This is a genomic window from Shewanella indica, assembly GCF_002836975.1.
Lineage (GTDB): Bacteria > Pseudomonadota > Gammaproteobacteria > Enterobacterales > Shewanellaceae > Shewanella > Shewanella indica.
The window spans coordinates 1-57,671 of the sequence record NZ_NIJK01000003.1 but is presented as its reverse complement, the minus strand read 5'-3'; the positions used below and the strand labels follow the sequence as shown (position 1 = coordinate 57,671).

Genomic DNA, 57,671 nt, shown 5'->3' with positions numbered 1-57,671 from the left:
AAGATCTTTATCCGCCTGCTCAACCCCACTTGCGGCATAAAGGCCTGTCATGCCACAGCCAAGTTGGGTTGGGGTGTTGGGCATAGTGCGGATAAGCTTAATCTGTTGGCCGAAGTAGTCATTGTATCTGGCGGCCGGGATCCCTGCCGCTATGGTAATAAACAGTTTATCGGCCAGCGGCAGTGTTGCCAGTTGCTCACACACCTGTTGCATCAGTTGCGGTTTGACCGACAGCACTATGATATCGGCCCAGTCACAGGCGGCTTGGTTGTCTGTGGTGGTGAGGATGCCGAAATCGCGCTTGAGGGCATCGAGTTTAGCTGTGCTTGGGTTGCTGGCTTGGATCAATTCAGCCGGATAACCGCTGCCCACCAGCCCGCTGATGATACTGCGGCTCATATTGCCGGCGCCGATAAAACAGATTTTCTTTTGAGCCATGCTGTCCCCTGTCACTTGTGATTGGAGTGTATCCCGCATCGGCTTTGACCGTGCGGGAGATATTAGTATTTGGGCCAATACTATCAAAAACAAGGTCTCAGCGGCCAATCTCAGATCTTATTGGCTGGTTTATCAGCCGTAGTTACGCTCGCCGAAAATAGCGCTGCCGACTCTGACCATAGTAGAGCCCTTGGCGATGGCGAGTTCAAGATCCTGACTCATACCCATGGACAGGGTATCCACCTGTGGAAACTTGAGCTTCAGTTCGGCAAACAGTTGCTGCATGTGCGACAGCTCCGCCTCAAGCCTTGGGCCTTCACCGGCACTGGGAATTGTCATCAGTCCCCTGAGTTTGAGGTTGGGTAATGAGTCCACCAGGCTCGCCAGCTCAAACATTTCGCTCTGTGTTGCTATTCCTGCTTTGGAACTCTCACCCGAAACATTGATTTGGATGCAGACTTCCAGTGGTTGCATGCCTTCAGGGCGCTGCTCCGACAGGCGGCGGGCGATCTTTTCCCGCTCCAGGGTGTGCATCCAATGGAAGTGCTCGGCGACAATTCTTGATTTATTGGATTGCAGCGGGCCGATAAAGTGCCATTCTATATCGGGACAGCGCTGTGCCAATTCCATGGCTTTCTGTTGCCCCTCCTGGACATAGTTTTCGCCAAAGCAACGTTGCCCGGCGGCATAAGCTTGTTCAATGTCGGCGACCGGTTTGGTCTTGCTGACAGCCAGCAGCTTGATCTCGCTTGCATTTCGGGACGAAATTTGCGCCGCTTGAGCTATCCTGCGCTGGGCTAGTGCCAGTCTGTCTGCTATTGTTGTCATGATGTAAACTTTTTGGTTGAACGGATATCCCAAACTATGGAAATCACTGAATTATTGGCCTTTAGTGTAAAGCATAACGCTTCGGATCTGCACTTATCGGCCGGTGTGCCTCCCATGATACGCGTCGACGGTGAGGTCAGAAAGATTAATGTCCCTGCGCTTGATCACCAAGGGGTTCACAGACTTGTCTACGACATAATGAATGACAAGCAGCGTAAGGATTATGAAGAGTTTCTGGAAATCGACTTTTCCTTTGAAGTTCCCAATCTTGCGCGTTTTCGTGTCAATGCCTTCAATCAGTCCCGCGGCGCCGCCGCGGTTTTTCGTACTATTCCCAGCGATATTTTGACTTTGGAACAACTGGGCGCGCCGGAAATCTTCAAGAAAATCGCTTCATATCCTCGCGGCCTGGTGCTGGTAACCGGCCCCACAGGTTCGGGTAAGAGTACCACCCTGGCGGCGATGATAGATTACGTCAATGAGAACCGCCACGATCATATTCTCACCATTGAAGACCCTATCGAATTTGTGCACCAAAACAAGCAATGCCTTATCAACCAGCGGGAAGTGCACCGCCATACCCACAGTTTTAACGCCGCCCTCAGAAGCGCTCTGCGTGAAGACCCGGATGTCATTCTGGTCGGTGAGATGCGGGATTTGGAAACCATACGCCTGGCGATGACAGCAGCAGAAACCGGCCACTTGGTGTTCGGTACTTTGCACACCACCTCGGCGGCCAAGACCATTGACCGTGTGGTTGACGTATTCCCCGCAGGCGAGAAGGACATGGTGCGTACCATGTTGTCTGAGTCGTTGCAGGCGGTTATCTCCCAGACCCTAATCAAGAAGGTTGGCGGCGGCCGGGTGGCGGCCCATGAGATCATGATGGGTACCCCGGCTATCCGAAACCTTATCCGTGAGGACAAGGTGGCACAGATGTATTCTGCTATCCAAACCGGTATGGCTCATGGCATGCAAACCTTGGAGCAGAGCCTGCAGAACCTGGTGAATCGCGGCTTGATCAGTCGGGAGGATGCCATGGCCAAGAGTTCCAACAAACAAGCGAATTTCTAAGGAGTCCCCATGGACGTCAGACCTTTTCTCAAGGCTATGGTGGAGCGCAAGGCCTCGGATCTCTTTATTACCGCCGCCTTTCCTCCCAGTGCCAAGGTGGACGGTGAACTCAGACCCTTGGCGGAAAACGCCTTTACCCCGGCGCAGTCGCTGGAGTTTGTCGAATCTTTGATGACGCCGGAGCAGAAAAAAGAGTTTCACGAGACCCGTGAATGTAACTTTGCCGTGGGCGCCAAGGAGCTGGGGCGTTTCCGGGTCAGTGCCTTCTGGCAACGGGAGTCGGCGGGCTGCGTGATGCGGCGCATCGAAACCAAGATCCCTACTGTGGAGCAGCTGTATCTGCCGCCCATCCTCAAAGACTTGGTGATGAGCAAGCGTGGGTTGGTGATTATGGTAGGGGGAACAGGTACGGGTAAGTCCACCTCACTGGCGGCACTTATCGGTTACCGTAATGCCAATGCCAGGGGACACATACTTACTATCGAAGATCCGGTGGAATTTGTTCACCAACACGGCAAGAGCATTATCACCCAGCGGGAAGTGGGTATAGATACCGAGTCGTTTGATGCGGCGCTCAAGAGCTCATTGCGCCAGGCGCCGGACGTTATCCTTATCGGTGAGATCCGTACCCAGGAAACCATGGAGTTTGCCCTGTCGTTCGCTGAAACCGGCCACTTGTGTATGGCAACCCTGCACGCCAATAACGCCAACCAGGCGCTGGATCGCATCATGCACCTGGTGCCTGAGAGTAAGCACCAACAGCTCTTGTTTGACCTGTCGCTTAACTTGCGTGGTATTGTGGCCCAGCAGCTGGTACCCAAGGTGGACGGCAGCGGTCGGCGCGCCGCCATCGAAGTGCTGATTAACACTCCCAGGGTGGCCAGTCTTATTCAAAAGAACGAGCTGCACGTGCTTAAGGAGACCATGGCCAAGTCCAACGAGCAGGGGATGCAAACCTTCGATCAGGCGCTGTTCAAGCTCTACTGTGAAGGGGAGATCAGCTACGCCGATGCACTGCATCATGCTGATTCGCCAAACGACCTGCGACTCATGATTAAACTCCACAGCAATGACACCGGCAACTCAGGTTTCATGGAGGGAGTTACCCTGGATATGGATTAGTGGGAAAGCACTGCAAAAGGCGTCGGAATGACGCCTTTTTTGTTTGTATTGAGTGGATTGTTCGAAAAAGAGCTATCTTTTTGTTATTGTGTTGCGCCTGTTTTGTGAAAAGGATGGAAGGGGAATGCAATTGCAGCAAACCACTTTATTTTCAGCTTTGGGTCTGGCTCTGGCCGGTTGTTTCACTCTGCCGGCCACGGCCGTGCCGGTTTCCGACGAGCTGGATATCGGCGGGGCGGTACGAGTCAACTATGGCTGGAAAGACTATGATGACGATGCCAAGTTGGAGTTCGAGCTGTTTCGCGCCGATGTCAAATACGATAACGGAGAACTGTTCGCGTCGGCTCAGTACCGCTGGTATCAGGATCAGGATGTGATCCAGCATGCCTTCTTTGGCTATCGCTTTTCAGAAAACTCGGACATTCGCCTCGGGGTCACCCAGGTGCCTTTCGGTTTGCTGCCCTATGCGGCTCATTCATTCTGGTTCGGCGCGACTTATTATCTCGGCTTTGAAGACGACTATGATGCCGGTATTCACTGGCAGTACAACAAGGACGGCTGGCGCTACGATCTCGCCTTGTTTGCCAATGATGAATATGGCGACGGTAGCCGCTTCAAGCGCTATTCCTTCGATGTCGCCACCACAGAAAACGCCCCCTATGAAGAGGCAGGGCAGTTTAACGCCAGAGTCGAGCGCAGCCTGAAGTCCGGTGAGTTTGCCCATAAACTGGGCGCTTCTGTGCAATATAGCCGTTTGGACTACAAGCCAATGGCCGGCGCCGTTGCCGGTGAAGACACAGATGGCTTGGCAGTAGCAGCCCATTGGCAAATGGATTGGCACGCCTGGCAGACTCAGGTGCAGTATCTGCATTATGACTATGACATGCCCGGCGAGCGTTTGGCGCTGTCGGCCTTTGCCTACCCGTTTGAGATAGCGGCCGAGGCCGATGTGCTCACATTTAACCTTTCGCGCACCATAGATGTTGATTGGGGCCCTATCACTCAGCTCAACTGTTATAACGACTACAGCCAGGTATTTGCCTCGGGTACCGGGTTGGATGATTCGGTGCAGAATGTCACAGGTTGCGCCATCAGCGCCGGTAAGTTCTACTCCTACGTGGACTGGATCGCCGGTAAAAACATGTGGTTTGTCAACGGCCCCGGCATAGGTATTGCCGAAGGCGACAGCAGTTGGCATTCAAGGCTGAATATCAATGTTGGCTTCTACTTTTAACGGCTGAAGCTGGTAAGAATAAAAACAAATGGAGGTGTTATGGTGAAGGTGTTCAAGCCCCTGGCAAGATTGAATTTAACCGGGCCTGCATTGAAGAGGCTGGCTTTTACAGCATTGGCTTTAGCGCCCACGGCGGTTTTTGCCGGTCAGTGCCCCGATTACCTCAATATCAAGTTGAGAAAGCTCCATTCCCAGGAGTCTGTCGACCTATGTGAACTCACCCAAGGTAAACCTGTGCTTCTGGTCAATACCGCCAGCAATTGTGGTTTTACGCCTCAATTCAAGGCGCTTGAAGCCCTGCATAAGGACTACCGCGAGCGCGGGCTGGTGGTGATAGGTTTCCCATCCGATGACTTCTTCCAGGAAGAAAACCAAGAGAAAGATACCGCCAAGGTGTGCTACATCAACTATGGAGTGACCTTTACTATGGTGGCCACCTCTGCGGTTCGCGGCAGTGATGTGAACCCGGTATTTGCCTATCTGGGGCAGCAGGCCGGCGCGCCCAAGTGGAACTTCTATAAGTACCTGGTCAGTGGCGACGGTAAACAGGTGCAGAGCTTTAACTCCAGAGTCAAACCCGATAGTGATGAATTGATCAAAGCGATTGAATCTGTGCTTTAATATCTGACTTATTCGTTTTCTATCTGAGGTGATTTTGGCTAAGTTTATCGGTCTTGATAAAGACAAGGGCCACGCCGGGCGTGGTAAAACCGGGATATTGCTGTTGAATCTGGGGACGCCGGACGCACCGACACCCGCGGCGGTGCGGCGTTATCTGGCCGAATTTCTCTCCGATCCCAGGGTGGTGGAGATCCCCAAGGCGCTGTGGAAGCTTATTCTCCACGGCATTATTCTCAGGGTCAGGCCAGCCAAATCGGCGGCCCTTTACCGTGAGGTGTGGACTGATAAGGGCTCACCACTGATGGATATCAGTGAGCGCCAGACCCGGGCCTTGGCAGAAAAGCTCAAGGCCGAAGGTGTTGAAGCCGAAGTTGCCTTGGCGATGCGTTACGGCAACCCGGCGGTGGGCGATGTGCTCAAACGCCTGCACAACCAAGGGGTTGATAAACTGGTTGTACTGCCGCTCTATCCTCAATATGCCGGCCCTACCACGGGCTCTGCGTTTGATGCCATAGCCAAAGAGTTGACTCAATGGCGTTACCTGCCGTCGCTGCATTTTATCCATACCTACCACGATAATCCGCTGTTTATCGAGGCGCTGGCCGAGTCCATCGAAGCAGACTTTGCCCAACACGGCAAACCGCAGAAATTGGTGCTGTCGTACCATGGTATGCCGGAGCGGAATCTCAAGCTGGGCGACCCTTACTACTGCTTCTGTATCAAGACCTCAAGATTGTTGGCCGAGCGTCTTGGGCTGGCAGAGGATGATGTGATCAGCAGCTTCCAGTCCCGTTTCGGCAAGGCCAAATGGCTGGGCCCTTACACGGATGAAACCATGATGGCTCTGCCAAAGCAGGGGATCACAGATGTAGCCGTTGCCTGTCCGGCATTCAGCGCTGATTGCCTGGAAACTCTGGAGGAGATTGCCGGGCAGAACCGTGAGTTCTTCGAGCAGGCCGGTGGTAAGTCATTCCGCTATATAGCGGCGCTCAATGACAGACCGCGCCATATAGAAATGATGGCTGAGCTGGTTCGTCCCTATCTGTAAGCGCTCTTTCCCCCTATTCAGGGCTGCAATCCGGCAGCCCTGCCAACAATATTTGACACTACCTTTCTTTGCGGATCGCTTCGCTGCCCTTGTTGCCTGCCACGCTATGCCTTAGCTTGGCAAGTTGAATGTTAATTTATGGTTAACAATAGAAGAATAAGGATAAGGCATCATGGATCGCGAGCAGATATATGCCAGCATGGCCGGAGAGGGTCGACTGGATTATGAAAAGTACCTCAATACTCCCAAATTGCTCAGCTGTCAGAAGCCCTATGAGCAGCTGTGTAACGCCGATGAGCTGCAGTTTCAAATAGTGCATCAGTCGGAGGAGTTGTGGATGAAGCTCATCTGTTACACCCTGCTGGAGATTGATGAGCGTATGGCCGCAGGGGAGACCTTTAAGGTGTTGACCCTGTTTGCCCGGGTACATAAGGCGATGGGGTTTCTTATCGAGCAACTGAGTATTCTTGATACCATGTCCATCAAGGATTATCAGGCAATTCGGCTGCAGCTGGGCAACGGCAGCGGTCAGGAATCACCGGGATTCAGAACCCTGTTGCAGCTTTATAAGCCGCTGTGGCTCACCTTTGAGCGAGTCTATCTTGAGCAAAAGGGGCTGACGGTCGAGCAGATATACAACAGTGAATACCATCATGATGAAAGCTATATGGTGGCCGAGGCCATGATAGAGTACGACCAGCTGTTTCAGCACTTCCGTTACCACCACATCAAACTCATTCACAGAAGCATAGGCATAGACAGCATGTCGCTGAAGGGGCGCAGCACCGAAATCCTCAACTCAGGTATGAAGATGCAGTTTTTCCCTAAACTATGGCAAATTCGTGGTCAGATGACAGATATCTGGGGCGGTGTTTACGGTGTCAAACGCGACTCGATTGCCGACTGAGGAGCCTGGAATGTCGTTGAAATCGCGTTTTCATCTGCCCGAAGGGCACTATTTTTTGTCCCATTCTGTGGGCGCCATGCCAAAAGATTGCGAAGCTGCGGCCGGCGAGTTTCTCGGCGCCTGGAAGCATCAAGGCGGTGACGCCTGGCCTGTGTGGCTCGAGGGGGTTGAGCAGTTTTTGCAGCAACTTGCGGCTTTGACCCGAGTTCCCGCCAGTGGCTTTTGCCCGCAGCTGAATCTCTCTTCGGCTTTATCCAAGCTAGTCGGCGCCCTGCCGAATGCCAAGCCCGGTCAGCGGATCTTGGCCACCGAACTGGATTTCCCCTCCATGGGGTTTGTACTGCAACAGGCCGAGAAGAAGGGCTACCGCCTGCAGCTACTTGAGCCGCAAGCCGGGCTGGTGTCTTTGAGTCAGTGGCAACAGGCCTTGGGAGAGGATGTGGCGCTGGCCTTTATCACCCATGCCATTTCTGAAACCGGTCAGTTACAGTCAGTGAGTGAAATTTGCGCTCTGGCCCGAAGCTTAGGAGTAATGACTGTGGTGGATATTGCCCAGTCTCTTGGAGTCATACCGATAGATTTGGGGCAGTGGCAGGCTGATGCTGTCTTGGGTTCCTGCGTTAAATGGTGTTGCGCTGGCCCGGGGGCTGCCTTTTTATGGCTCAGCGATAGGTTGGCCCAGACGCTGGAGCCTGTGGATCTGGGATGGTTCTCCCATGAGGCGCCGTTTGAGTTTGATATCCATGATTTTCGCTATGCCAAGGGAGCAAAAAGGTTTTGGGGTGGTACGCCTTCCGTATTGCCTTACATGCTGGCGGCGGCGTCACTGCAGCAGCTGCGCGCTTTCGGCGATAGTCAAATCTATCAACACAATCAGCGCCTGGGGCAGGGGATCCTGGATTGTGCCTTGAGTCATGAACTTAAGGTGGTGACGCCCAATATCATCGGTGAGCGCAGTGGCACTGTGGTAGTCGATTTCGCCGATAGGCAGGCGGCGCAGCAAGTGTTCAATCGAGTGGGGATCAAGACGGACTTGCGCCCAAGGTTCGGTTTTCGCTTTTCGCCGCATATCTATACCGATGGTGAGGATATGGAGGCTTTGTTGCAGGGGCTCAGACAGTTGGCCGGCAAAAGGTCCTGATAGCTTTGGGGCAGGGTCTGGGGCCGGACAGATGAGACTCATTCCTGGGGAAGCAGAAATAAGATTGGGCCAGCTGCGGCTTAAATTCTCCGGGAGTCTTTAAGCCGCCTGAGATTTCAGTACTGGTTCTCGAAATAGCTTTCGATGATCAGCACAGCAGATACGGCATCGATCTGGCCCTTGGTCAGCGCCTTGAAGCCACCGAGTTCAAATAATCTGGCCTTGGCATCGGCCGTGGTCAGGCGCTCATCCTGAGTGGCCACCTTGACACCGAAACGCCCGGCAATACGGTTGGCAAACTTACGGGCTCTCTGGGTCATCTCCTGCTCCGTGCCATCCATATTGAGTGGCAGCCCCACCACCACCAGATCCGGCTGCCATTCTTCGATTAAAGCCGCTATCTGCTGCCAATCGGGAATACCATCCACTGCCTTGATGGATGTCAGTGGGCTGGCACTGCCGGTCAACTGCTGACCTATGGCTATGCCTATGCTCTTGGTGCCGAAATCGAAGCCCAGTACGGTTTTTGCAGTCATTTTGCCTCTGTAATCAAGCGTGTCCCATCTGGCTGGACATTTGCCAGATATCGAATCCCAGTGATTGGGTGGCCTTGAGCCAGCGATGCTCATGGGGAGTATTGAACAGTATCTCGGGTGTGGCGGGAATGGTCAGCCAGCTGTTTTCTGCCAGCTCCTGTTCCAGCTGGTGGCGGCTCCAACCCGCGTATCCCAGTGCCACCAGAAAATGCTCCGGCGCCTTTGAGGTGCCAAGGGAGGTCAGAATATCCCGTGAACTGGTCAGCATTATCTCGTCATTGATGGCAGTGCTGTTGGCCCAATAGGGTTGACTGCTGTGCAGTACAAAGCCCCGCTCCGGGTTGACCGGGCCGCCCACCAGTACACTGTTGTCTACTGATGGCTTGAGGGATACCTCTTCTGCCAACTCCATCTGCAGCAGCAACTCGTCAACTTCAATACCTATGGGGCGGTTGACCATGAGTCCCATGGCACCCTTGTTGTCATGCTCGCACACATAGATGAGTGAACGCTCGAAGAAGGTATCATCGAGCGAAGGCATGGCGATAAGAAAATGATTTTGCAAACTGTCCATCATACTGCTCCTGGTACTTGTTGCCTGTCAGCCGCCGGCCAGCTTCACCTTGTAGCCCAGCTTCTCCAGCAGGCCCTGGAGTTGCTCTCGATTGTCGGTTTGAATCTCGATGTCGAACGCTTTTACCGTGCCACCGCAACCGCATTGCTTCTTGAGTTTTTGCGCCAGTTCTTTCAGCGCCTTGGCATCCAGTCCCAGCCCTTTGATCACTGAAACACCTTTGCCTTTGCGGCCCTTGCTGTCTTTATGGATCCGCACTATACCATCGGATGCCGGGATGGCGGGTTCTTCCTTGGACTGGCTGATACGGCCTTTGTCGGTACTGTATACCAAACTGACATTAGGATCTGTTTTCATTGTCGATGCTGATCTATGGTTTATGGGCGCAGTCTAGCAGATTTAGTCTAAGCGCCCAATGGCTTGCTCCAAGCCGCTGAAATCAAAAAAAAGCCACCGTTAAGGTGGCTGGTAAAAAACTGAAATTGCGCAGGGAACAAGATCAGCAACCGGCTTGGACGCCGGCAATCACAAGAAGGTGTCAGGAAAGTAGTATTCCGCCCAGCACTGCCATCACAGATAAAAAGGCGCAGGGCAGCATCAGCATTCTAAGTTTGGGCAGTAGTAGTGTCAGTGTCGTCAGCACGAAGCCGAAAGCGGCCAGATCAAAAGGTGAAATCTGTTGCTCGACCAATCTGGCACCGAGCCAACCGAGAATGAGCAGCGGCAGGATAAGCAAACGCCTGGCTTGATTGATGCTGCCTATTCCGGCTAGTTGCTGGGTTTGTTGCAGCAGAGAGTTTCGAGTCAACAAAACGCCACTGGCAATAATAAAGAATGCGAGATACCAAAGCATGAGTCATCCAAGGATTAATCTACATGATAATCATTATCATTAAGTGTCATACTGAAGTCAAGCTGAATCGGTAAACTAAATTTTGTTAAATTCAGTTGTAGAGCAGAAGATTGAAATGTAAGCTGATTTCATGGGTTTTTGTGGCCATTTCCAGGCCTGGGTAAACGAGGAAATTTCGATGAAGTATCTGATAACAGCCGCATTGGCACTGATGTTAAGTGCTTGCAGTACACTGAATACTGGCTGGGATTATGACCCGGGTGTGAATTTCAGCCAGTACAAGAGTTATGCCTGGGTGGAAAAGCAATCCGAAGACACCAGCTATCATCTGGATGGGTTGATGGATCAGCGAGTGCGTGATGCCTTGGATCGGCAGTTGGCACAAAAGGGCTTGCAGATTGCTACCAAGGAAAACGCCGATATTCTGGTTAACTATCTGACCAAGGTAGACAAGAAAATCAATGTCGACACTTTCAACACCAACTATGGCTACAATCCATATTGGGGGCCAGGTTGGGGCTGGGGTGGCAATATGCAGACCCAAACCACAGTACGCGAATATGAAGTCGGTACCTTGATTGTGGATCTGGTCGACGCCAGGTCAGGCAAGCTCATCTGGCGTGGCTCGGTGGCTGATACCATTCGCGACAGCGATACTCCGCAAAAGCGAATTACCAAGGTTAACGAGGCGGTTGCCAGTGTGATGAGCAACTTCCCGCCCAAGGTGGAAAAATAACCTCTGAGTTCCACTAGGTCCATTTAGGAAATCCAGTATCGGAATAAAGCGGCGCAAAGCCGCTTTATTGTTTTTTAAGCCGTTCGCGCAGCAGTTGCCGCATTCTGACATTGACTCTGGATATCTGGCTGACCGATGACTGAAGTACATACACATTGGCCTGCCAGCCGTCTAGTTCAAAATCCAGTTTTACGGCCAGCAATTTCCCCCTTACACATTGCCTCTTGGACCAAGGGCAGTTCTGTGGACACAGTGACAGGCGTGAGTGTTTTCTTAAGTCTTATGCCATTGAGTGGAACTACTTGTACAACCCGGGGGTTTAAGCGGTTTTACGGCAATAACCGTGATGCGCGTGGTATTGGACTCAGGTTATTGCATACCCTTGGGGGAAGGCCGACTCATTTGGGTGACGGTTCCCGCTATTGCCTTGGCGCTGGAAACCAGTTTGTTCAACGCTTTTTTATCGAAGCCGGTATTCTGGGAGCTTCTTTTGCTACAACCTTTTGTTTAACGGGCTCTATTACTGCTTGTGGCTCAAGTCTATCGGCCCATCAAGGTGTTTTATAAAAAGGTAACTATATGCAGAAGATTTCAGCTGCTGTAGCAACTTACTACCGCAGATACTGGTTTATCTTGGCTAAAATTAAAGACGATTATACAATGTGTTAGCCGGTGACTTGTGACTTGGCGCACTAAAGCCAGGTAAACCGGCGGCGGATTGTGTTCTGCCTGGAACTCATCTATACAGATGAAGGATTGATAGTTAGGGAGGCCTGAGTGAACCGTTATTTGGGCTTGGCGGGGGGGATTCCTCTGCTGTTGCTGAGCAGCGTTGTGTTTGCCTGGGAAGATTCTGACGGTGACGGTGTCCCTGATGCAAAAGATGCCTGTCCCGATACCCCGACACAGGCACCCGTGAGCGCCAATGGTTGTGTCTTGGACAAAGCCCCCTCCCTGACGGATATCTGTTTACCTACAACGTCAGGTGACGTCTATCCCCAAAATTGCGGTACAGCCAAGCCAGTAAGGCTGTATTTCGACTTGGGTTCGGCGCAGATCCCCCTGGCTCAGTGGCCGCAACTTGCCAGAATGAAAGCATTTCTTCATCAATATAAGGTAAACTTGCATATTGAAGGACATGCCGACATCAGCGGTTCAGATGCCATAAATCAACCTTTGTCCGAAGCCAGGGCCGAAAGTGCCAAAATGGTGCTGATTGAGGATTATGGTTTTCCGGGGGCGCAATTCAGTACTCACGGATATGGCAGCAAGCAGCCTGCCGCCGATAATACCAGTGTCTCGGGTCGCAGCCTTAACCGCAGGGTTGAGTTTGTGGTCGATTTAAAAAAGTAAGTTAAATAAGGTTTTTAAGGGAGTATTTTAATGGAAAATCTCGAAGGGCTGTTCAAACAAGCGCCCGAGTTAATCGCGGCCTATGGCATCAAGATACTGCTTGCCATTGTCATTTTCTTTGTCGGTAAGTATTTGTCCAATGTGGCCAAGAAAGTCACGGCCAAAATGTTGGGCAAGCGCAAGATAGATCAGACAGTGGTTTCCTTTGTTGCCAATATGGCTTGGGCTGTGGTGTTTGTATTTACCGTTATCGCTACCTTGGGGCAGCTAGGTATTCAGACAGCCTCTCTGGTTGCGGTTCTCGGTGCTGCCGGTTTGGCCGTGGGCTTGGCACTGCAGGGCTCACTGTCCAACTTTGCCGCCGGTGTCTTGATGGTACTGTTCCGCCCTTGCCGTGTGGGTGACTATGTTGAAGCCGCAGGTGTTGCCGGTACTGTAGATGAAATCACCATCTTCTCTACCCGTCTGAAAACGCCGGATAACAAGGTCATCATAGTGCCTAACTCCACTATCATGAACGGTAGCATTACCAACTACTCTGCTATGGACAAGCGCCGTATCGATCTGGTGATCGGGGTTTCTTACGATGCTGATATCCGTCATACCAAGCAAATACTGACAAGCATTCTCGATAATCACGAGAAAGTGCTGAAAGAGCCTGGCTATACAGTGGGTCTGCACACTCTGGCTGACTCTTCGGTTAATTACGTGGTTCGCCCTTGGGTGAAGTCTGCGGATTACTGGAGTGTCTACTTCGAACTGATGGAGCAGATTAAACAGTCTCTGGACGAAAACGGTATTGGCATTCCATATCCTCAGATGGATCTGCATGTCAAAGAGCTGCCATCCAAGTAAGCTCTTAGAAGAAGACCGGCAGATGCCGGTCTTTTTGTACCTGTGTCCGGATAATGCGCTATATTAGCCAGGGTGAATTTAAAGCTGGAGCGAGAGAGAAAACTATGTTGCAACTGACAAAGTGGAGTGTTGTGTGTGCATTGACCTTGGCAAGTGCCACGACTATGGCGGCAGAAGGGAAAGTGGCCGCCGAGGTCAGAATGGGGGGCCAGAGTGTCACTCTGATGGGCAAATTGCCCGAGCTTAACCAGCTTGCTCCAGGGTTTAAGGTGGTGGATGACAAGTTTTCCCCGGTGACTTTAAGTGACTTCAAGGGTAAGACAGTACTTATCAGCGCAGTTCCCAGTCTGGATACCGGCGTCTGTGCCCTGCAGACCAAGAGGTTCAATAAAGAGTTCAGCAAGTTTGATGATTCAGTGGTCATGTTGACCGTCAGTGAAGACTTACCCTTTGCCCAAAAACGTTTCTGCAAGGTGGAGAATATCGATAAAATCAAGGTATTGTCAGACTCAGTCTGGCGCGACTTTGGTAATAAATATGGTCTGCTGATCCCTAACCGAGGCTTGCTGGCCAGAGCGATATTTATCATAGATGCCAATGGCCAGCTCAAATACCGTGAGTTGGTGAAGGATGTGTCTCACCATCCAGATTACGATGCGGCGCTCAAGGCCTTGAAAGAAATCAGCCAGGGACAAACATAAGGCTAAGCACGCCATGTGTTGCAGCCCTTTGGCGCTGGCTTGGGGTCAGCGGCTAAGGCTTTTCAGCCAGGCAATTTCTTCGGGCCAGATCTCCGGGCGTATGGTTTCCAATACCAAGGGGATCCCCTTGGTGGCGGGGTGGCCGAGAATATACTCGAAAGCGGTTTTGCCTATTTCGCCCATGCCCAAGGAGTCGTGGCGGTCGACCCGACTGCCGAGTCCCGTCTTGCTGTCGTTGAGGTGCATGCCCTTGAGGTATTGAAAGCCCACGATACGGCCAAAGGCGTCAAAGCTTTCCCGGCAGCTTTCCTGAGTACGAATGTCGTAACCTGCGGCAAACATATGGGCGGTATCCAGGCAAACGCCGACTCGGGATTTATCCTCAACCCCGTCTATGATCTGCGCCAGTTGTTCAAAGCTGTGTCCCAGGTTGGAGCCTTGTCCTGCGGTATTTTCGATGACGGCACAAACACCATCACAAGCTGTCAATGCGAGGTTGATTGAATCGCTGATGTTACGCAGACAGTGGTTCTCGCTTATCTGTCGCAAGTGGCTGCCGGGATGAAAGTTCAGCAAGGTTAATCCCAATTGTTTGCAGCGAAGCATCTCATCGACAAAGGCGTCGCGGGATTTTTCCAGCAGCAAGGGATCCGGATGTCCCAGGTTAATCAGATAGCTGTCGTGGGGCAGAATCGCCTCGGGTCTGAAGCCCAACTGTTGGCAGTTTTCCTGAAAGGCGGCGATGGAATGCTCGGTTAAAGCTGCTGCCTGCCAGCGTCGTTGATTCTTGGTAAACAGTGCAAAGGCACTGGCCCCTATCTTGTGGGCATTGAGCGGAGCATTTTCCACACCACCTTGGGCGCTGACATGGGCTCCAACCCATCTTTCCTGACTCGTCACCCAGGCCTCTCTATATATTTGGCAAGCTGGATAAGTCGCTAATATTGCAAACTTGTCTATGCTTGAATGACTGAAAAACAACGGAAAGGGACTTTAACGTGTTTTCCTCTGCGGCTCAAACCGAATTCCCTGGCGATTGGTCTCGACTGTTGATTGAACTGGCTAAATTGCAATTGGGTTTGACCCGGGGACAGGATGTATTGCCAGCCCTGTGTCAGACCCTGGTACATGCCTCAGGGGCAGAGGCTTTGTTGATGGTGGAACGCTCAGAATTGGGTGCCAATGATATGTCGGAATCAGTCACCTGCTGGTGTCGGGATCCGGTTATCTATCTGACACTTTGGAGCAGTGTTAATCAATGGGCTAAAGAAGCGAGCCAACAAGAGCTTCATCAATGGCAGAAGTTTACTGTCTGGCCCATCAAAAATTCAGAACTATTGTTGTTTTTCCATTCATCGGCTCCCGGTTGGTTTGAGTCTTTGGCTGCATGTCAGGCCAATATCGGCCCCTTGGTGGGGGCCATCTATCAATGTCAACTCAGCCGTAGTTCATCACAGTCGGCAGAGGATGAACTCTGCTTCAAGGCCGTTGTAGACGGTGCCGACAGTTTATTACTGCTATTTAGTCTCGAACCTGAGCGAGAACTTATCCTTTACGCCAACCCGGCGGCCACGGCTGTGACCTTATATGCCAACCGGGAGTTGGTTGGCGCCAATTTAACCGGCCTGTTGTTTGAAGGCGAAGAAAGTGACTCCTTCAAAGAGCAGTTGCGCTGCAAGGGCTGTTATAGCGGGGAGCTTTGGTGTCATAAAGGCGATGGCGGCAGGGAGTTATTACATCTCAACTGTTACTGTATTTCCCGAAGTCGGCGTATATACGCCGTAATAGGTCGCGATTACAGCGAGCAGCATCAGTTGCAACAGGCCGTGGCCAGAACCCAGAAGATGCAGGCCATAGGGGAGCTGGTCGGCGGCATAGCCCACGACTTCAACAATATTCTCGGGGTATTGAAGGGCAACCTGGAGTTAATGCAGCTTAAAGTCTCTGATCCCAAAGCTGAAAAATACCTCAATACCGCCTTTAAGGCCTGCCAGCGAGGCACAGATTTGACCCGCAGACTGTTGTCGTTTTCGCGCCAGGAACAGTTCAATGCCGAGCCTTGCCAGGTCAATGAGGTGATTGAAGGTTTGCAGGAGTTGTTTGCCAAGTCCTTGACCAGTCAAATAACCTTGAGTATTGAGCTGGCACCGGATAACAAGCCTGTGATGCTCGACAAAGGCGATCTGGAAGACGCCTTATTGAATCTGCTGCTCAATGGCCGCGATGCCATGGAGGGCAAGGGAGAGCTCAAGATCCGTACCGGCAGTTGCTACTTGAGTGGTTATCTGCCCGGGATCGCCATAGGCAAGACCCGGGTGGAGCCCGGGCATTATGTATGGATCAGTGTGATTGATGGTGGCAGTGGTATTCCAAAAGCCTTTCAGGACAAGGTATTCGACCCATTTTTTACCACCAAGGACAAGAGTAAGGGCACAGGTCTTGGACTGGCTATGGTGTACGGTTTTGTTAAACGTTCCAAGGGTTATATCGCCATCCTGAATACGGGGTCGAGTGGCACTGAGTTCAGATTATGGTTTCCGCAGAGTCGAAAACTGACCCTTGAACCTCAGCTTGGCTCCTACACAAGTGAAGTGCCCAGGGTGCGGCGGCCTTTGAAGGCAATCGTAGTGGATGATGAGCCGGAGATGTTGGCGGTGATGGCTGACTATTGCGATTTACTGGGGATTGAAGTGGAGTTGTTCCACGACCCCATCACAGTGTTGCAACGTTACGAGCAGCAGCGTTGTGATGCCGAGCTCCTTATCACAGATGTGTTGATGCCTGGTGGTATCAACGGCTATGAACTGGCACAAAAACTCAATGTTAAACACTCTCTGCTGGTGTTGCTGATCTCCGGCTTTATCCAGAACATAGGTATTTCCAGCGCCGATGAGATGCCGTTTCCGGTACTGCATAAACCCTTTGATCTGACAGGACTGACTCTGGCACTCAAGCAGGTGGGAATTAGGTTTGCTGATGACAGTAAGGGAGATTTATGGACAATTTAACTGTCTGGGTGGTGGATGATGATCTTGATTATCTGGCTTTGATAGAGGAAGTCTTGCAGGATGACTACTCAGTCCAAGTTTTCGACTCGGCAGCTGCTTATTTGTCGGCGTTGGAGTCGGCGACACCTGAAATCATCCTGATGGATATCAATCTACCGGATTCCAGCGGTGTGGACCTCTGTGCTCACTTGCAATCACAGGGGCGGGAGGCGTCAGTGGTATTTGTTTCCGGTATGAATACCCTTAATGAGCGTCTTAAAGCCTATGAGGCCGGGGCGGTGGATTTCATCGCCAAACCCTTTGAGCTGAAAGAGCTGTTGGCCAAGGTTCGCAGTGTGGCGCAATATCAGCAGCGCAAACAGTCTCTGATGCAGGCTGAGTCCATGTCAAGAAACATGGCGTTTCAGTCCATGAGTGAATCGTCCCAATATGGCTGTGTGTTGCAGTTCTTCCGCCAGTGTTTTCTTTGCAGCAACTACCGTGCTCTTGCCGATGCTTTTTTTGAACTGATGAGTCAGCTCAACCTCAATACCTGTCTGAAAATACGCACAGACAGCGCCGAGTATTTTGTGCCGGACAACACCCAGATAAGCCCGATAGAAGCCAATATTTTCGAGCTTTTGGACAAACAGGGACGCCTATATGACTTTGGTAATCGAACCATGTGCAACGACAAGCATGTGTCATTCTTGATCAAGAATATGCCGGTCGAGGATGAGGTGTTGTACGGCCGACTCAGGGACGTGATTGCCGTTGTGGTCGAAGGATTGGAGGCCAGGGTATTGGATATAGAGCGCCAACAGATGCTGCGTCGGGTGATGGATAGGTTGCACCTGTTGATGAAACAACTGGGTGATTCCATGCAGCAACAGGATCAACGCTTTTGCGATACCTTATCTGGGATCACTACTGAAATTCGCAGCAGCTTTCATGTGCTGGACATGACAGAAGAGCAGGAGAGTTACTTTACCTCAATGGTCGAGCGGCACCTGCGTGAAGCCAGCTCTGCCGGTGAGGCATTTAATCGTATCCGCAGTTCTCTCAAAGGAATGTTGGCGATGATGGAGGAAAGTCTGCGGGGTTGATATGCTTGCTAAAGCTTGGATAAGAGCCAATAACAGTATGGCCGGATAGCCTCACTGGACAAACAGTGGTTAGAGAATAGGTGTTGTATTTATCGCTAATTTATGAATTGTTGATTTAGAAGGTTATTTTCCTTGATCTTTATCATGTCCCAGGAAAACATCTATGGTTAGTATTGAGTAATCTTTGGCCTGTTTACTACTATTACCTAGAAAGGCCCGACTTAAGATGGAGTGCCCTATGCTGCAAAGATTGATGAATGACCATAAGCATATTGCCATATTGCTGAAGTTGCTAAAGGGGAAATACCAGAAGCTGGCCGAAGGTGAGCATGTCAATTTTAATCTGGTACGGGATGTTGTTGAGTACATGCAGGGCTATGCTGAACATAGCCATCATCCGCTAGAAGATATCATTTACGACTACTTTCTTATCAAGGAAAGCCGTACCGAGCCGACCAGGCGCCTTGAACAGGAACATCAAAAGCTGATTGATGCCTCATCAACCTTGATGGCGACCCTTAACCTTATTCTCAACGATGTCGTCGTGGCCAAGGAAAAATTGGTTACTGAATTAAAAGAGTATGTGGATTTGCAAGAGAAGCACATGCTATACGAGGAGCGGGAAATTTTTCCTCTGCTTGCCAAGAGCTTGCAGGATGAGGACTGGCAGAAGATCCAAAGTATGTGTGAATTGAAGTTGATAGAGGATCCTTTGTTCAGCAGCGATGATAACCAGTTGTTTGATGAGTTGAGAAACTACATTCATACTGCCGATAGATAATTTTGGTAGTGTTTAGAAATCCGTGTCACACTCGTCAGCGATTAACAAAAAAGAGCGCCAAGCGCTCTTTTTTTAATGTCTCTCATATTCAGAGGAGGCTGTCGATATCATAATTAAAACTGCTGTCTATCTCCTGTAACTCCTTCAGCAGGCGATGTTTGTCTTTCAGTGCTTCAATCTCTCGCCATTTGCGCTTCTTGCTGGAGCTTCGAGAGCGGCTTGGTCTTTCAACGACTTCATCTAGCGCACTACCATAATCCAAACGATCCATGGCAACCTCCTTTGTTGTATGTTTTATCAACACTTAAATATCATACTTGGCAAACAGGGTGCAAGAATAATGTTTCTATTTTGTTAAAGTTGGATGATGCTTTGATGAAGGTGTATAGACAAGATGGCGGGCAAAAAAATACCAGCCAGTGGAGTTGGCTGGTATTTATTGATTTTTAAGCTGAAAAGGCTATATTTTAGCTTTTCTAAAGAGGTTGATCAGAGCATTGCTGGAAGCATCCAGATCCTGACTATCTTGTTCTGCACCAATACGCGACAGCACTTCATTTCCCAGCGTTTTACCCAGCTCAACTCCCCATTGATCGAATGAGTTGATATCCCAGATAGCACCCTGAACCAAGGTTCTGTGCTCGTAGAGAGCAATCAAGGCGCCCAGGGTAAGTGGGGTCAACTTGTCCATCAACAGGGTATTGCTCGGCTTGTTACCTTCCATAACCTTATGTTTGGCAATAAGCTGTTTCTCAGCTTCTGAGAGTGGGCTGTCGGCCAGTTCGGCCAAGGCTTCATCAAAGGTTCGTCCCTGCATCAGCGCCTGGGTCTGACCAAAACAGTTGGATGCCAGCTGAGCGTGATGCTCACCGATAGGATTATGGCTTTGCAGCGGCAGAATAAAGTCAGCCGGGATCAATGCCGTACCTTGGTGCAACAGCTGGTGGTAGGCGTGTTGGCCATTGGTGCCTTCTCCGCCCCAAATAACCGGCCCTGTGCTGTAATCCACCGAATCGCCGTCCAGAGTGACGGACTTGCCGTTACTCTCCATATCCAGCTGTTGGAAATAAGCCGGAAGCCCTCTGAGGTAGTGATCATAGGTCAACACCACGTGGGACTGGGCATTGAAGAAATTGTTGTACCATACAGAGAGCAGACCCATGATCACCGGCATATTCTGCTCAAGAGGTCTGGATGCGAAATGTACATCCATTGCTCTGGCGCCGGCCAACAATGCCTTGAAGTTATCCATGCCTATCAGGGCGGCTATGGGCAAACCTATGGCCGACCAGAGAGAATAGCGTCCGCCAACCCAATCCCACATTGGGAAGATGTTGTCTTCATCTATGCCAAACGCCGTTGCCTTGGCAACATTGGAGGTAATGGCCGCAAAGTGCTTGCTTATATCCTGCTGTGAACCGCCTTTGGCCAGGAACCATTCTTTGGCGCTGAGGGTGTTGGTCAGGGTTTCCTGGGTGCCAAAAGACTTTGACGACATCAGGAACAGGGTGGTTTCAGGATCCAGCTCCTTCAGTTTTTCAGTGATGGCTGTGCCATCGACATTGGCGACGAAGTGGCATTGGAGTTTACCGTTCCAATAGGGACGCAGAGCCTCGGAGATAATCTTGGGGCCGAGGAAGGAACCGCCAATTCCGATGGAGATAAGATCTGTGATTTTCTTGCCGGTATAGCCGCGCCACTGACCTGAATAGAGCGACTCGACAAAAGTCTCCATTTGAGCCAGGGTTTGCTGAATTTCAGGGACCACATTGACGCCATCGACACGAATATCTGCATCGGCCGGAGCTCTCAGGGCTGTGTGCAACACAGCACGTCGCTCTGTGGTATTGATTGCTTCACCGGCAAACATAGCTGCTATTTTTTGTTCAAGTCCGGCTTCTTGGGCGAGCTTGAGTAACTCCTGCAGAACGGCCTCAGTGAGGCGGTTCTTGGAGTAATCCAACAGCAGTCCACAATCTTTAATCGACAGTTGATCAAAGCGCTGCGGGTTTTCGGCAAAGAGTTCACGCATGTGAGGCAGATCTGCACTCATCGCCTTGAGAGTCTGCCAGGTAGCAGATTGAGTCAAATGTGTCATGAGTAGTCCCTGATCTTCAGTTTCAAAACAATCCTTGATTAGCTCAGTTTAGCCTTGAGCATGGTCTCGAGTTTGCCCTGATCTATAGCAAAATTACGGATACCTTCGGCCAGTTTTTCCACTGCCATGGGGTCTTCGTTGAACTCCCAGCGGAACTCTGCCTCGGTCAATGGCTTGGGTGGCTCTTGGGTTTCAGTAGCCGGTTGCAGCTTGGTTACTATCTGGATGTCTGAGTTGGCCAGCTCTTCGAGCAAAGATGGGCCTATAGTCAGACGATCACAGCCGGCTAGCTCAATGATTTCACCTGTGTTACGGAAACTGGCGCCCATAACCACTGTCTTATAACCATGCTGTTTGTAATAGTTGTAAATCTGGGTTACTGAGATTACGCCAGGATCTTCACTGGCGCTATAATCCTTGCCGGTATTTTTCTTATACCAGTCGAGAATGCGGCCGACAAAAGGTGAGATCAGGTAAACTCCTGCTTCTGCGCAGGCTCGGGCCTGGGAGAAGCTAAACAAGAGTGTCAGGTTGCAGTTGATACCCTTTTGTTCCAGTTCCTTGGCGGCGCTGATACCTTCCCAAGTGGAAGCCAGTTTGATCAGAATGCGAGACTTGTCGATACCGGCCGCTTCATAGAGTTTTACCAGCTTGTTGGCCTTGGCGATTGAGCCGGCTTTATCGAATGACAGGCGAGCATCTACTTCGGTTGAAATCCGTCCCGGTACCAGCTTGAGAATTTCCACCCCTATGTTGACCGCCAACTTATCTGCGGCGTCTTCCAGTTGTTGCTGTGGATCCTGGCTCTGAGCTTTAGCCCAGGAAATTGCATCATCGATCAGCGGTGCATATTCCGGGATTTGCGAGGCTTTGAGGATCAGCGATGGGTTGGTGGTGGCATCCTGTGGATGATAGAGTTTGATCGCCTCAATGTCACCGGTATCAGCAACTATGGTTGTAACGGATTTGAGTTGCGTGAGTGTGTTTGCCATGAAAAACATCCTTCTCAGATTGCGGCCGTTTACGCGGAAATTGCATGACGCTATTAAAAGCGATTTTGCCTCTGTTTCCAACCAGGATTGAAAAAAAATTACAAAAATGGTGAGAAATTGTCAATGAAGGCCGTTGTCGGTTAAAGGAAGTGTACTCCCATAGCCGAGGGAATTCTAATGACAAAAAAGAGTGAAAATAAAAAAGTCGCTGCAGGGCAGCGACTTTTTCAGAAGAAGTTCAGTTTTACTTCAGCAGAGCTTCTTTTTCTTTAAAGCTCAGGAGAGCTTCGATACGGCGGTTAACCTTGTTGGCTTCAGCAGAAGAACCCTGCATCAGCGGCTGGCTTTCACCGTAGCCCTTGGCGTTGATACGGCTGGCATCGATGCCATATTGTTCAACCAGTACTTTGGCAACGGCGTCGGCACGCTTCTGAGACAGCCACTGGTTGTAATCGGCTTTACCAGGCAGAGAGGCGTGGCCGGCGATTTCCAGATCAGCTTTAGGGTACTTGCTCATAAAGTCAGCAACTTTCTGGATTTCAGCCATAGAGTCGGCTTTCAGTACAGATGAGTTGTTATCGAACTCAGCTTTAACTTCCAATGTTTCCAGTTTTTCAACATAGATAGTGCAACCGTTGGCATCTACCTTGTGGTTGGCTGGTGTGTTTGGACACTGATCCATATCGTCGTTGACACCGTCGTTATCGCTGTCAACTGGTTCTACGACCACAGGAGCGACTACAGGAGCTGGTTTTGAAGTGCTGCCGAAACGGTAGCTCAGTTCAAGACCCCAGTAGTTGCTTTCCATCGCCAGAGTGTTCCACTTTTCTTCGTCGAGGTTTTCATAACGACGATACTTGGCGGCCAGTTTCAGGTTCTCTGTGATGTTGTAACCGATACCAGCACCGAAGTAAGGCGCAACACCGCTATCGCTGTAGTACTCGCTACCCCATTGTCTGTTATTGGAAATGTGGTAGTTCATGGCACCAGCTTCAGCAGACAGGCTCCACTTATCAGCGAAAGGCCAGAAAGCCACTAGGCCCAGAGTGGCGCCCTTGACACCTACGTCGTTGAGTTTATTGCTGTAGTCGGTCCATTCGGCACGACCTAAATCGCGGTAACCCAGTTCTACACCGAAGTAATCGTTGAACAGGTAACCTGCAAATACGTCCCAAGCATATGGATCGTCTTCACCACAGGTTTTCATGGTTTTCTGATCACAGTTAGGTTCGTAGTTGTTTACACCGAGGCCAGCACCGACATACCATGGGCTGAGCTCGTCTGCTGCAGATGCTGCAAAAGGCATCATAGATGCAAGCAACAATACTTTAAATGTCTTATTCATCATGTTCTCCAAGTCCATTGCTATTTAATTACCCATATGTCCCGTATAGGAAACACGACTAGCACTTAATGTGGGGTTCCGTTTAGTGTTTTAGCTAGCTGGCTCAATTATCCATTGAAATACAGCAATTTTCCACTTTTCAAGCGATAATTTTATTGTTCATTATTTGTACCGCCTGGTTTTTTAACAATTGAAACTAAAGAAAAAGCGCCTGTTAGAAGGCGCTTTTTTATTTTTGCAAAACAATTTCTTAACTAAAATTTTTGCTTTTTGTTTAGCTAAGGTTCAGCTTAGCGGGTCCAAATCCAGTTTTCGATATACTCAGGATCTACACCATTGGCCTTGATATAGTTTCTATGGTCAACCAAACGTTGCAGCATATCTGTGGTAATCGCGACGTGACGGGTTTCATCAATAACACCTTGCTGGAATAATTTGTAAGCCATATCTATTACCAGGTGATAACGAGAAGTACCGTTACGTACACCCATATCAAATGGGGTGGTGGTTGAGCCTTCTTCTTCATAACCTTTAATTCTGAATCTATGACTACCTTTGTAATCGAAGATCAGTTTTTTGATGGTGTTTGGATAACCGTGATAGTTAAATACCACACCTTTGTCTTCGGTAAATATCTCATCCATCAACCAAGGTTTTTCCTGGAATTTAAGGCTGCCCAGGCCACTGCTGTGTAATTCTGTGACGCTTACAAAGCGGATACGCACTCTTGGCAGTAATTCGCGGATTAATACCAATGCCGCCATACATTCCTGAGTCACATAGTCACCACAACCTGCCAGGACGACATCCGGGTTTTCATCAGAGGCAAAATCCCACACCATTACACCTTCTTTGGCTTGTTTACGGGCCTCATCAAGGCTCAGCCATTGCGGCAGCTCTTTCTTACCGGCGACAAGAATATTCAATTTGTCACGGTCGGCGAAAGCTCGCTCTGTGTAAACCAAAGTGGTGTTGGCATCGGCTGGCAGGTAAGCCGAGATTATCTTGGGGTGTTTCTCAAGCATGGCCCCCAGGAAAGAAGGATTCTGGTGAGAATAACCGTTGTGGTCCTGACGCTCCAGCAAAGAGGAGAGAACTACGTTACAGGCCGGCAGCGGCTTGCGGAAGTGAACCCCTTGGCTGGCATAGACATACTTACAGTATTGGTCGGCCATGGAAGACACTACCTGAGAGAAGGATTCATAGGTAGGGAACATGGCGTGACGGCCGGTGACAGTGTAGCCGTGCATCATACCGAACAGCAGGTTTTCGGACAGTAGTTCCATAACCCGACCATCGCGGCTCATATCTTCATCCCAGCTTTCAATCGGCCATTGCCAGGCACGATCTGTGGCTTCAAATACCGCTTGCAACTGGTTGGAGTAAGTTTCATCCGGGCTGAAGATCCGCAGGTTGCGCTGGTCTTTATTAAGACGGAAGGCTTCGCGCATCCATTGGCCCATTTTCAGCATGGAGTAGCCACGATGACCTCTTGGGACTTCAGGGCCGTAGGCCAGTTTGGATAGGTCAGGATTGCTGAGGGCGCGTACCACTTCACCGCCATAGCTCATCTTTTGACGGCCACAGCAGAGTTCTGCAGGTGGCAACAGCGACTGGATGTCTTTGTCGAAGATTATCTGGTTCTGCTCGTTGATTGAGTAGAGTTCAGAGAATTTATAGCTGTCTAGCCAGCTATCCAATGCGGCCAGATGACCTTTGTCGGTGGCGCATTTGTTGACAATTACCTGGTGAGACTCGCAGTTGCCTTCGAGTTTTTTGCCATCGTATTCGGGAACACCTGTCCAGCCTTTGGCGGTGCGCATCAGGATCACCGGCCAGCGTGGCTTAACCACATCTTCACCATTGCGGGCACGCTTCTGGATGTCGTTGATCATCTCGTAAGCTGTATCCATCGCCTTGGTCATCTGCAGGTAGACATCTTCTTCCTGCTCGCTGTCCACTATGATGGGATGGTAACCCAGGCCTCTGAATTCAAGTTCCAGCTCTTCATGGCTCATGCGTCCCATACGGGTAGGGCCGGAAATCTTGTAACCATTAATATGAACAATCGGCAGTATGGCACCGTTGGTGGCGGGAGAAACCAGGCGGTTGGCATACCAGGATGCAGCCAGTGGGCCGGTTTCAGATTCGCCGTCACCGACAAGCACTGCGGCAATCAAGTCTGGATTATCCAGCACGGCACCCCAGGCAACAGACAAGGAGTAGCCCAGCTCGCCCCCTTCAAGGATTTGTCCCGGAGCTTCGGGGTTGGCATGTGAAGGGTAACCGTAAGCGGCGGAGAATTTACGACAGATATCTTCAATACCGGTTTCGTTGTAGGGGATGGTTTCTGGATAGAAGTGGCTTAGAGAGCCTTCGAGGAAGAGGTTGGCCTGTACAGCGGGGAAACCGTGACCTGGGCCGACCAGATAGAGGAACGGGCGCTTGTGCTTGGTAATCAATCTGTTCACGTTAGCGTATACAAAGTTGATCCCCGGGCAGGTTCCCCAATGGCCCAAGAGCCTTGGCTTTATATCACTGTGTTGTAACGGGCGTTTGTACAATACATTGTGCTTCAGGTAAATCTGTGAGGTTGCCAGGAAGTTAGTGGCCCGGACAAATTTCTTCAGTGCACCTATCTCTTGCTTTTGGGTCATATCGTGCCTCGCTTGAGCTAGCTAAAAGTGAATCAGATTATCTTGTGGCTACTATATTTGTAGTTTTATTACAAAAACGTGCCCAACATCCAAGTTTTGAAAGTTTGTTTAGCTGGTGGTTTTTTTAGAAAATTCGTGTGACACCATTGTTGTTCAAGTTAAAACTCTAGTTTGTTCTGGTATTTTTATGGTGAATTTACTGTCGGTCGAGTGATTAAGTGTGATCTTGATCACGCGGTATTTTCAAGTTCCTATGCTATTTTCTTCGCCCTCAAGCCCGGTCGGCATACCTTGGGGTATGTAGGATAATTCGAAAAGAAACTGGCCGACGCTTATCCTTTTTCATTCAGGAAGGAATCTTAACCACAAACTTGGCGATATACCGTCAGAGACGGGCTAGGTTTGTCACGGGAAAGCTTACAATTATGATAATAGAAACCATAGTCGATTTTTTGAACTCTCTGCTTTGGGGAAAACTATTGGTCTATGCCTTGGTGGGCGCTGGCTTGTACTTCACTCTAAGGCTTTTGTTCATTCAGCTTACTCACCTGGGGCATTCTGCCAAGGTGATGGCTACCAGTAGGCAGGGCTGTGACAGTGGCTTGTCTTCATTTCAGGTATTTTGTACCAGTATGGCCGCCAGGGTCGGTGCCGGTAATATGGCCGGGGTGGCCGTTGCCATAGGTGCCGGTGGCCCTGGTGCTGTTTTTTGGATGTGGCTTATCGCTCTGTTGGGTATGGCTACGGCCATGATTGAGTCGACTCTGGCTCAGATCTATAAGGTAAAAGATAAAGATGATCAGTTTCGTGGCGGTCCCTCCTATTATATGGAAAGGGGGCTTGGCCAGCGCTGGATGGGGATTATCTTCTCCGTATTCTTGATCATCGCCTTTGGTTTGGTTTTCAATGCCGTGCAGGCCAATACCATTACGGGAGCATTGGAAATTGTGTTTGATGTCAAAGAGGCTTACTGGTTTGACATTAAAGCAACTTATTGGATAGGTATTCTGCTGGTGATCACCAGTGGCTTGGTCATCATGGGTGGGCTGCGTAAAGTTGCGCGGGTATCCGAGGTAGTTGTACCTATTATGGCTTTTGCTTATATCCTGATCGCCTTGGTCGTTGTCGGGATGAATATTGAGCAATTGCCGACCATTCTCAAACTGATAGTCAACAGCGCCTTCGGTTGGCAAGAGGCCGCTGCCGGTGGGGTGGCTTATACTGTGGCTCAGGCGATGCAGTCAGGGATCGCCCGCGGTTTATTCTCCAACGAGGCGGGTATGGGGAGTGCTGCCAACGTCGCTGCCAGCGCCTCACCGACACCAAACCATCCTGCTTCCCAAGGGTTTGTACAGATGATAGGAGTGTTTATGGACACTATTGTTATCTGTAGTGCAACAGCCGCAATAATCTTGCTGGCCGGCGATCTCAGCAGTGTTAATATCGGCGAGGGGGACAAAGGGATCCAACTGACCATAGCGGCTTTGACCACTCATGTTGGAGATTGGGGTGGCTTTTTTGTGGCCTTTGCCATCTTACTGTTTTGCTTCACCTCAATAATCGCCAACTACTCTTATGCCGAAACCAATGTGCTGTTCCTTTCCAATAATAGCCGTAAAGTGTTGCCCCTGTTCCGCTTGTGCGTACTAGGCATGGTGATGTTTGGAGCTGTGGCGAAAATAACCTTGGTATGGAATTTGGCCGATCTTTCCATGGGCTTGATGGCGACAGTCAACATCATTGCCTTGGTACTGCTTTCCGGTATTGCCATGCGGGTGATTAATGATTACCGCGATCAGTTGAGTGAAGGCAAAGAACCTGTGTTTGACAAGAGCAAGTTTCCTGAGCTTGAAGAACATATTGAAGAGGGTATCTGGACCGGTGAACCTGTGGTTCGCAGTGACAAAGGCTGGTAACTGAATCCGGCCCCAGATTGGGGCCATCGGAAAAACCACGCTATCAATGCGTGGTTTTTTTATTTACTGCCAGTATCATGGGCAGTTCTATACCAAATAAGACGGAGTGAATATGCTGATTTTGGTTTCACCGGCCAAGACGCTGGATTATGACAACCCGGCGGCGGTATCTGAATACAGCCTGCCACAGTTTCTCGAGCACAGCAGTGAGCTTATTCAGGTTTGCCGGGAGCTGACACCAGCCAATATTGCTTCTTTGATGAAAGTCAGTGACAAAATTGCCGGCTTAAATGCCGCCAGATTCGCCGAGTGGCAGCCTGATTTCACCCCGGAGAATGCCAAGCAGGCACTCTATGCTTTCCGTGGTGATGTATATACAGGTCTGGATGCAGACAGCCTTGCCCCGGAAATGGTTGCTCGGGCTCAGCAGCATCTGCGTATTTTATCCGGGCTCTATGGTCTGTTGAGGCCCCTGGACTTGATGCAAGCCTATCGGCTGGAAATGGGTACCTCTTTGGTAAATCCCAGGGGCAGTAACCTGTACGCCTTTTGGGGCGATATCATCACAGATGCCATTAATCAGGCATTGGTTCAGCAAGGGGATGATATTGTGGTGAATTTGGCGTCCAACGAGTACTTCAAAGCGGTTAAACCCAAGCAGGTTGCCGGACGTATTATCACGCCTGTATTCAAAGACTGTAAAAATGGTCAGTATAAGGTAATAAGCTTTTACGCCAAGAAGGCCAGAGGCATGATGGCTCGTTACCTGTTGGAGCAAGAGGAACAGAGTCTGGAGCGATTAAAGGCATTTAACAGCGCCGGCTATTATTACAGTGAAGCCGAGTCCAGCCCTGGCTCCCCTGTGTTCCTGCGGGAAGAACAGAGCTGATACCCTTTCCCGCTATATAAAGATAAGAAAGCCGTTCATTATTGAACGGCTTTTGGCTTCTAAAGCGTGTGATTTACTGTTTGGCAGGCAGCGGTCGCAGTTCCAGTTCAGACTGTGCCATCAAATAGGCGAACTGGGCATAGGCCGCAACGTTTTGTGCCAGCGCCTTGGGATCTATCTTGTCCAGGGTATCGTTGGGGGTGTGGTGGTAGTCAAAGTAATCGGTACCATCCTGGCGCAGGGAGGCCACAGGAACGCCACTGGCCGGCAACATGGAAACATCCGGACCACCATAGGCACTGTTGTCACCGGCGGCAACGCCGTTTTGTTGCATCACCTGGGTCAGTTGCTGTAGTTTGGGCAGCACTTGCTCATTGACCTGAAAGTCGATGCGGTAGATAGGGCCAGCCCCGAAATCCGATTCGGCGGCGATATAGTGTTTATCCAGTTCTGCAGCGTGGGCCTTGGCATAAGCCTTGCCACCAACCAAGCCTATCTCTTCGGCGGCATAGAGCACGACACGTATCGTCCGAGCCGGCTTTTCCGGCAAATCTTGAATAAGCTTAGCGGCCGCGGTGACAATCGCGACCCCGGCACCGTCATCTATAGCGCCCGTGCCTTCATCCCAGGAGTCCAGATGAGCCCCTATCAGTACGATTTCATCTGGCTTGCTGCTACCGGTGACTTCGGCGATGACGTTATAGGAAATGGCGCTGCCCTTGTTCTTGGGAGACATCTTCAAAGAGAGGGTTATATCGGCAGAACGCTTGAGCATGGCATTGACCAGATCGGCATCCGGCGCTGACATGGCCGCCGCCGGGATCCGCTTTAAGCCTTCTTCATAACGCATGGTGCCGGTATGGGCCATACGGTCATGATCTGTACCTATTGAACGGATAACTATTGCCAGGGCACCTTTTCGCGCAGCCTCTATAGCGCCTCGTGAGCGGCCCCCTACGCTCTTGCCATAACCTTTACCTGTCTTGTGTCGCTCGGTTTTCTGATCGATAAAGACAATTTTGCCGGCAACATCATCAGGATTGGCTTCTTTAAGTGCAGCGAGGCTGTCAAAACGCACTATCTTGGCCGTGATACCTTCAGTAGGAGTGGCCACACTACCTCCCAATGCCGTGATAACCAGAGGCTGTTGGAAGGGGGTCACTATGCTGGCACTGGCTTCACCGCGTTCCCACACCGGAACTTCCACAGCTTCTTTATAAACACGGTCAAAACCCAGTGACTGCAGCTTTTTCTCCGCCCAGGCAACCGCCACGGCGTCTTTTGGGCTACCAGCCAAGCGAGGGCCGACTTCCACAGTTAAAGATTCCACAATTTGAAAGCCGAGGTCAGAACTGAGGGCTTTTTGCTGCAATGACTCAGCAAGCAGTTGATTTGTATTGGAAGGTGAGGGGGATTGACAGCCAATAAGTGATGAAATCAACAGTGGAAGTAACAGGGCGGTTCGATAGCTTTTCATGTGTTTCCTTTGTTTTTATTAGGTATGTCCCATTTTTGAAAACAATCTAACAAAAAGTGTGCTTTATGTCCCGACTATCTCCGTAAGGCAAGGCTATATTAGGGACGGAGTTTGTATTAGGAGAATAGGCTCGTCATGAATATTGAGTTGATGCAGCAGCGAGCGGACCATGCCGTCGTGTTATTGAAGGCGCTGGCCAATGAGAGGCGTTTATTTATTCTGTGCTATCTCCTGAGTGAGGGAGAGATGTGCGTTGGGGAAATGAACAAGAAACTGGGATTGAGTCAGTCGGCTTTGTCTCAGCATCTGGCTTGGTTGCGTAAAGACAATCTGGTGGCCACCCGCAAAGAAGCCCAGACAGTGTACTATTCGCTCAAGAGTGAAGAAGTGCGCGAAATCATCAAGCTGTTGAATAACATCTATTGTCATTGATGTTATTGAATTTTAGATATAAAAAAACCGGCAATGCCGGTTTTTTTTATACGGGTATCGAATTAAGCAGCCAGTGCTTTGATACGAGTGTTCAGACGAGCCTTATGACGGGCAGCCTTATTCTTGTGGATCAGGCCTTTGGTTGCCATACGGTCAAGAATGGGTTGTGCAACAGCGAAAGCTTCAGTAGCCGCTTTGTGATCGCCAGCTTTGATAGCAGCGATAACTTTTTTCACGTAGGTACGCAACATAGAGCGACGGCTAGCGTTGTGTTGACGACGCTTTTCTGATTGAAGCGCGCGCTTCTTTGCAGTCTTGCTATTAGCCAAGGTGCAACTCCTAAAAACTGGATTTGATACTTTTAAAGGCCGAGGAGAATGCCCGGTTTTCGTCACTTTGTCAATGACAATGATTGAATATCCATCATAAAGATAAATTAATCCAACCTGATTTGGCTATCCTCAACCCAACTCGTGTAAGATGTGGCGCAATTCTACCAGCAATTGCTGGCATGTGACAGAGCTTAAGTGGAATTTTTGAGACTTGCCGCCGTTTATAGCGGCTTGGGTCTTCTGGGGGAATATTTGAGCAAAAAATTGGTACGGTCCGGCGCTATCGTCAGCGTCATGACCTTGATTTCCCGTGTATTGGGATTAATACGGGATGTGGTAGTCGCCAACTTGATGGGCGCGGGCAGCAGTGCCGATGTGTTCTTTTTTGCCAACAAGATCCCTAACTTTTTGCGGCGATTGTTTGCTGAAGGTGCCTTTGCTCAGGCCTTTGTACCTGTATTGACTCAGTATCAGGAGAAAGAGTCCAGCGAAGAGGTCAAACTCTTATTATCAAAGGTAGCCGGTACCTTGGGGTTATTGGTAACAGTCGTGACCTTGATTGGGGTTCTGGCTTCGCCAATATTGACCGCTTTGTTTGGTGCAGGCTGGTTTATGGCCTGGGTTAATGATGAGCCTGACGGCGCCAAGTTTGAACTGGCCTCGTTAATGCTGAAGATCACTTTTCCCTATCTTTGGTTTATCACTTTCACCGCCTTGGCCGGCTCGATTCTCAATACCCGTGGCCGTTTTGCCGTTTCGGCCTTTACCCCGGTATTTCTCAACGTCGCCATTATCGCTGCAGCATTGTGGTTGAGTCCTACCCTGGATAAGCCTGAAATCGGTTTGGCCTGGGGGGTGTTCTTCGGTGGTGTGATTCAGTTTTTGTTTCAAATTCCTTTTCTGCTGCAGGAAAAAGCGCTGGTCAAGCCCTCTTGGGGCTGGAATCATCCCGGGGTGGTTAAAATCCGCACTTTGATGATCCCGGCGTTATTTGGGGTCTCTGTGTCACAAATTAACTTGCTGCTGGATACTTTTATCGCCAGTTTTCTGGTCACAGGCTCCATCAGTTGGCTCTATTATTCGGATCGCTTGTTGGAGTTCCCGCTGGGGTTATTTGGTATTGCCATTGCTACCGTTATTTTGCCTGCTCTTTCCAAAAAACACGTTAATGCAGAGGGGGAGGGGTTTGGTCGCACTATGGATTGGGGGGTTCGCGCCATTCTGCTGCTGGGTTTACCGGCCATGATGGGGCTGATTGTATTGGCTCAGCCCATGTTGATGGTGCTTTTTATGCGTGGTGCCTTTAGCATCAGTGACGTGGAAATGGCTTCCTATTCTCTGGTGGCCTACGGCTCAGGTTTGTTGAGTTTTATGCTGATCAAGGTGCTGGCGCCCGGATATTATGCTCGTCAGGACACCAAGACACCTGTGCGTTATGGCATCATTGCTATGGTTAGCAACATGGGTTTCAATATTATTTTTGCCGTGCCATTTGGATATGTTGGGCTGGCGATCGCCACTTCTCTGTCTGCTTTACTCAACGCTTCCCTGTTATATCGCGGTTTGCATCTGGCTGGTGTATATAGAGTTAGTAAGCAAACTATTATCTTTTTTATCAAGGTCTTATTGGCAACGGCGGCAATGGTTTGCCTGTTAATTTACTTTTCACCAGAGCAGGCGCAATGGCTTGGGTGGTCGTTTGTTGAGCGATTCGCTCATCTGTTTTCCCTGATACTCGGCGGTGCTTTAGGGTACTTTATGGCATTGGTACTGTTTGGGATCCGTCCGTGGCGGCTCAAAGCCCGGAACTGAGGGCTGATTCTGCTGCCGAGCTGTTATATAATCCGCCAATTTACGTTTGAGCAGTCATTGATTTCATGGAACTGATTCGCGGAATACACAATATATTGCCGGCCCATCGCGGTTGTGTGCTGACCATAGGTAACTTTGATGGTGTACACAGGGGCCATGCCGAAGTGATAGCCAATCTGGTCAAAAAGGCGCGTCACTTTGGTTTGCCGGCCACCCTGATGACATTTGAGCCGCAACCGCAGGAACTGTTTCGCGGCCAGGATGCCCCTGCGCGCTTGAGCCTGCTTCGTGATAAGGTCAGGTTGCTTGCTGAACTGGGAATAGACAGACTTGTGTGTGTCAATTTCAATCAAAAGTTTGCCCAGATGCCGGCCAAGGAGTTTGTCGAAGAGTTGCTGGTGCGTAAACTTGGGGTCAAGTATCTGGTGGTCGGTGACGATTTCTGTTTTGGACGGGCGCGTCAGGGCAACTTTGAGCTGCTTCGCTCTGCCGGTGAACAACACGGTTTTGCGGTAGTCAGTACCCAAAGCTTTTTGGTTGGCGATCACAGGGTCAGTTCCACCATGGTCAGAGAAGCACTGGCCAAGGGCAATCTTGATCAGGCCAGACGTTTATTGGGACATCCCTATACTCTCAGTGGTAAGGTGGCACATGGCAAAAAGCTGGGCCGGACGCTAGGGTTCCCCACAGCCAATATTGCCATGAAGCGTAAAGTGGTTCCCGTGAGGGGCGTTTTTGCGGTTAGGCTCTGGTGGGATGGCAGTGAGCAATACGATGGTGTTGCCAATGTGGGTTTTCGCCCGACGGTTCAGGGACAAAACTGCCAGTTGGAAGTGCACCTGTTTGACTTTGACGGTGACCTCTACGGGCGTAAAGTAGAAGTGGAATTAGTGGCCAAGATCCGTGACGAGAAACCGTTCGAGTCCCTTGAGGCACTTAAGAAACAAATAATGAATGACGCTGATGAGGCTCGCGCCTTACTCAGCAATGAAGCAGGCTGAGCTCTCTTAGCTAAATTAATGGTATTAGGATCAATGAGCGACTATAAATCAACTTTGAATTTGCCGGAAACCGAGTTTCCGATGCGTGGTAATTTGGCAAATCGCGAGCCAGAGATGTTGAAACGCTGGACCGAGGAGAATCTGTACCAACAGATCCGTGATAGCCGTATTGGCCGCAAGCTTTTCATTCTGCACGATGGCCCTCCATATGCGAATGGCGATATTCATATTGGTCACTCAGTTAACAAGATCCTCAAAGATATTATTATCAAATCCAAGACCTTGTCGGGGTTTGATGCGCCTTATGTGCCAGGTTGGGACTGCCATGGTCTGCCGATTGAACTCAAGGTAGAACAGAAAGTGGGTAAGCCAGGGCAGAAAATCTCTGCCGCCGAGTTTCGTGACGAGTGCCGTAAGTATGCCGCCAAACAGGTGGATGGTCAGCGCAATGACTTTATCCGTCTCGGCGTACTCGGTGACTGGTTCAAACCTTACCTGACCATGGATTTCAGCACTGAGGCCAACATCATTCGCTCATTGGCTAAAGTGATCGACAACGGCCACCTGCACAAAGGGGTTAAGCCGGTGCATTGGTGTACCGACTGTGGTTCTGCCCTGGCCGAAGCCGAAGTGGAATATGAAGACAAGACCTCACCGGCCATAGACGTGGCCTTTGCCGCCGTGGATAAGGCTAAAGTGCTAGCTGCTTTCGGGGTTACTGAGTATCAAGCGCCAGTCTCCATGGTTATCTGGACTACTACTCCCTGGACCTTGCCTGCCAACCGCGCTTTGTCACTGAGTCCTGATTTGGACTATGTGCTGGTAGAGATTGAGTCTGAAGAAGGTGCCAAGCAAGCGGTTATTCTGGCGGAAGCCCTGCTGGAAAGCTGTATCACCCGTTATGGTGTCAAGAGCCATCAGCTCCTGGGTCGCGCCAAAGGTGCCGAGCTTGAGTTGATGCAGTTCCAACATCCTTTCTATGATTTCAGTGTACCGGCGATCCTTGGCGATCACGTGACCACAGAGTCCGGTACCGGTGTGGTACACACTGCCCCTGGACACGGTCAGGACGACTTTGTGGTTGGCCAGAAGTATGGTTTGGAAGTGGCTAACCCTGTAGGTGATAACGGCGTTTACAAGGCAGATACCCCGCTGTTTGCCGGCAAGCACGTGTTCAAGGCCAATGATGAAATTGTAGCGCTGCTGCAGGAAAAAGATGCCTTGCTGCACCGCGAAGCTTATCGTCACAGCTACCCTCACTGCTGGCGCCACAAGACTCCTATTATCTTCCGCGCCACACCGCAGTGGTTTATCTCCATGGATAACAAAGGACTGCGTACTCAAGCTATGGGTGAAATTGAGCAAACCCAGTGGATCCCGGATTGGGGACAGAGCCGGATTGAGAAGATGGTCGAGAACCGTCCTGACTGGTGTATCTCGCGCCAACGTACCTGGGGCGTGCCTATCACTCTGTTTGTTCACAAGGAAACCGAAGAGCTGCATCCAGACAGCGTGGCTTTGATGGAGCGTGTTGCTCATCGCATTGAGCAGCAGGGTATTCAAGCCTGGTGGGATCTGGATGAGTCTGAACTCCTGGGTGAAGATGCAGCACAGTACCGCAAGGTGACCGACACTCTGGATGTTTGGTATGACTCAGGTTCTACCTTCTCATCAGTGGTTGCTGCCCGCCCTGAATTCCAGGGGCAGGGAATTGACCTCTACCTGGAAGGCTCGGATCAGCACCGTGGTTGGTTCATGTCATCACTGATGATTTCAACCGCCATGAACGGCAAGGCACCTTACAAGCAGGTACTGACCCACGGCTTTACCGTGGATGGCAAGGGCCGCAAGATGTCCAAGTCTATCGGCAACGTGATTGCACCACAGCAGGTAACCAACAAACTGGGCGCCGATATTCTGCGTCTGTGGGTGGCTTCTACCGACTACAGCGGTGAAATGACAGTATCCGATGAGATCCTTAATCGTAGCGCCGATGCTTATCGCCGTATCCGTAACACCGCCCGCTTCCTGCTGGCTAACCTGAGCGGTTTTGAGCCAGAGACAGACATGATTGCCATCGAAGACATGGTGGCACTGGATCGTTGGGTGGTGCGCCGCGCCGCCAAACTGCAGGAAGAGTTGCTGGAAGCCTATGATGCCTACAACTTCCATATAGTGACCCAGAAGCTGATGCAGTTCTGCTCGGTTGAATTGGGCAGCTTCTATCTGGATATCATCAAGGACAGACAGTATACCGCCAAGCGTGATGGTCACGCCCGTCGCAGCTGTCAGTCGGCTCTGTATCTGATTGCCGAAGCCATGGTGCGTTGGGTGGCCCCGATTCTTAGCTTCACTGCCGATGAAATCTGGCAGTTGCTGCCCGGTAAGCGTGACGCCTATGTGTTTACTCAGGAATGGTACCAGGGCCTCAAGGCTGTCCAGCTGGACTCAGATTTGAGTGATGAATACTGGGCACAGTTGCTGCAGGTTCGTGATGAAGTCAACAAGGCACTGGAGCAAGGCCGCCGCGATAAGCTGATCGGCGGCGCGCTGGAAGCCGAGGTGACTCTGTTTGCCGATGCGGCGCTGACTGAAGCTTTGGCCAAACTGGGTGACGAGCTGCGCTTTGTGCTGCTGACCTCCAAAGCCGTGGTTAAGCCGCTTGCCGATGCGCCTGCCGCTGCCCGTGAAACTGAGCTGGCATCACTTAAGCTAAGCGTTGCCAAGTCCGAAGCGGCCAAGTGTGATCGCTGCTGGCACCACAGAGAAGACGTTGGCCAGATCGCCGAGCATCCACTGCTGTGTGGCCGCTGTGTGACCAATATCGAAGGAGAAGGTGAACAGCGCCTGTTCGCCTGAGGATAATAAACATGCCCGCAGACTGGAAACAAAGTGGCCTGCGCTGGTATTGGGTGGCTGTGTTGGCCTTTTTGGCTGACCAGCTGTCCAAACAGTGGGTATTGGGGAACTTCAAGCTGTATGAGTCGGTGCAGCTGTTGCCTTTCTTTAATCTGACCTATGTGCGTAACTATGGTGCCGCCTTTAGCTTTCTCAGTGATGCCGGTGGCTGGCAGCGTTGGTTGTTCACTGCCGTCGCTGTCGGCTTCAGTGTGTTGCTGACCGTTTGGCTCAGACGGCAATCGGCTGGATTGTGGCGCCTTAACCTGGCTTACACTCTGGTGATTGGCGGCGCACTGGGAAATCTTGTCGATCGCCTGATGCACGGTTTTGTGGTGGACTTCCTCGATTTTTACTGGAAAACCAGTCATTACCCGGCATTCAATATCGCTGACTCGGCTATCTGTGTTGGCGCAGTCCTGATCATCTGGGATTCATTTTTCGGCGGTGACAAGGCCGCAGCCAAGCAGAATGAAGCCAAGGAGTAACGCAGATGTCTGATGTAAAATCCCTCTTGTGCCACCTTAATATATTGCTGGAAGATGGCTCGACTGCTGACAGTACCAAAGCCTCCGGTAAACCTGCCAGGCTCAATATTGGCGACGGCAGTCTGAGCCCGGCGTTTGAAGCTGAGCTCCTTGAGCTGAAAGCCGGCGATAATCACAGCTTTACCTTGGCACCAGCCGATGCTTTCGGCGAGTCCAATCCCGACGCCATTCATCATCTGGATCGCACTCGCTTCCCGGCAGATATGACGCTGGAACCCGGTGTTATAGTCAGCTTTGCTGGCCCTGGCGGCAGTGAAATACCCGGAATAGTGAGGGAGATAGCCGGTGATTCTGTCACTGTGGATTTGAACCATCCGCTGGCGGGCCACCAGGTGACCTTTGAACTGGAAGTATTGCAGGAGCTTTGATATGTCAGTAGCAAAATCTACCGGTCTTAACATATTACTGGCCAATCCCAGAGGCTTCTGTGCCGGTGTTGACCGGGCTATCAGCATAGTGGAACGGGCGCTGGAACTCTTTTCCCCGCCAATCTATGTGCGCCATGAAGTAGTGCATAACCGTTATGTGGTTGAAGATCTCAAGCAGCGGGGGGCGATTTTTGTCGATGAACTGGATCAGGTGCCCGACAACAGCATAGTGATTTTCAGTGCTCATGGGGTGTCGCAGGCGGTGCGCAATGAAGCCAAGCGTCGCGGTCTTAAGGTGTTTGATGCCACTTGTCCTCTGGTGACCAAGGTGCATCTGCAGGTGACCCGCGCCAGTCGCAAGGGTATTGAGTGCATTCTTATCGGTCATGCCGGCCATCCCGAAGTGGAAGGCACCATGGGGCAGTACGATAACCCTGAAGGGGGAGTCTATCTCATTGAGTCTCCGGCCGACGTGGATGCATTGCAGGTGAAAGAGCCGGACAACCTTTGCTTTGTTACCCAAACCACGCTGTCGGTGGATGATACCCTGGATATTATTGCCGCGCTGCAGAAGCGGTTCCCTTCGATTGAAGGGCCCAGGAAAGACGATATCTGCTACGCGACCCAAAACCGTCAGGATGCGGTACGTAAAATGGCCCAGGATGTGGACTTGCTGATTGTGGTTGGCTCCAAAAACAGCTCCAATTCCAACAGACTGCGGGAATTGGCGCTCAAGTCTGGCACTCAGGCCTATCTGGTCGATAACGCCGATGATGTAGAACGTGAGTGGTTTGATGGTGTCAGCAAGGTTGCGGTTACTGCCGGGGCTTCTGCTCCTGAGGTGTTGGTGCAGCAGGTTGTTGAGGCTATAGCTAAATTGGCGCCGAGCGTGGTGACCGAAGTGGAAGGGCGCAAGGAAGATACCGTATTTGCCGTACCGGTTGAGCTAAGGTAAGAAACCGCGAGTTTATCGCGCTTATTTAAGCGAACAGCATTTTAAAAAGAGGCTATCTAAGCCTCTTTTTTTTATGGAAAAAATACTTCTTATCAGGCTTGAATTTATTAGCGATACTTGTTACTGGCGATTTACATTCGACTCAACTATCATTAACAGGTATTATTGTTGCGTTTAGCTAACTATAAGATATTAAAGAACTAATAGGCTGAATTTATTGTCAAAAACATGGCGCTGTCTGGAGATTTGACACCTATGAAAAAACGCAGGGAGGGGTTCTCTCTGATTGAGGTTATGGTAGCGCTCGTCATTTTGGTGATAGGGCTTATCGGGATATTTAACTTACATATAGTAGCCAAGCGCGCCAGCTTTGAATCATTTCAACAGACTCAGGCGGCCTACTTTGCCAACGATATCCTCAATCGAATGAAGCTCAATAACAAGGTTTTGAGTAGTTATGAGGGCTCCTATGATGGAAGCGGAAGTGCCCCTGCAAAATCCTGTGATGTGGGCCTTAGCGCCACTGTGACCTGCACTACTGCCGAGACTTTGGCTTGGGATCTTTACCAATGGCAGGAGCTCTTTACCGGCGCTGCTGAAAAGGCAGATAGCCGGAATGTCGGCGGCCTCGATAGCGCCACTGCTTGTCTGACTGTCAATGGCAGTGATGTCACTATCGTGATGGCATGGCGAGGCATTCAGGAAACCGCCGGCACCGCCTATGAAGCGACTGACTGCGGCGATAGCCTGGGGAAGCGTCGGCGGGTTTTTATCCTCAAGACTGTGATTAACCAAGGTTAAGGCTATGAGTGTGACAAATTCAAAGCAGTCGGGTTTTTCTTTGGTTGAGCTCATGGTGGCCATGGTTATCAGCCTGTTTCTGACACTAGGCTTGTTCGCCATGTTCAGTATGTCTGCCACCAATGTTACTACCACAGGGCAGTTCAATCAGTTGCAGGAAAATGGCCGTATCGCGCTGGCTATCATGGTACCGGATCTGAGTCAGGTAGGTTTCTTCGGAGATATGACGGGTACAGACTTTGTGCTGGGTACCAATACTCGGGTCGATAATACAGTTGGGACAGATTGCACCGGCGAGGGGCTCAACAACGCCACTCTGCCTAATGATAAACCTGCCCACTTCAGACGTCTTTGGGGCTATGAGGCCGGGGTGAGTACCGGTTCACTGAGCTGTGTCAGTTCAGTGATTGATGGGACAGATGTGATTCAGATTAAACGTCTGGTGGGGCCTCCCGGTACCGGCGGTGGTTTTCGGGTAGCGACAACGGCCAGCCAGGCGGTGTTTTTTAACGATACAGATCCCGCCCTTGAAAACCAAAGGGTGTGGGAATATCAACACCATGTCTACTTTATCAAAGACAATAACGGCGTGCCGGTTCTGACCCGCAAATCACTTTCTAAAAGTGGAATGAATGTGGACGAACCCTTGGTCGAAGGCATAGAGAATATGCGCATTCTCTATGGGTTTGATGAGGATGGTGATGACACAGCCGATAGCTTTATGCCGGTGCAGAGTGTGACGGATCTAATGTGGGATAACCAGCTGTTTCAGCGAATTGTGGCCTTGAGAGTCTTTTTACTGGTACGTTCAGTTGCAGAGGACAAGGCATATACAAATGAGAATACCTATCAAATAGGTGATAAAACAATTACATACCCAAGGCCAGACGAGAATGACAATGTAAAACCTGATCACTTCCGCCGTAAGGTGGTTTCGACCACTGTGGTACTTGAAAACCCGGTGTTGATAAGGAATTAAGTAGATGAAGATAAGGCAGCAGCGGGGAGTTGTACTTTTTTTTGCACTTATCCTCCTGATTATTTTGACCTTAATTGGTGTGGCACTGGCGGTTAACTCCAGTCAGTCGCTGCGCATGGCCGGCGCCGGTGCCGAGCGGGTGGAAGCCAAAGCCTTGGCCGATGGTGGGCTGCACGCGGTTATTACAGAGTATGCCGGGGCGCCATTTGCGAATGTTAAAGATGAAGTGGGTTTGGACAGATTTTATGGTAAGCAGGTTATTTCGCCTTTACCGGAAACAGGGGTGAAGGATGTTAGTTGTCAAAGAACCTCCAATGCTACCGGAGCCAATTTAGTGAGTTGTCGCCGATTTCAGATAACAAGTACAGTCAGTTATGGCCGCGATAGCCTAGGTTCGTTAACGGTTGCATCCGGAGTTGAACAGCAAATACTTACAGGAAACTAAAATTATGTTTAATAAACTATTACTAAGTGTTCTGATGGCCATGGTTGTAGTTTCTGGAGTTACTATTGCTGATGATACAGAACTTTACCTAATTGATTCTACAGTCAGAAGTGGTAAACGTCCGCAAGTGCTATTTATCTTCGATAATTCGGGGAGTATGTCCACCGAAGATGAAAATGCTACAAGTTCATACTGCTCTGAAGAAGATTATAATAATAAACGTTGCACGTACGCTGATGGTTTTTCTGATTACCTTACTGGATATGCAGGCTATATTAATGAAAAAGGTATATATTGGAACGCTGGAGGTATAGATAATACGAGTACTATGCCTGTGCCTGATGACCCAACAGAGTCCCGTAGATTTTATAATGATAATAATAATTGTCAGCTTGCCGCTGATGCATTAACTTCTAGAGGGCGATATACTGGCTATTTGCGGGAGTTTAAACTGAAAGGGAATGCCGGTAAATGGTATTCTCTGGCAGATAATGAAGGGTTTAATCAAGGGCAGATTGTTGATTGTTACGAGGATATATTAAATGAAAATCCTGGCAATCCTGGGAAAAATAAGAAGGGTGGAGATTTTCCTTTAGGGTATCCTATAGATTCAAAAGATATGTATACAGTAGATACGGACGATGTCGCTAGTAAGTACAGCTTAGACCATACTGATTTCGGAAAGGGGTCTCCTGTCACCCTGTATACTGCTCATTATCTAGTTTGGTATGAGTGGGTAACAACAACTGAAGATGGTAAAAATAGTGGTGGAACTGGAACAAGGCTTGAGGTCGCAAAGGAGGCTTTAGTTTCAGCTCTTACAGATTTGGCTATTCCAATCGATGCGGGTTTAGCCGTATTTAATCTTAACTACCCTGAAGAGGGTGATGCGAATGGTGGTAGAATCGTATTCGATATAGCGGAAATGACCGATGGTAATCTAACCAGTCTTACATCATTAATTAATGGTATGCCGGCGCAGACCAACACCCCCTTATGCGAAACATTGTATGAAGCATATCAATACTTTAGTGGTGGGCCTGTAACATATGGCAATAAAGATGCTAATGGGAAAGGTCTTTTCAATATTGATGACTATATTCCTAATAATCCGCCAAGCATTATATCTTCAGGCAATTACTCATCACCGTTTAAAAAATGCCCTGATACCGCATATGTTATCTATATTACAGATGGAGCACCAACTTTAGATAATAGCGCTAATGCGAATATTTTATCTTTGACTTCATCTTCAGATAGTGCTGCTGATTATTCTGGGTTTGAGTTTGTGAATGATGATGGTGAGGAAGAGGTTAGTTATTTTCCAGCATTAGCTGCTTACATGTATAACAATGACTTGGTTAAAGGTATTAAAGACTCAACAGGGATAGATAATAAACAGAATGTGCGAGTTTTTACAATAGGTTTCTCCGAAGGCGCGGAGACGGCCGCAGCTCTTTTAGAGGAGGCGGCTTTTAGAGGAGGTAATCCAAGAAATGACAATGGTATATCTAAAGGTTATTATATTGCTAAAACTGGGTTAGATTTAGTTGGAGCTATGGATGATGCTCTCAAGTCAATTTTATCAATAGACTCTTCTTTTACCTCACCAAGTATTGCCAGCAATAACTTTGATAAAACTCAAACTTATAATTCTGCTTATTTCGCGATGTTTTTACCCGGTGAAGGGCCCAGGTGGAGCGGTAATCTTAAGAAGCTTAAAGTTAATTCATCTGGAGAAATTGTTGCTCCTGGCGGCACTACTAACGCAATTGATCCTAGCGGAAATATTGCACCGACCGTGTGTACTTATTGGAACGCTTGTTCTGGGAATAAGATTGATGGTAATAAGGTTAACTCAGGCGGAGTGCTTCCAACTTTACAGGATAGTTTAAAAGGTAGAGCGATAAAGACTAATGTAGGCAATGGTTTGGTAGACTTAAAAAGCTCAAGCTTTAGCTCTGCTTACTCTCAAGATGATCTAGATTGGTTATATGGCGTTGACGTGGATGATGATGATGGTGATAGCATTACATCAGAAGCTAGAGAAGATATAATGGGAGACCCTCTCCACTCCAAACCTTTGGCAATTAACTTTGGTGGAGCTCCAGATGATAAAGGAGAAAATCTTGATGTTAGAATACTAATTGGTACTAATCAGGGTTTAGTACACATGTTTAAAGACTCAGATTCAGGAAGCGGTGATTATTCTATTGGTAATGTTCAAGAGTCATGGGCATTCATACCAAATGAATTATGGGGGAATGTCCCTGAGTTGCGTAGAAACTATGAAACTGGAGTACATAGTGTTTATGGAATGGATTTGTCTCCTATCGCTTATACTGAAACAGACTCAGCCGGAAAAGTGTCTAAGGCTTGGGTCTATTTAGGTATGCGAAGAGGGGGGAGTTCATATTATTCATTAGATATAACAAACCCAGATAGCCCAGTTTTTAAATGGATGATTAATTCTGACAGTGCTGGGTTTGAGGAGCTAGGTGAGTCATGGTCTGAACCTGTTATTACTCATATCCCAGGTGTTAGTGGCCCAGTGTTGATAATTGGCGGGGGGATGGCTTTTTCTGGAGGAGCTGGTAATGCTATATATATAATCAATGCTGCTACTGGTGAACTGATAAAGAAATGGTCTGAAATTGGGATGAGTAGCATTCCCAATAGAGTCGCAGTACTCGATAGTAATAATGATGGTTTAAGTGACAGAATTTACGCTTCAGATGTGAGTGGGCAAATATGGCGAGTCGATATGCCTAGTAATGAGATGTCTAAATGGCCTATCTTTATGTTTGCCTCTATTGCTACCTCAGGTTCTCCTAATGATAGAATGTTTTTTGTTGAGCCAGTTGTGGCTCAGACTCAATTCAGCAATATACATAGTGATAATGGGGATTTAAGTTATCAAAATGTCCCTTATGATGCAGTAGCTATTGGTAGCGGGAATCGAACTCATCCTCTAGGTACAGCAACAGACGATATGTTTTATGTATTTCAAGATAGAAATGTTGTGACTCAATATTTTTCAGACGGTAATCCACAGCCATTGGGTCTTGAAGATTTGTATGATGTTACGTCGTCGGCTCCTGCATCTCAATCTGAGGATGTTGCCTTCGGAACAAAAAGAGGATGGTTTTATAATTTTGGATCTTTAGGGGAAAAGTCCCTATCAGCATCATTAATTTTTGACGGCAAGGTGTATTTTACATCTTTTGTTCCGCCAGTTAATTCAGATATAGATTTAGATGCAGGGATATGTGGATTTGCCGGTCAAGGCCGTTTATATGTATTTGACTTGCATAAGGGAACACGCAGTTTTAGTGAAGTTTTTTATGATGTTGGGGAGAGAGTGCCAGATACTCCTCAAATAGTTATCCCTAAACCAGAGACTGATGAGGATCCTACTGCATATATTATCGGCGTAGGAAAGGGTGAGTGTGAAAATGGTGATTGTAAAGGAACAATTTCTCTGGGAAGTGGTTTAACGACCAATCGAATTTATTACCATGTAAATGAGTAGGATAAGAGATGAAAAGACCAGCGGGTTTTACCCTGATAGAAGTCATGATCACTGTGGTCATTATCGGCATACTGGCGTCTATCGCTTATCCATCTTATGTGCAGTACATTGCCAAGAGTACTCGTTCCGAGGCTCATGCGGCCTTGATGCGACTGGCCAATCTGCAGGAGCAATACTATTTGGATAATCGCACTTATGCCACGGATATGACCAAACTGGGGCTCAATGCCAGTCCCTTTATTACTGAGAATGGTCATTACAGTATCGCGTCAACCGGCACAGCGGATTTCACCCTGACCGCAACGGCACAAGGAGCGCAGGCCAGCCGCGACAGTAAGTGTAAAACGCTGACCTTGACCGATGCCGGGATTAAAAGTGGTGCTTCAACGGAGTGTTGGAAATGATTAGATCAATTAAATATGGTTTGTTGCTCCTACTGCCCGGTATGCTATTTACAGCCCAAGCCGCCGAGCGGCAGGATGTTAAATGTCACTTGATTACCAGCAAGGGAGAGCAGATTGCCTTTTATCGCTGGGACTTGGACAAGCAGCAGCTATTTATGGCGCGTTTGAGCGGTAAGTCGTTAAAGGATGCCCGCGGTAAGCGTTACTTTATCAGGGAAGCCAGAGAGTGTGTGTTGCTCAAGGAAGCATTCAGCTCTGAGAAGGCCCGTAAGTTGGATGAGATGACTCTAAGATAACTTTCCCTAAGTCATGATGCTTGAGCCAGTTCGGGTTAACAGCAATAGGCTCGTAATAGATCCTTCCAGGTCACTATACCGACAATTTCGCCGTCTTCCAGTACCGGCAGTGAACCTATATCTTTCTCCAATAAGAGCCTGGAAGCCTGCGCCAGGCCTACGTGGGGCGCAACGGTTACAGGGTTACGGCTCATTACTTGGTGTGCCCGCTTATTGAGGGTCTCCAGATCTCTGCTGGTGGCCGTTTCGCTGCCAAGGTTGGGGCTTAAGGCTCGCAGCAGATCCCGCTCGGACAAGACGCCTTCCAGCTTGCCTTCATCATTCACTACCAGTAAGTGATGAAAGCCTGCATGATGAAATATCTCTTTGGCCACACTCAGGCGATCGTCCATTTCCACTGTGACAACCCGGGTGATCATGATATCGGCGATGCAGAGCTGCATAGGGATCCTCCATAACCTTTTCTTTGTTATATCAGAGCCCTGTCAATAATGCTAACTCAGAGCATTTTCATCTTGCTGATTGAGCTCCTGCAGATGGCAATCGATATAGCGGCTGCGTTTTTTGAACTTGAGTTTGTCCAAGTCTACCAGCACCAAGCCATCGATACAGTCGGCAAAGTCGGCATCCACTCCAAAGGCGAGGAAGCGCACCCCATCAGGCTGACAAAGTTCGCCGTATTGCTTGTAGAGAGTAGGCACTGCGGCTCCCATACTGGCAAGGGTCTGCTTGAGCTGTTTAAACGCGTCTTGATAATCTGAATCGATATAGAGTTTGTCCAGCTCAGTCTGGCGCTCAGGTGACAGACCAAAAGGCGCGAAAGACTGTGCCAGTTGTGTTTTACAGGGAAACTGCTGCAGGTAGAAGTGTACTAACATCTCCTTGGCTGGTGCCGGCAGTTGGTTGCTTATGGTCACCGGCCCGAACAGATAGCGGTAGCCGGGATGACGAGCCAGAAAGGCACCTATGCCGTACCAGAGGTAATCGAGACTGCGCTTTCCCCAATATTTAGGCTGTACAAAGCTGCGGCCGAGTTCCAGGCCCTTGGCGAAATAGGGCGCAAATTCTGTTTGATAGTGAAACAGTGACTCACTGTAGAGGCTTTCTCCGGCACTGTGCAAGTTCGCAACTTCGGCAAAGCGGTAGGCGCCGACTATTTCCAGCTCCTTGGGATCCCAGAGTACCAGGTGCAGATAACTGGAGTCGTACTTGTCTATGTCTCTGCGTTTTCCCGTACCTTCACCCACGGCGCGAAAAGCCAGTTCCCGCAGCCGACCTATTTCCCGCATCACAGGGCTGCAGCCCTGATGGCGGTAGAGGAAAATCTGCTTGTCATCCTGAGTTTGGCCAAGCTGCTCGCACAGCAATAAAGCCTGTTGCAATTCACGACGTTTTTCCGGATGGGCGATGGCGCTTTGGGTGTTGAACAGTGGGCTGCGGTTCTTGCCGATGCGATAGAGGTGGTTCTTCAGCAGACTGACCCGGGTTTTGAGCGGGAAGTCACTGCCGCTGACCGCTTCTGCCGGGATAAGCTCGCCGATACGCACCGGCAAAGTGTTACTGGCTTGTTTAAACATCTCCTTGACCAATAGCAGAGTCGCCAAAGGTTTATATAACATGGAAGCGCCGTAAAAGGTGGCCGAGTTCTTGGCATCGACATACATGGGCAGCAGCGGCGCATTGCAGCTGATAGCCATCTTCAGGAAGCCGGTTTGCCACTGGGTATCGCGAATGCCGTTTGGTCTGAGCCGGGAAACCTCACCCGATGGAAAGATGAGCACAGCGCCTTCACTACGCAAATGTTGATGGATCTTCTCCAGGTGTTGTCTGGGGGTTCCGCCAGTCATATTGCGAACCGGCAGCAGGATGTTGTGCAGTGGCGTCAGTGTCATCAGCAGCTCGTTGGCAACCACTTTAATGTCAGGCCTGACTTCGCTGATAAGTTTTATCAGCACCAGAGCATCCAGCGAACCTATCGGATGATTGGCGAAGATAACGACCCGGCCCTGATGGGGAATATTTTCCACTTCACTGTCCGGCACCGTATAGCTGACGGCAAAGCTTTCCAGCACTTGTTCAACAAAATCCACGCCCTTGAGAAAACTGAATTGGCCGGCGATATCATTGCACTCCCGCTCATTGAGCAGATAACGCAGTAAGGCCTTGGTTGGCTTGGCGAGCCAAGGCTTGCTGTTGATATTGGGCAGATTGGATTCCACGACTTTATCGACGGTAAACATCATAATGGGGTACCTGATTTAAGCAGCTTGTTGTTCTTGTCCCTGCCAGGCGAAGCGTTTCAGTACTTCGGTCCGGCCCAGTTGTTCATTCCAGCGCTCGAGTTGCAGTTCGCCCTCGAGGGTTTCAGTCAATAGGGTGCAGTTCTCTACCCAGTCACCATCATTGGCATAGATAAAGCCGCTCATTTCCGTGAGCTCAGGCTGGTGAATATGACCACAGATGATGCCGTCCACCTTCTGCTTGCGGCCATAGCGCACCACGGCTTCGCGAAAACTGTTGATGGCTTGTTGAGCCTTGCCGACTCTTTGCTTGATAAAGCCGGCCAAAGACCAATAGGGATAACCGAGACGGCGGCGAACCTTGTGCAGATGGCGGTTAAGAAACATCAAGACATCGTAGAGGTGATCGCCGAGGCGGGCGGTGATACGGCCGATACAGACTTCGGAGTCAAACTGATCGCCATGCAGCATCAGCAGGGTTTTGCCGCTCAGGGTTTGATGTCGGTACTCTTTGCTGATAACGACATCGGCGAGTTGCAGCTGGTGGTAGTTTAAACAGCTCGTCATGGTTGCCGGGCAGATACACAAGTTTGATGCCGCTCTGCGCCATCTGCAGCAGTTTTTGCAGCAGTTGGTTGTGACTCTCGGGCCAGAATACCCGGCGTTTGAGGGCCCAGATGTCGACTATGTCCCCCACCAAATACAGCACCTTGGGCTGAACGCTGTTTAGGAAGTGCAGCAGATATTCGGCCTTGCAGTCAATGCTGCCCAGGTGAATATCCGAGAGCCAGAGGGCGTTGAGCTTGATGACAGGCTCGGCTGCGCGGCGGGAGTATGGGCGAAATGTCGATGGTTTGTTGACCAATGACTTGCTGTCTTTCATCGCGGCTCCTGGATAAAACCAGTGAAACGGGTTTGACTGTGAAAGACTCTAAGTCAGTTATTTGACCTTGAAGTGACGTCTCGATGACCTTATTGTGACGCCCCCGAACTCATCTCGATATCATTTGGCAATATGATGCGGAATTCGCTGCCATGCCCCGGTGCACTGATCAGGCGGATCTCGCCGCCAAGCACTTGAGTCACCAGTTTAAATTCCCGCAGTTGTTCATGGGACTCTCTCGACGGAGAGCTGTTTGACGCTGCGGCTCCGCTTGGCGGCGCGCTCCAGGTTAGTCAGCATCAGTCGGCTGTAATCGGCCATTTCACTCTGGTACTGTTCGCAAATCTTGCTGATCGACATCCTTGGCGTACGAGCACTTGTTGAAGGCTTTAACATTCTCTGCCAGATGCGAAGCCGCGGTGACACAGATACTTACGGGGGGGATTTCATAGGTGATGCTGCAAAAACGGCCGCATGTAGCGGCCGTTGTCGGGAGGTTAGGTTACATTGCCCCTAGAACAGCAGATGTGCCATTCCGGCAATTACCGGCAGGGTGACCAGAGTACGTAGCAGGAAGACGGCGAACAGCTCCCAAATTTTCACCGGTATCTTGCTGCCGATAAGCAAAGCGCCTACTTCACTCATGTAGATCAATTGGGTGACCGACAGCGCCGCAATCACAAAACGTGTCATGTCGGCTTCTATGCTGGTGGCCAGAATCGAGGGGATAAACATATCGGCAAACCCAACGACTATAGTCTTGGAGGCTTGTGTTGCTTCGGGGATTTGCATCAATTCCAGCAGCGGAATAAAAGGCATGCCAAGATAGTCAAATACCGGGGTGTATTCGGCGATGACCAAAGCTATGGTGCCTATTGCCATTACGACAGGGAGTACCCCGAAGATCATATCGATGACATTCTTTACCCCCTCGGAGAGCACCTTGAATATACCGCCGGTATTGGCTGCCTTGGTGAGCGCCAGTTCCAGCCCCCAGGACAGGGAGTTATGGCCTTGCGGCAGTGACTCATCATCTTTCTGCCTGGGGCTGCCATCAACATAGAGATCTTTTTTGCGTGACAGCGGCGGCAACTTGGGCACAACTATGGCGGCAACAATACCGGCCAGACAGACGGTCAGGTAGAAGGGCACAAACATTGCCTGCAGTTTCACTTGAGTGAGCACCACAAGGGTAAAGGTGATAGAGACTGCCGAGAAGGTGGTGCCGATAACCGCCGCTTCACGTTGGGTATAGAAGCGGTTTTCATACTGCTTGCTGGTGAGCAGAATACCAACGCTACCATCCCCGAGCCAAGAGGCCATACAGTCGATGGCGCTGCGTCCCGGCAGGTTAAATACCGGTCGCATCAATTTGGTCAGTAAGGTACCGAAGAGTTCCAGCAGGCCAAAATTGAGCAATAAAGGCAGGAACATACCGGCAAAAAAGAACACACAGAAGAGTAGCGGCAGCAGGTCATTCATTACCAAGGCGCCGGTGGAATCGGCTCTGAGTATCTCAGGGCCAACCTGGAAGAAGGTCAGGCAGATAAATATTGCTCCCAATACTCTAACCAAGAGCCAGGCAGGGCTGATATTCAACAGAGAGTTAAGAAACTTGCTGTGGCGGACGAAGCCGGGACGAAGGAGCTTTACCAATACACTGGCAGTGGCCATAAATACTACTATGGCGCAAATTATGCCGGTCAGATAATCATTGAGCAAACCTTTGAGTTCACCGGCCAACACAGCTACAGGGATCGTCAGTTCGTTGTTATAACTGATAGGTGTCATAAAGAGTAAGACACCGAGCAGGGATGGCACCAGGAAGGTGAGTATGGTTGCTATGTTGCGGGGTTGTTTTTCGTTTGCCACGTTTGTTACACCCTGAATTTACACTAATGAATGAGTAAAAAGTTACTCGCCAGGGGCAATATTGGCTTTGGATGCATTTTCATTCAGCCAGCCCCAGAATTAAGGGGGCAAGATTACCCCCTTAATGCGGCTATGTAAATTCATTCGCTGTCAGTTCTGTCTCTTTGATCACAACAGCATAGTTATTAGCAGTCTTTGCGTAATTATTGTTTGAGCAGTTCCTAATAAAAATGTCTTCAAAAATAAATGGTTAAATAATTGTTGCTCGAGTCAAGTCCAGGATTGATCCTTAACCGAAGGTTTGTCTCAGATTCAATGACCTGTCGGCACTGGCCTTTAATTGCAATACGGCTTGCTCTACTTGACCTAGGGCAGAAACGTTGTCACGGGTGGCGCCATGAATCATCTGGATGCCACTTGCTATTTCCTGTACCACTTGCCCCTGCTGGGTGGCTGCCACGGCATTTTGTCTGGCGAGATCGTGTATTTCACTCATTCCCTGGTTAACTGTGTTGATGGACTCTACTGCCGATAATGCTTCGGTTGCACATTTCTGTGCTTGTTGTCTACTGGCTTCCATCTCAGTGGCCCACTTGGTCAGCATGCTGAACATAGTCTCTATGCTGGCAGAAATGCTTTTGGTGGACTCTTGGGTTCGAGCCGACAAGGCTCTGACCTCGTCGGCGACCACGGCAAAGCCGCGTCCCTGTTCACCGGCTCTGGCTGCTTCTATGGCTGCATTGAGGGCCAGCAAGTTGGTTTGATCGGCAATGGCATCGATTTCCGACATGGCATTGGCAACTTGCTGAGCTTCATCGTTCAGATGCTTGGCATTGGAAGCCGCCCTGGCAACATCATCGGCTAGGTGGAGAATATGTTTGCTGTTCTGATGCATCACATCCCGGCTTTGACGACAGAGGCCATAAGCCTCATCTATACGGCCAGAAGTAGCCTGAGTATTGTCGGCTACCTCACTGATAGTGGCGTGCAACTCTTCGATAGCGCTGGCAATTTGATGCATCTGTTGCTGCTCCAGATCCATGCCGACTCTGGCCTGCTCGGTGGCTACCACCAACTGAGCGGCAATATCATTGGTTTTCAGAGCTTGATCCTGAGTCCTGCCCAATACGCCTTGAAGCATGGCAGCTTTACGTTGTAACTGGAATTCGAGCACAGATGAGGTGTCTTGCCCGGCATAGATGAAGCGACTGATAGAGTCGTACTCTTGCTTGAGTGTCATCAGTCGGGCGGGAATACGAAAGGCTTCGTCATAGAAGATTGCCAGATTGAGCGCCATCAATATGGCCCCGGCCAACATCACTCCCCATCCCCAAATATAACCACAGAGCAGCAGACCAGCCCCAGCCATCAGTGCTGAAAGCAAGCGTTTTTGTGTCAGCGTCAGTGGATCTTTGACTTCTTTCCCTTGGTTCAGACGGCGGTAAACTTTGATGGCCCGCTTAACAGTCTCTTGGCTGGGCTTAACCCTGACGGATTGATAACCAATGATTTTTCCCTGTTCAAAGATGGGGGAAACAAAAGCATCGACCCAGTAAAAACCACCATCCTTACAACGGTTTTTGACCAATCCCCGCCAGGATTGGCCAGCCTTGAGGCACTGCCACATTTCGGCAAAGGCCGCCTTGGGCATGTCGGGATGGCGAACCATGTTGTGGCTGTGGCCCAATAGCTCGACTTCAGAGAAACCCGAGATCTTGGCAAAGGCAGGGTTGACGTAAGTGATAACGCCGCGAAGATCTGTGGTGGAAATGAGTTCATCGGTGGATTGCAGACAGACTTCCCTGTCTGTAGTGGTGGAATTCCTTGTGGACATCTTTATTCCGGCTCAGAGTTAGTGGCCCTATGTTGATTCAGGCCTTATTATCGTTTTAAGTGTGATAAGCATAACATTTTTGTGGTTATTGGGGTGAGGGCTTTTTTGACAAATCTTTTAGGAACCAGTATTTGCATATCATTGATATGAATACTAATTGTAAAACTCTGTGGTCAGTGTTTTGGCCGGGATAAAACGCTATAAATAAACTGGCTATCGGCTGGCTACAGTGGAATCTGCTGGCGCTTTTTTGCCCTTGGACAAGCCATGTCAATTTCCGTGGCTGTCATCATCTTGACGATTAGAATCAATATCATCAATTAGTTGCTGAATAAGCCAGGGGCCAACGAACCGGAATCTATACTCTGGTGCCAAAATGCAATAATTCGACCGGGAGCGACTTTTGTTGTTTAAACTCGGGTAAATAAGCGATCAGTAACGCAAAAAGACCTTGCCCGGACTTTAAAAAAAATCTGGAGCATGTAAGTTAGACTGCAGAAACCTAATCCGGGGCAAACACTGGCATGTTAAGAAGACAGAGACTGGCAAGAATGGCGTTGAGCTTTGGTTTGCTGGGACTCTTTGGACTGCTGCTGGGCCTGGGGTTGGTTATCTTGGGCTATCAGAGTGGCGATGGCCGGGGCTTCAGTTTACTCAATCACAGTTTGAGTGAATTGGGCAGTTATGGTCATTCATCTTTGGCAGTGGTTCTTAATGGTGGTCTGTTCTTTGGCAGCCTGAGTTTGGTACTCTGCTGGTTGTTTATCCTGCAGCTATCTCGCCAATTGAGTGGTCATCTTCTTTATCTCAGTTTGACTCTGACCTGTATGGCGCTCGCCGGGGTGGGCTTATTTCCGGTCAATGTCTATCATCTCCACACTATGATGTTGAAGTGGTTTTTCATCTTTGGCTGTATCAGCGTAGGTTGCTATCTAATTTATCTAGTACAACGCCCCTTTGTCGCGGCCACCTTATGGACCTTAATCCCGGCGCTTATCAGCGGCATCAGTTTGGGCGCTTTTCTGTTTTTGCCATATCTGGAACTTGGTATTACCGAGGGAGACAATCCTTTTTACTATGAGTTGGTGCTGCAATTACCGCGCCCCGACTTTTGGTTGCCGGCGGTGCTCGTATGGCTGGGACTCGGCAGTTTTATGCTCTGGGTCCTGTGTTTGCTGCTGTGTACAAAAGAGGCTCCCGATGAACAGGAGCCTGTTGAACATCCATATTAAAAGCCCAAACACGAGCTTGCGTAAGATTTTGATTTAACGTCTATAGACCATGCCTGGCGCGCCGTGCCAGTATCCATTACAGGCTTCATTGCTCGTTTCGGCGTCGACTTCACTCCCTGCATCTTGCCGTAAAGATTCCGCCAGAGCGATAGAATCATGGCCATCGGGTGATACCCTGAACCAGTCAACGCCCAAGCGTTTCATTTCTGGAATATCCCGTCTGAGATCGCAGCGGCCTGCCGATTGAGTCTGGATACCGTTGAGTCGCAATAGCGGCTGTTGCTCCTGGGTTTGTGCGACCAGGCCTTTGGGGTGCTGGATGCATATTGTCTGACAGTCATCTTTCGCCAGTCCCCGATGGCGGGCTGTGAAACAGCGGGCCGAGTGGGCCAAGGGCAGATAACCATAGCCCAATAACTCGACTTCAAAGCTTGGTGCGGGAGTAGTGACTTTCTGTAGCCAAGTCTTTGACAGCTCAATGGGCATCACAAAGCGCTGCATGCCCCATTGGTGCAGTTTGTCCAGGCTGGCTCTGTTGTAGTTATTGATACTGGCGCCACAGACAAAGGGCAGTCCCTGTTCTCGCGCCATACCTACGGCGGCCATATCGTTGGCTTCAACCATAAATTCGCCATTATCAAGTTGTTTCTTAAGCTCTTTAAGCTCGGATTGTGCTTCTATCAAGGCCAAGGTTGACAGTACGATCTGTTTACCGGCGTCTTTGAGTTCATGGGCCAGGGCCAGATAATCGGCAAACTTCATCTGCCTGCGGCGGCTGCAAACGGCTTCTCCCAGATAAATTAGTGGAATAGTGCTGTCTGCTACTTCACGGTAAAAGGCTTGTACCTGTGCTTTAGGCCAGCAATAAAGCAGCGGGCCAAGAGAAATATTCATAGAAAACTTCCTATTGCCAGCTGCGCTCGTAGGCACCCAGCGTAGTGGTTTGTCCCTCGGATACTTTGGCCAGTGCGGCATGCCATTCTGGTTTGGATTGGAACCGCTCAGGCGCATTCTGATAGGTGTCCAGTGCCTGGCGCCAAACCCGGGTAACTTGTTCCACATAGGCGGGGCTGCGTTGGCGACCTTCAATTTTGAGTGACACTATGCCAGCCTGAGCCAGTTCCGGCAGTAAGTCCAAAGTATTGAGGCTGGTGGGGGATTCCAGCAAAAAGCCTGGCTGGCTGTCTTCTTCGGTCAGATATCGTCCCTTACATACCACAGGGTAGCCCATCTGTTCATTCAACCCCGAGCTGTCAATCAAGACTTCGTTGAGACGGGTCTGGCGACAGCCCTGATTTTCCTGCCAGCGCACATGTTTTGCCGGTGAGCAGGAACCTCCTGAGTTGGGAGATTCCCCGGTCACATAAGAAGATAATTGACAGCGTCCTTCGGCCATAATGCATAGACTGCCGAAGGCGAACACTTCCAGGTCAACCGGGCTGGCTTTGGCGAGATCCTTGACCTGCTTGATGGAAAGCACTCTGGGAAGTACGGCGCGCTCAATGTTGAATTCACGCTTATAGAGCGACAAGGCGCCGATATTGGTGGCGCTGGCTTGTACCGACAAATGCAACGGCAGGTGAGGGTAGTGATTATGGGCATAATCCAGCAGCGACAGATCGGCCATGATCAGCCCATCAATATCTGTGTTGGCGGCCAGATCGACGGCTTGATACCAGCGTTTCTCTTCACCCGGCTGCGGAAAGGTATTAATAGTCAGATACAGTTTGCGCCCTTGTGACTTTACTTCTTTGGCTGCCTGTTGCAGCTTGGTCGGTGTGAAGTTCAACCCGGCAAATGAGCGGGCGTTGGTATCGTCTTTCAACCCCAGATAGAGGGCATCGGCGCCGGCGTTGAGAGCGGCCTTGAGTGAAGCCAAGTTCCCGGCCGGACACAGGAGTTCCATGTTAACTTTCTCCCTAATTGCAAACAAAGCAGCAGTTTATCGACCTTTGGATCTCATAGAGTTGATATAAAACAGGTTTATAACCATAAAACTTAGTTAGACTGCCAGAGTTTGGGCTTTTTTATCAGGAGTAACTCAAGATGCGCACGGCTTTAGCCGCCAAGGCGGCGCGCGATATTCTCACCCTGGCTCCCAAGTTGGCCGGGAAACCGCTGAATTTGGTTCCTTTCACTATCAAGGCGGGTGTACTGCAACAGTTGTTGGCGGTATTGCTTAGCGAGCAGGTTCAGGATGGCGAGTTGGATTTTCTTGAAGACCAATGGGTTGGCGTCCGGGTCGAGGATATGGAATTGGCATTTGAAGTCAGCTTCAAACAGGGCTTCAAGGTGCGACCTTTTACGGCTCCGGAAGTCACTTTCAGTGCCAATAGCGCCGAACTCTTGCTGGTGGCAGCCGCCAAAGAGGATCCGGACACTCTATTCTTCCAGCGCCGACTGAGTATAGAAGGCGATACCGAATTGGGACTCGAGGTTAAAAACTTGCTGCTTGGCATAGATGTTCAAAGTATGCCAAAGGGGTTAAAACTAGCGCTGGATAAATTGGCTAATATGCTGACCACGCTTCTGCAAAGTTCACAAGCATCGCCTCAATGGGCCTGACAAGCAGTAAAATAGAGACATAAAAAAAGCGACCCATTTGGGTCGCTGTCAGAGTTCAATCTAAACTCTGGATGGTGCGCTAGAAACCATCTTGAAGGGAGGATAATGATGAAACACTCGGTTCACTGATTCTGACTACCGATTTTTCCGCGAGTTCCCGCACCAAGCAAAATAATTCATTTTATTTGTTTCACTTCGAACAGTAGATTCCAGAAAAGTCTGCCATATTATGATGTTGCAGTGAGTTTGACTCAGTCTTTTCATTTTCTTGAATGGCAATATTGGCATCAACTATTTATTTACCTGGGTGAGTTGAGCAGCAGGATAAAAAAATGGCAACCCAAGGGGCTGCCATATAAGGTCGTACAAAACTAATTCGTACAAAAAGTCGTGCAAAGAATGAAAACCCGCTGCGCTAGCGCCGGGCTCCCATCCAAGGGATGGTGATGATGAAACACTTGAAAAAGGTTCAGCTACTCAGAGTCGGCTTTGCCGAAAAAGTTTCCTGGAAAGAGAAATTTTTTTGCTGACCTTGGTTTGCGCCTGAAAAGCCGGGATAAAAAAATGGCAACCCAAGGGGCTGCCATCTAAGGTCGTACAAAGCTAATTCGTACAAAAGTCGTGCAAAGAATGAAAACCCGCTGCGCTAGCGCCGGGCTCCCATCCAAGGGATGGTGATGATGAAACACTTGAAAAAGGTTCAGCTACTCAGAGTCGGCTTTGCCGAAAAAGTTTCCTGGAAAGAGAAATTTTTTTGCTGACCTTGGTTTGCGCCTGAAAAGCCGGGATAAAAAAATGGCAACCCAAGGGGCTGCCATATAAGGTCGTACAAATCTAATTCGTACAAAAGTCGTGCAAAGAATGAAAACCCGCTGCGCTAGCGCCGGGCTCCCATTCAAGGGAGGTGATGATGAAACACTTGAAAAAGGTTCTGTTATTCAGAGTCGGCTTTGCCGAAAAAGTTTCCTGGAAAGAGAAATTTTTTTGCTGACCTTGGTTTGCGCCTGAAAAGCGGGGATAAAAAAATGGCAACCCGAGGGGCTGCCATCCAAGGTCGTACAAAACTGATTCGTACAAAAAGTCGTGCAAAGAATGAAAACCCGCTGCGCTAGCGCCGGGCTCCCATTCAAGGGAGGTGATGATGAAACACTTGAAAAAGGTTCTGTTATTCAGAGTCGGCTTTGCCGAAAAAGTTTCCTGGAAAGAGAAATTTTTTTGCTGACCTTGGTTTGCGCCTGAAAAGCCGGGATAAAAAAATGGCAACCCAAGGGGCTGCCATATAAGGTCGTACAAATCTAATTCGTACAAAAGTCGTGCAAAGAATGAAAACCCGCTGCGCTAGCGCCGGGCTCCCATTCAAGGGAGGTGATGATGAAACACTTGAAAAAGGTTCTGTTATTCAGAGTCGGCTTTGCCGAAAAAGTTTCCTGGAAAGAGAAATTTTTTTGCTGACCTTGGTTTGCGCCTGAAAAGCGGGGATAAAAAAATGGCAACCCGAGGGGCTGCCATCCAAGGTCGTACAAAACTGATTCGTACAAAAAGTCGTGCAAAGAATGAAAACCCGCTGCGCTAGCGCCGGGCTCCCATCCAAGGGAGGTGATGATGAAACACTTGAAAAAGGTTCAGCAATTCAGAGTCGGCTTTGACGAAAAAGTTTCCCTGGTGGATAAATTTTTTATCTGCGACATGCCAAGCATGATTAAAGGCAAGTCTCTAAACAGCATGAAAATAGAGAATAAAAATGGCAGTCCAAAGGACTGCCTAAAAAATGCAGGGGACAAAGATCTTGGGCGCTAGCTCCAGTAGCTCAGTCCAAAGGGAGATGATGATGAAACCGTTAAAATCGCTTCACTTATTCAGAGCTATTCGGAGAGAAAAAGTTCAGCCATAAAGTAATGCCGTTCACTTAGTGTGAACGGCATTTTTCTTAGGCTTAATGGGATACTTGTTTTTACTCATTTTTAACGCACGTG

54 protein-coding genes and 1 pseudogene (1 of these 55 running past the window's edge) are annotated in these 57,671 nt (G+C 49.7%); 32 read left to right on the top strand and 23 right to left on the bottom strand.

Features of this window, described 5'->3' with window-relative positions:
* Both proC and CX650_RS00500 read right to left on the bottom strand, forming a co-directional pair.
* On the bottom strand, window positions 1–438 hold the 5' portion of the coding sequence (gene proC / locus CX650_RS00505; protein ID WP_039034906.1) for a pyrroline-5-carboxylate reductase. It extends 381 nt beyond the left edge of the window; only the first 438 of its 819 coding nucleotides appear in the window; its start codon is at window positions 436–438; its stop codon lies beyond the left edge, outside the window.
* 132 nt (window positions 439–570) lie between these two features.
* Window positions 571–1,266 carry a YggS family pyridoxal phosphate-dependent enzyme gene (locus CX650_RS00500; RefSeq protein WP_101094722.1) on the bottom strand — a complete coding sequence of 232 codons (696 nt, stop codon included), beginning with the start codon at window positions 1,264–1,266 and terminating at the stop codon, window positions 571–573.
* Window positions 1,267–1,302: 36 nt separating this feature from the next.
* Between CX650_RS00500 and CX650_RS00495 the strand changes: the two genes are divergently transcribed.
* The 7 genes from CX650_RS00495 to CX650_RS00465 all read left to right on the top strand — a co-directional run bounded on the left by CX650_RS00495 (window position 1,303) and on the right by CX650_RS00465 (window position 8,413).
* On the top strand, window positions 1,303–2,340 hold the full coding sequence (locus tag CX650_RS00495; RefSeq protein WP_025009461.1) for a type IV pilus twitching motility protein PilT: 1,038 nt from the start codon (window positions 1,303–1,305) through the stop codon (window positions 2,338–2,340).
* A gap of 9 nt (window positions 2,341–2,349) precedes the next feature.
* The gene (locus CX650_RS00490) at window positions 2,350–3,462 is read left to right on the top strand and encodes a PilT/PilU family type 4a pilus ATPase (protein WP_039034904.1); all 1,113 of its coding nucleotides are present in this window, start codon (window positions 2,350–2,352) and stop codon (window positions 3,460–3,462) included.
* Window positions 3,463–3,586: 124 nt separating this feature from the next.
* Window positions 3,587–4,696 carry a porin gene (locus tag CX650_RS00485; protein WP_101094721.1) on the top strand — a complete coding sequence of 370 codons (1,110 nt, stop codon included), beginning with the start codon at window positions 3,587–3,589 and terminating at the stop codon, window positions 4,694–4,696.
* A gap of 39 nt (window positions 4,697–4,735) precedes the next feature.
* On the top strand, window positions 4,736–5,317 hold the full coding sequence (locus CX650_RS00480; protein WP_101094720.1) for a glutathione peroxidase: 582 nt from the start codon (window positions 4,736–4,738) through the stop codon (window positions 5,315–5,317).
* 34 nt (window positions 5,318–5,351) lie between these two features.
* Entirely contained in the window at window positions 5,352–6,365 is a 1,014-nt protein-coding gene (gene hemH / locus CX650_RS00475; RefSeq protein WP_100145767.1) for a ferrochelatase, read from the top strand.
* A 172-nt stretch (window positions 6,366–6,537) separates the two neighbouring features.
* Complete coding sequence (locus CX650_RS00470; protein WP_039034901.1) at window positions 6,538–7,272, top strand: tryptophan 2,3-dioxygenase family protein; 735 nt, start codon at window positions 6,538–6,540, stop codon at window positions 7,270–7,272.
* A gap of 10 nt (window positions 7,273–7,282) precedes the next feature.
* Window positions 7,283–8,413 (top strand): aminotransferase class V-fold PLP-dependent enzyme, encoded by a 1,131-nt coding sequence (locus CX650_RS00465; protein ID WP_101094719.1) that lies wholly within the window; start codon window positions 7,283–7,285, stop codon window positions 8,411–8,413.
* 116 nt (window positions 8,414–8,529) lie between these two features.
* Here CX650_RS00465 and ruvX read toward each other — a convergent pair whose 3' ends face one another.
* The 4 genes from ruvX to CX650_RS00445 form a co-directional block, all read right to left on the bottom strand.
* Window positions 8,530–8,949: a Holliday junction resolvase RuvX gene (gene ruvX, locus CX650_RS00460; protein ID WP_025009458.1), complete on the bottom strand. Its 420-nt coding sequence runs from the start codon at window positions 8,947–8,949 to the stop codon at window positions 8,530–8,532.
* 13 nt (window positions 8,950–8,962) lie between these two features.
* The gene (locus CX650_RS00455) at window positions 8,963–9,523 is read right to left on the bottom strand and encodes a YqgE/AlgH family protein (protein ID WP_039034899.1); all 561 of its coding nucleotides are present in this window, start codon (window positions 9,521–9,523) and stop codon (window positions 8,963–8,965) included.
* Between the two features lie 27 nt (window positions 9,524–9,550).
* Complete coding sequence (gene yciH, locus CX650_RS00450) at window positions 9,551–9,880, bottom strand: stress response translation initiation inhibitor YciH (RefSeq protein ID WP_039034898.1); 330 nt, start codon at window positions 9,878–9,880, stop codon at window positions 9,551–9,553.
* 181 nt (window positions 9,881–10,061) lie between these two features.
* Complete coding sequence (locus tag CX650_RS00445) at window positions 10,062–10,376, bottom strand: hypothetical protein (protein WP_052248172.1); 315 nt, start codon at window positions 10,374–10,376, stop codon at window positions 10,062–10,064.
* Window positions 10,377–10,554: 178 nt separating this feature from the next.
* On the opposite strand from CX650_RS00445, the gene CX650_RS00440 reads away from it, so the two are divergent.
* Window positions 10,555–11,112, top strand: coding sequence for a DUF4136 domain-containing protein (locus CX650_RS00440; RefSeq protein WP_101094718.1), 558 nt, complete (start codon window positions 10,555–10,557; stop codon window positions 11,110–11,112).
* Between the two features lie 64 nt (window positions 11,113–11,176).
* Here the strand turns inward: CX650_RS00440 and CX650_RS19960 are convergent, their stop codons facing one another.
* Window positions 11,177–11,314, bottom strand: a complete 138-nt coding sequence (locus CX650_RS19960; RefSeq protein ID WP_157822968.1) for a hypothetical protein — start codon at window positions 11,312–11,314, stop codon at window positions 11,177–11,179.
* 575 nt (window positions 11,315–11,889) lie between these two features.
* On the opposite strand from CX650_RS19960, the gene CX650_RS00435 reads away from it, so the two are divergent.
* The 3 genes from CX650_RS00435 (at window position 11,890) to tpx (ending at window position 14,021) form a co-directional block, all read left to right on the top strand.
* Window positions 11,890–12,465, top strand: coding sequence for an OmpA family protein (locus tag CX650_RS00435; RefSeq protein WP_101094717.1), 576 nt, complete (start codon window positions 11,890–11,892; stop codon window positions 12,463–12,465).
* A 30-nt stretch (window positions 12,466–12,495) separates the two neighbouring features.
* A complete protein-coding gene (locus CX650_RS00430) occupies window positions 12,496–13,320 on the top strand; it encodes a mechanosensitive ion channel family protein (RefSeq protein WP_101094716.1) in 825 nt (274 codons plus the stop codon).
* Window positions 13,321–13,484: 164 nt separating this feature from the next.
* A complete protein-coding gene (tpx, locus tag CX650_RS00425) occupies window positions 13,485–14,021 on the top strand; it encodes a thiol peroxidase (protein ID WP_229800086.1) in 537 nt (178 codons plus the stop codon).
* A gap of 45 nt (window positions 14,022–14,066) precedes the next feature.
* On the opposite strand, the gene nfo is transcribed toward tpx, so the two are convergent.
* Entirely contained in the window at window positions 14,067–14,921 is an 855-nt protein-coding gene (gene nfo, locus CX650_RS00420; RefSeq protein WP_101094715.1) for a deoxyribonuclease IV, read from the bottom strand.
* A gap of 98 nt (window positions 14,922–15,019) precedes the next feature.
* On the opposite strand from nfo, the gene CX650_RS00415 reads away from it, so the two are divergent.
* The 3 genes from CX650_RS00415 to CX650_RS00405 all read left to right on the top strand — a co-directional run bounded on the left by CX650_RS00415 (window position 15,020) and on the right by CX650_RS00405 (window position 18,895).
* On the top strand, window positions 15,020–17,029 hold the full coding sequence (locus CX650_RS00415) for a hybrid sensor histidine kinase/response regulator (RefSeq protein ID WP_229800085.1): 2,010 nt from the start codon (window positions 15,020–15,022) through the stop codon (window positions 17,027–17,029).
* Window positions 17,017–18,114, top strand: coding sequence for a response regulator transcription factor (locus tag CX650_RS00410; protein ID WP_101094714.1), 1,098 nt, complete (start codon window positions 17,017–17,019; stop codon window positions 18,112–18,114). Before CX650_RS00415 ends, CX650_RS00410 begins: the two co-directional genes overlap by 13 nt.
* A 238-nt stretch (window positions 18,115–18,352) precedes the next feature.
* Entirely contained in the window at window positions 18,353–18,895 is a 543-nt protein-coding gene (locus tag CX650_RS00405) for a hemerythrin domain-containing protein (RefSeq protein WP_039034893.1), read from the top strand.
* Window positions 18,896–18,983: 88 nt separating this feature from the next.
* On the opposite strand, the gene CX650_RS00400 is transcribed toward CX650_RS00405, so the two are convergent.
* The 5 genes from CX650_RS00400 to CX650_RS00380 all read right to left on the bottom strand — a co-directional run bounded on the left by CX650_RS00400 (window position 18,984) and on the right by CX650_RS00380 (window position 25,987).
* On the bottom strand, window positions 18,984–19,166 hold the full coding sequence (locus CX650_RS00400) for a DUF3545 family protein (RefSeq protein ID WP_071477005.1): 183 nt from the start codon (window positions 19,164–19,166) through the stop codon (window positions 18,984–18,986).
* Window positions 19,167–19,355: 189 nt separating this feature from the next.
* Window positions 19,356–20,993, bottom strand: coding sequence for a glucose-6-phosphate isomerase (gene pgi, locus CX650_RS00395; protein WP_101094713.1), 1,638 nt, complete (start codon window positions 20,991–20,993; stop codon window positions 19,356–19,358).
* Between the two features lie 38 nt (window positions 20,994–21,031).
* Window positions 21,032–21,985: a transaldolase gene (gene tal, locus CX650_RS00390; protein WP_039034890.1), complete on the bottom strand. Its 954-nt coding sequence runs from the start codon at window positions 21,983–21,985 to the stop codon at window positions 21,032–21,034.
* A gap of 244 nt (window positions 21,986–22,229) precedes the next feature.
* Entirely contained in the window at window positions 22,230–23,333 is a 1,104-nt protein-coding gene (locus CX650_RS00385) for an OmpA family protein (protein ID WP_101094740.1), read from the bottom strand.
* A 287-nt stretch (window positions 23,334–23,620) separates the two neighbouring features.
* Window positions 23,621–25,987: a phosphoketolase family protein gene (locus CX650_RS00380; RefSeq protein WP_101094712.1), complete on the bottom strand. Its 2,367-nt coding sequence runs from the start codon at window positions 25,985–25,987 to the stop codon at window positions 23,621–23,623.
* Window positions 25,988–26,415: 428 nt separating this feature from the next.
* On the opposite strand from CX650_RS00380, the gene CX650_RS00375 reads away from it, so the two are divergent.
* Both CX650_RS00375 and yaaA read left to right on the top strand, forming a co-directional pair.
* Complete coding sequence (locus CX650_RS00375) at window positions 26,416–27,903, top strand: alanine/glycine:cation symporter family protein (protein ID WP_101094739.1); 1,488 nt, start codon at window positions 26,416–26,418, stop codon at window positions 27,901–27,903.
* Window positions 27,904–28,015: 112 nt separating this feature from the next.
* Complete coding sequence (gene yaaA, locus CX650_RS00370; protein WP_101094711.1) at window positions 28,016–28,792, top strand: peroxide stress protein YaaA; 777 nt, start codon at window positions 28,016–28,018, stop codon at window positions 28,790–28,792.
* 73 nt (window positions 28,793–28,865) lie between these two features.
* On the opposite strand, the gene CX650_RS00365 is transcribed toward yaaA, so the two are convergent.
* Window positions 28,866–30,269: a M28 family metallopeptidase gene (locus tag CX650_RS00365; protein WP_101094710.1), complete on the bottom strand. Its 1,404-nt coding sequence runs from the start codon at window positions 30,267–30,269 to the stop codon at window positions 28,866–28,868.
* Window positions 30,270–30,404: 135 nt separating this feature from the next.
* On the opposite strand from CX650_RS00365, the gene CX650_RS00360 reads away from it, so the two are divergent.
* Window positions 30,405–30,701 (top strand): ArsR/SmtB family transcription factor, encoded by a 297-nt coding sequence (locus CX650_RS00360; protein WP_025011907.1) that lies wholly within the window; start codon window positions 30,405–30,407, stop codon window positions 30,699–30,701.
* Between the two features lie 62 nt (window positions 30,702–30,763).
* On the opposite strand, the gene rpsT is transcribed toward CX650_RS00360, so the two are convergent.
* The gene (gene rpsT, locus CX650_RS00355; protein ID WP_039034886.1) at window positions 30,764–31,030 is read right to left on the bottom strand and encodes a 30S ribosomal protein S20; all 267 of its coding nucleotides are present in this window, start codon (window positions 31,028–31,030) and stop codon (window positions 30,764–30,766) included.
* 255 nt (window positions 31,031–31,285) lie between these two features.
* Between rpsT and murJ the strand changes: the two genes are divergently transcribed.
* The 12 genes from murJ to CX650_RS00295 all read left to right on the top strand — a co-directional run bounded on the left by murJ (window position 31,286) and on the right by CX650_RS00295 (window position 45,072).
* Window positions 31,286–32,845 carry a murein biosynthesis integral membrane protein MurJ gene (gene murJ / locus CX650_RS00350; protein WP_101094738.1) on the top strand — a complete coding sequence of 520 codons (1,560 nt, stop codon included), beginning with the start codon at window positions 31,286–31,288 and terminating at the stop codon, window positions 32,843–32,845.
* Between the two features lie 65 nt (window positions 32,846–32,910).
* Complete coding sequence (gene ribF, locus CX650_RS00345) at window positions 32,911–33,846, top strand: bifunctional riboflavin kinase/FAD synthetase (protein WP_101094709.1); 936 nt, start codon at window positions 32,911–32,913, stop codon at window positions 33,844–33,846.
* Between the two features lie 33 nt (window positions 33,847–33,879).
* Window positions 33,880–36,705 carry an isoleucine--tRNA ligase gene (gene ileS / locus CX650_RS00340; RefSeq protein WP_071477007.1) on the top strand — a complete coding sequence of 942 codons (2,826 nt, stop codon included), beginning with the start codon at window positions 33,880–33,882 and terminating at the stop codon, window positions 36,703–36,705.
* Between the two features lie 11 nt (window positions 36,706–36,716).
* Window positions 36,717–37,232, top strand: a complete 516-nt coding sequence (gene lspA, locus CX650_RS00335; protein ID WP_025011911.1) for a signal peptidase II — start codon at window positions 36,717–36,719, stop codon at window positions 37,230–37,232.
* 5 nt (window positions 37,233–37,237) lie between these two features.
* The gene (gene fkpB, locus CX650_RS00330; RefSeq protein WP_039034883.1) at window positions 37,238–37,660 is read left to right on the top strand and encodes an FKBP-type peptidyl-prolyl cis-trans isomerase; all 423 of its coding nucleotides are present in this window, start codon (window positions 37,238–37,240) and stop codon (window positions 37,658–37,660) included.
* Window position 37,661: 1 nt separating this feature from the next.
* Entirely contained in the window at window positions 37,662–38,615 is a 954-nt protein-coding gene (gene ispH / locus CX650_RS00325) for a 4-hydroxy-3-methylbut-2-enyl diphosphate reductase (RefSeq protein ID WP_039034882.1), read from the top strand.
* Window positions 38,616–38,870: 255 nt separating this feature from the next.
* Window positions 38,871–39,416, top strand: a complete 546-nt coding sequence (pilV, locus tag CX650_RS00320; RefSeq protein ID WP_082014314.1) for a type IV pilus modification protein PilV — start codon at window positions 38,871–38,873, stop codon at window positions 39,414–39,416.
* A gap of 4 nt (window positions 39,417–39,420) precedes the next feature.
* Window positions 39,421–40,395: a PilW family protein gene (locus CX650_RS00315; RefSeq protein ID WP_101094708.1), complete on the top strand. Its 975-nt coding sequence runs from the start codon at window positions 39,421–39,423 to the stop codon at window positions 40,393–40,395.
* 10 nt (window positions 40,396–40,405) lie between these two features.
* The gene (locus CX650_RS00310; protein ID WP_101094737.1) at window positions 40,406–40,840 is read left to right on the top strand and encodes a PilX N-terminal domain-containing pilus assembly protein; all 435 of its coding nucleotides are present in this window, start codon (window positions 40,406–40,408) and stop codon (window positions 40,838–40,840) included.
* A 4-nt stretch (window positions 40,841–40,844) separates the two neighbouring features.
* A complete protein-coding gene (locus tag CX650_RS00305; RefSeq protein ID WP_101094701.1) occupies window positions 40,845–44,372 on the top strand; it encodes a pilus assembly protein in 3,528 nt (1,175 codons plus the stop codon).
* A gap of 8 nt (window positions 44,373–44,380) precedes the next feature.
* On the top strand, window positions 44,381–44,776 hold the full coding sequence (locus tag CX650_RS00300) for a type IV pilin protein (protein WP_039034878.1): 396 nt from the start codon (window positions 44,381–44,383) through the stop codon (window positions 44,774–44,776).
* Window positions 44,773–45,072 carry a TapY2 family type IVa secretion system protein gene (locus tag CX650_RS00295; RefSeq protein ID WP_101094699.1) on the top strand — a complete coding sequence of 100 codons (300 nt, stop codon included), beginning with the start codon at window positions 44,773–44,775 and terminating at the stop codon, window positions 45,070–45,072. The genes CX650_RS00300 and CX650_RS00295 overlap by 4 nt, the downstream gene beginning before the upstream one ends.
* Window positions 45,073–45,107: 35 nt before the next feature.
* Here the strand turns inward: CX650_RS00295 and CX650_RS00290 are convergent, their stop codons facing one another.
* From CX650_RS00290 to CX650_RS00270, 6 genes and pseudogenes are all read right to left on the bottom strand, one after another.
* Window positions 45,108–45,515, bottom strand: a complete 408-nt coding sequence (locus tag CX650_RS00290; protein WP_101094698.1) for a CBS domain-containing protein — start codon at window positions 45,513–45,515, stop codon at window positions 45,108–45,110.
* A gap of 51 nt (window positions 45,516–45,566) precedes the next feature.
* Window positions 45,567–47,315, bottom strand: a complete 1,749-nt coding sequence (gene olsF, locus CX650_RS00285; RefSeq protein WP_101094696.1) for a bifunctional ornithine lipid synthase OlsF — start codon at window positions 47,313–47,315, stop codon at window positions 45,567–45,569.
* Between the two features lie 15 nt (window positions 47,316–47,330).
* Window positions 47,331–48,195, bottom strand: a pseudogene (locus CX650_RS00280) (UDP-2,3-diacylglucosamine diphosphatase).
* Window positions 48,196–48,420: 225 nt separating this feature from the next.
* Window positions 48,421–48,555 carry a hypothetical protein gene (locus CX650_RS20505; RefSeq protein ID WP_264184845.1) on the bottom strand — a complete coding sequence of 45 codons (135 nt, stop codon included), beginning with the start codon at window positions 48,553–48,555 and terminating at the stop codon, window positions 48,421–48,423.
* A 153-nt stretch (window positions 48,556–48,708) separates the two neighbouring features.
* A complete protein-coding gene (locus CX650_RS00275; RefSeq protein WP_071477014.1) occupies window positions 48,709–50,067 on the bottom strand; it encodes a YjiH family protein in 1,359 nt (452 codons plus the stop codon).
* Window positions 50,068–50,356: 289 nt separating this feature from the next.
* Complete coding sequence (locus CX650_RS00270) at window positions 50,357–51,901, bottom strand: methyl-accepting chemotaxis protein (protein WP_101094694.1); 1,545 nt, start codon at window positions 51,899–51,901, stop codon at window positions 50,357–50,359.
* Between the two features lie 524 nt (window positions 51,902–52,425).
* Here CX650_RS00270 and CX650_RS00265 point away from each other — a divergent pair.
* Window positions 52,426–53,133, top strand: a complete 708-nt coding sequence (locus CX650_RS00265; protein ID WP_071477015.1) for a DUF998 domain-containing protein — start codon at window positions 52,426–52,428, stop codon at window positions 53,131–53,133.
* 33 nt (window positions 53,134–53,166) lie between these two features.
* Here the strand turns inward: CX650_RS00265 and CX650_RS00260 are convergent, their stop codons facing one another.
* The gene (locus CX650_RS00260) at window positions 53,167–54,027 is read right to left on the bottom strand and encodes a U32 family peptidase (protein WP_071477016.1); all 861 of its coding nucleotides are present in this window, start codon (window positions 54,025–54,027) and stop codon (window positions 53,167–53,169) included.
* A 10-nt stretch (window positions 54,028–54,037) separates the two neighbouring features.
* Window positions 54,038–55,039, bottom strand: a complete 1,002-nt coding sequence (gene ubiU, locus CX650_RS00255) for a ubiquinone anaerobic biosynthesis protein UbiU (protein WP_039034872.1) — start codon at window positions 55,037–55,039, stop codon at window positions 54,038–54,040.
* A gap of 140 nt (window positions 55,040–55,179) precedes the next feature.
* On the opposite strand from ubiU, the gene ubiT reads away from it, so the two are divergent.
* Window positions 55,180–55,698, top strand: coding sequence for a ubiquinone anaerobic biosynthesis accessory factor UbiT (gene ubiT, locus CX650_RS00250; protein ID WP_039034871.1), 519 nt, complete (start codon window positions 55,180–55,182; stop codon window positions 55,696–55,698).
* Window positions 55,699–57,300: 1,602 nt separating this feature from the next.
* Window positions 57,301–57,495, top strand: coding sequence for a hypothetical protein (locus CX650_RS00240; protein WP_101094691.1), 195 nt, complete (start codon window positions 57,301–57,303; stop codon window positions 57,493–57,495).
* Window positions 57,496–57,671: the final 176 nt, after the last annotated feature.

Excerpts from the sequence above, each read along its gene's own strand:
- CX650_RS00500 (WP_101094722.1), bottom strand. The coding sequence starts at position 1,266 with ATGACAACAATAGCAGACAGACTGGCACTAGCCCAGCGCAGGATAGCT.
- CX650_RS00495 (WP_025009461.1), top strand. The coding sequence starts at position 1,303 with ATGGAAATCACTGAATTATTGGCCTTTAGTGTAAAGCATAACGCTTCG.
- CX650_RS00490 (WP_039034904.1), top strand. The coding sequence starts at position 2,350 with ATGGACGTCAGACCTTTTCTCAAGGCTATGGTGGAGCGCAAGGCCTCG.
- CX650_RS00485 (WP_101094721.1), top strand. The coding sequence starts at position 3,587 with ATGCAATTGCAGCAAACCACTTTATTTTCAGCTTTGGGTCTGGCTCTG.
- CX650_RS00480 (WP_101094720.1), top strand. The coding sequence starts at position 4,736 with ATGGTGAAGGTGTTCAAGCCCCTGGCAAGATTGAATTTAACCGGGCCT.
- CX650_RS00470 (WP_039034901.1), top strand. The coding sequence starts at position 6,538 with ATGGATCGCGAGCAGATATATGCCAGCATGGCCGGAGAGGGTCGACTG.
- CX650_RS00465 (WP_101094719.1), top strand. The coding sequence starts at position 7,283 with ATGTCGTTGAAATCGCGTTTTCATCTGCCCGAAGGGCACTATTTTTTG.
- ruvX (WP_025009458.1), bottom strand. The coding sequence starts at position 8,949 with ATGACTGCAAAAACCGTACTGGGCTTCGATTTCGGCACCAAGAGCATA.
- CX650_RS00455 (WP_039034899.1), bottom strand. The coding sequence starts at position 9,523 with ATGGACAGTTTGCAAAATCATTTTCTTATCGCCATGCCTTCGCTCGAT.
- yciH (WP_039034898.1), bottom strand. The coding sequence starts at position 9,880 with ATGAAAACAGATCCTAATGTCAGTTTGGTATACAGTACCGACAAAGGC.
- CX650_RS00445 (WP_052248172.1), bottom strand. The coding sequence starts at position 10,376 with ATGCTTTGGTATCTCGCATTCTTTATTATTGCCAGTGGCGTTTTGTTG.
- CX650_RS00440 (WP_101094718.1), top strand. The coding sequence starts at position 10,555 with ATGAAGTATCTGATAACAGCCGCATTGGCACTGATGTTAAGTGCTTGC.
- CX650_RS00430 (WP_101094716.1), top strand. The coding sequence starts at position 12,496 with ATGGAAAATCTCGAAGGGCTGTTCAAACAAGCGCCCGAGTTAATCGCG.
- tpx (WP_229800086.1), top strand. The coding sequence starts at position 13,485 with ATGGCGGCAGAAGGGAAAGTGGCCGCCGAGGTCAGAATGGGGGGCCAG.
- CX650_RS00410 (WP_101094714.1), top strand. The coding sequence starts at position 17,017 with ATGGACAATTTAACTGTCTGGGTGGTGGATGATGATCTTGATTATCTG.
- CX650_RS00405 (WP_039034893.1), top strand. The coding sequence starts at position 18,353 with ATGCTGCAAAGATTGATGAATGACCATAAGCATATTGCCATATTGCTG.
- CX650_RS00400 (WP_071477005.1), bottom strand. The coding sequence starts at position 19,166 with ATGGATCGTTTGGATTATGGTAGTGCGCTAGATGAAGTCGTTGAAAGA.
- pgi (WP_101094713.1), bottom strand. The coding sequence starts at position 20,993 with ATGACACATTTGACTCAATCTGCTACCTGGCAGACTCTCAAGGCGATG.
- tal (WP_039034890.1), bottom strand. The coding sequence starts at position 21,985 with ATGGCAAACACACTCACGCAACTCAAATCCGTTACAACCATAGTTGCT.
- CX650_RS00385 (WP_101094740.1), bottom strand. The coding sequence starts at position 23,333 with ATGATGAATAAGACATTTAAAGTATTGTTGCTTGCATCTATGATGCCT.
- CX650_RS00380 (WP_101094712.1), bottom strand. The coding sequence starts at position 25,987 with ATGACCCAAAAGCAAGAGATAGGTGCACTGAAGAAATTTGTCCGGGCC.
- yaaA (WP_101094711.1), top strand. The coding sequence starts at position 28,016 with ATGCTGATTTTGGTTTCACCGGCCAAGACGCTGGATTATGACAACCCG.
- CX650_RS00365 (WP_101094710.1), bottom strand. The coding sequence starts at position 30,269 with ATGAAAAGCTATCGAACCGCCCTGTTACTTCCACTGTTGATTTCATCA.
- CX650_RS00360 (WP_025011907.1), top strand. The coding sequence starts at position 30,405 with ATGAATATTGAGTTGATGCAGCAGCGAGCGGACCATGCCGTCGTGTTA.
- ribF (WP_101094709.1), top strand. The coding sequence starts at position 32,911 with ATGGAACTGATTCGCGGAATACACAATATATTGCCGGCCCATCGCGGT.
- ileS (WP_071477007.1), top strand. The coding sequence starts at position 33,880 with ATGAGCGACTATAAATCAACTTTGAATTTGCCGGAAACCGAGTTTCCG.
- lspA (WP_025011911.1), top strand. The coding sequence starts at position 36,717 with ATGCCCGCAGACTGGAAACAAAGTGGCCTGCGCTGGTATTGGGTGGCT.
- fkpB (WP_039034883.1), top strand. The coding sequence starts at position 37,238 with ATGTCTGATGTAAAATCCCTCTTGTGCCACCTTAATATATTGCTGGAA.
- ispH (WP_039034882.1), top strand. The coding sequence starts at position 37,662 with ATGTCAGTAGCAAAATCTACCGGTCTTAACATATTACTGGCCAATCCC.
- pilV (WP_082014314.1), top strand. The coding sequence starts at position 38,871 with ATGAAAAAACGCAGGGAGGGGTTCTCTCTGATTGAGGTTATGGTAGCG.
- CX650_RS00315 (WP_101094708.1), top strand. The coding sequence starts at position 39,421 with ATGAGTGTGACAAATTCAAAGCAGTCGGGTTTTTCTTTGGTTGAGCTC.
- CX650_RS00305 (WP_101094701.1), top strand. The coding sequence starts at position 40,845 with ATGTTTAATAAACTATTACTAAGTGTTCTGATGGCCATGGTTGTAGTT.
- CX650_RS00300 (WP_039034878.1), top strand. The coding sequence starts at position 44,381 with ATGAAAAGACCAGCGGGTTTTACCCTGATAGAAGTCATGATCACTGTG.
- CX650_RS00295 (WP_101094699.1), top strand. The coding sequence starts at position 44,773 with ATGATTAGATCAATTAAATATGGTTTGTTGCTCCTACTGCCCGGTATG.
- CX650_RS00290 (WP_101094698.1), bottom strand. The coding sequence starts at position 45,515 with ATGCAGCTCTGCATCGCCGATATCATGATCACCCGGGTTGTCACAGTG.
- olsF (WP_101094696.1), bottom strand. The coding sequence starts at position 47,315 with ATGATGTTTACCGTCGATAAAGTCGTGGAATCCAATCTGCCCAATATC.
- CX650_RS20505 (WP_264184845.1), bottom strand. The coding sequence starts at position 48,555 with ATGTCGATCAGCAAGATTTGCGAACAGTACCAGAGTGAAATGGCCGAT.
- CX650_RS00270 (WP_101094694.1), bottom strand. The coding sequence starts at position 51,901 with ATGTCCACAAGGAATTCCACCACTACAGACAGGGAAGTCTGTCTGCAA.
- CX650_RS00265 (WP_071477015.1), top strand. The coding sequence starts at position 52,426 with ATGTTAAGAAGACAGAGACTGGCAAGAATGGCGTTGAGCTTTGGTTTG.
- CX650_RS00260 (WP_071477016.1), bottom strand. The coding sequence starts at position 54,027 with ATGAATATTTCTCTTGGCCCGCTGCTTTATTGCTGGCCTAAAGCACAG.
- ubiU (WP_039034872.1), bottom strand. The coding sequence starts at position 55,039 with ATGGAACTCCTGTGTCCGGCCGGGAACTTGGCTTCACTCAAGGCCGCT.
- ubiT (WP_039034871.1), top strand. The coding sequence starts at position 55,180 with ATGCGCACGGCTTTAGCCGCCAAGGCGGCGCGCGATATTCTCACCCTG.
- CX650_RS00240 (WP_101094691.1), top strand. The coding sequence starts at position 57,301 with ATGAAACACTTGAAAAAGGTTCAGCAATTCAGAGTCGGCTTTGACGAA.